Source organism: Paractinoplanes maris, from assembly GCF_023544465.1.
Lineage (GTDB): Bacteria > Actinomycetota > Actinomycetes > Mycobacteriales > Micromonosporaceae > Actinoplanes > Actinoplanes maris.
Genome location: NZ_JALPVL010000009.1, coordinates 55914 through 109844 on the forward strand (window position 1 = coordinate 55914; position 53931 = coordinate 109844).

At 67.9% G+C, this 53931-nt stretch carries 62 protein-coding genes and 3 pseudogenes (1 of these 65 cut by a window edge); 39 read left to right on the top strand and 26 right to left on the bottom strand.

Features of this window, described 5'->3' with window-relative positions:
• Nucleotides 1-112 precede the first annotated feature (112 nt).
• Complete coding sequence (locus NAG42_RS25640) at nt 113-556, top strand: hypothetical protein (RefSeq protein ID WP_250033620.1); 444 nt, start codon at nt 113-115, stop codon at nt 554-556.
• An 83-nt stretch (nt 557-639) separates the two neighbouring features.
• Here the strand turns inward: NAG42_RS25640 and NAG42_RS25645 are convergent.
• Nucleotides 640-1518, bottom strand: a pseudogene (locus NAG42_RS25645) (tyrosine-type recombinase/integrase); the annotation flags it as partial.
• A 163-nt stretch (nt 1519-1681) separates the two neighbouring features.
• Between NAG42_RS25645 and NAG42_RS25650 the strand changes: the two are divergent.
• The gene (locus NAG42_RS25650; RefSeq protein WP_250033624.1) at nt 1682-2485 is read left to right on the top strand and encodes a hypothetical protein; all 804 of its coding nucleotides are present in this window, start codon (nt 1682-1684) and stop codon (nt 2483-2485) included.
• 197 nt (nt 2486-2682) lie between these two features.
• Here the strand turns inward: NAG42_RS25650 and NAG42_RS25655 are convergent, their stop codons facing one another.
• The 5 genes and pseudogenes from NAG42_RS25655 to NAG42_RS25670 form a co-directional block, all read right to left on the bottom strand.
• On the bottom strand, nt 2683-3465 hold the full coding sequence (locus NAG42_RS25655) for a hypothetical protein (RefSeq protein WP_250033627.1): 783 nt from the start codon (nt 3463-3465) through the stop codon (nt 2683-2685).
• 663 nt (nt 3466-4128) lie between these two features.
• A pseudogene (locus NAG42_RS45385) lies at nt 4129-4788 on the bottom strand (caspase family protein); the annotation flags it as partial.
• Complete coding sequence (locus tag NAG42_RS25660) at nt 4763-5152, bottom strand: effector-associated constant component EACC1 (protein ID WP_250033629.1); 390 nt, start codon at nt 5150-5152, stop codon at nt 4763-4765. The pseudogene NAG42_RS45385 and the gene NAG42_RS25660, both read right to left, overlap by 26 nt.
• Before the next feature lie 382 nt (nt 5153-5534).
• Entirely contained in the window at nt 5535-6149 is a 615-nt protein-coding gene (locus tag NAG42_RS25665) for an integrase core domain-containing protein (RefSeq protein ID WP_250033632.1), read from the bottom strand.
• A gap of 11 nt (nt 6150-6160) precedes the next feature.
• A complete protein-coding gene (locus NAG42_RS25670) occupies nt 6161-6427 on the bottom strand; it encodes a DDE-type integrase/transposase/recombinase (RefSeq protein WP_250033637.1) in 267 nt (88 codons plus the stop codon).
• 417 nt (nt 6428-6844) lie between these two features.
• Here NAG42_RS25670 and NAG42_RS25675 point away from each other — a divergent pair, with 417 nt between their 5' ends.
• The 3 genes and pseudogenes from NAG42_RS25675 (at nt 6845) to NAG42_RS25685 (ending at nt 9160) form a co-directional block, all read left to right on the top strand.
• Entirely contained in the window at nt 6845-8296 is a 1452-nt protein-coding gene (locus NAG42_RS25675) for a competence protein CoiA family protein (RefSeq protein ID WP_250033639.1), read from the top strand.
• A gap of 46 nt (nt 8297-8342) precedes the next feature.
• Nucleotides 8343-8657: pseudogene (locus tag NAG42_RS25680) on the top strand (IS701 family transposase); the annotation flags it as partial.
• A gap of 212 nt (nt 8658-8869) precedes the next feature.
• A complete protein-coding gene (locus tag NAG42_RS25685) occupies nt 8870-9160 on the top strand; it encodes a hypothetical protein (protein ID WP_250033641.1) in 291 nt (96 codons plus the stop codon).
• 30 nt (nt 9161-9190) lie between these two features.
• On the opposite strand, the gene NAG42_RS25690 is transcribed toward NAG42_RS25685, so the two are convergent.
• The 5 genes from NAG42_RS25690 to NAG42_RS25710 form a co-directional block, all read right to left on the bottom strand.
• Entirely contained in the window at nt 9191-9595 is a 405-nt protein-coding gene (locus tag NAG42_RS25690; RefSeq protein WP_250033644.1) for a hypothetical protein, read from the bottom strand.
• 195 nt (nt 9596-9790) lie between these two features.
• Complete coding sequence (locus NAG42_RS25695; RefSeq protein WP_250033645.1) at nt 9791-10552, bottom strand: MerR family transcriptional regulator; 762 nt, start codon at nt 10550-10552, stop codon at nt 9791-9793.
• A gap of 14 nt (nt 10553-10566) precedes the next feature.
• Nucleotides 10567-11328 carry an ABC transporter permease gene (locus NAG42_RS25700; RefSeq protein ID WP_250033648.1) on the bottom strand — a complete coding sequence of 254 codons (762 nt, stop codon included), beginning with the start codon at nt 11326-11328 and terminating at the stop codon, nt 10567-10569.
• Nucleotides 11325-12110: an ABC transporter ATP-binding protein gene (locus NAG42_RS25705; RefSeq protein ID WP_250033650.1), complete on the bottom strand. Its 786-nt coding sequence runs from the start codon at nt 12108-12110 to the stop codon at nt 11325-11327. Before NAG42_RS25705 ends, NAG42_RS25700 begins: the two co-directional genes overlap by 4 nt.
• 57 nt (nt 12111-12167) lie before the next feature.
• The gene (locus NAG42_RS25710; RefSeq protein ID WP_250033652.1) at nt 12168-12401 is read right to left on the bottom strand and encodes a hypothetical protein; all 234 of its coding nucleotides are present in this window, start codon (nt 12399-12401) and stop codon (nt 12168-12170) included.
• Nucleotides 12402-12535: 134 nt separating this feature from the next.
• Here NAG42_RS25710 and NAG42_RS45390 point away from each other — a divergent pair, with 134 nt between their 5' ends.
• Nucleotides 12536-12802 carry a universal stress protein gene (locus NAG42_RS45390; RefSeq protein ID WP_369077114.1) on the top strand — a complete coding sequence of 89 codons (267 nt, stop codon included), beginning with the start codon at nt 12536-12538 and terminating at the stop codon, nt 12800-12802.
• A 240-nt stretch (nt 12803-13042) separates the two neighbouring features.
• Nucleotides 13043-14335 (top strand): diaminopimelate decarboxylase family protein, encoded by a 1293-nt coding sequence (locus NAG42_RS25715; protein WP_250033655.1) that lies wholly within the window; start codon nt 13043-13045, stop codon nt 14333-14335.
• Nucleotides 14336-14675: 340 nt separating this feature from the next.
• Here the strand turns inward: NAG42_RS25715 and NAG42_RS25720 are convergent, their stop codons facing one another.
• Nucleotides 14676-14972 (bottom strand): Lrp/AsnC ligand binding domain-containing protein, encoded by a 297-nt coding sequence (locus NAG42_RS25720; RefSeq protein ID WP_250033658.1) that lies wholly within the window; start codon nt 14970-14972, stop codon nt 14676-14678.
• A 165-nt stretch (nt 14973-15137) separates the two neighbouring features.
• Between NAG42_RS25720 and NAG42_RS25725 the strand changes: the two genes are divergently transcribed.
• The 9 genes from NAG42_RS25725 to NAG42_RS25770 all read left to right on the top strand — a co-directional run bounded on the left by NAG42_RS25725 (nt 15138) and on the right by NAG42_RS25770 (nt 25107).
• The gene (locus NAG42_RS25725) at nt 15138-15302 is read left to right on the top strand and encodes a hypothetical protein (protein WP_250033662.1); all 165 of its coding nucleotides are present in this window, start codon (nt 15138-15140) and stop codon (nt 15300-15302) included.
• The gene (kdpF, locus tag NAG42_RS45055) at nt 15299-15388 is read left to right on the top strand and encodes a K(+)-transporting ATPase subunit F (protein WP_250033664.1); all 90 of its coding nucleotides are present in this window, start codon (nt 15299-15301) and stop codon (nt 15386-15388) included. The genes NAG42_RS25725 and kdpF overlap by 4 nt, the downstream gene beginning before the upstream one ends.
• Complete coding sequence (gene kdpA, locus NAG42_RS25735; protein ID WP_250033666.1) at nt 15388-17034, top strand: potassium-transporting ATPase subunit KdpA; 1647 nt, start codon at nt 15388-15390, stop codon at nt 17032-17034. Before kdpF ends, kdpA begins: the two co-directional genes overlap by 1 nt.
• Nucleotides 17031-19169 carry a potassium-transporting ATPase subunit KdpB gene (kdpB, locus tag NAG42_RS25740; protein WP_250033668.1) on the top strand — a complete coding sequence of 713 codons (2139 nt, stop codon included), beginning with the start codon at nt 17031-17033 and terminating at the stop codon, nt 19167-19169. Before kdpA ends, kdpB begins: the two co-directional genes overlap by 4 nt.
• Before the next feature lies 1 nt (nt 19170).
• A complete protein-coding gene (locus NAG42_RS25745) occupies nt 19171-20037 on the top strand; it encodes a potassium-transporting ATPase subunit C (RefSeq protein ID WP_250033680.1) in 867 nt (288 codons plus the stop codon).
• Nucleotides 20038-20064: 27 nt separating this feature from the next.
• Nucleotides 20065-22545 carry a sensor histidine kinase gene (locus NAG42_RS25750; protein WP_250033682.1) on the top strand — a complete coding sequence of 827 codons (2481 nt, stop codon included), beginning with the start codon at nt 20065-20067 and terminating at the stop codon, nt 22543-22545.
• Nucleotides 22542-23219 carry a response regulator gene (locus NAG42_RS25755; RefSeq protein ID WP_250033684.1) on the top strand — a complete coding sequence of 226 codons (678 nt, stop codon included), beginning with the start codon at nt 22542-22544 and terminating at the stop codon, nt 23217-23219. Before NAG42_RS25750 ends, NAG42_RS25755 begins: the two co-directional genes overlap by 4 nt.
• A gap of 827 nt (nt 23220-24046) precedes the next feature.
• Nucleotides 24047-24670, top strand: a complete 624-nt coding sequence (locus tag NAG42_RS25765) for a DUF5701 family protein (RefSeq protein WP_250033686.1) — start codon at nt 24047-24049, stop codon at nt 24668-24670.
• A gap of 134 nt (nt 24671-24804) precedes the next feature.
• Nucleotides 24805-25107 carry a DUF4326 domain-containing protein gene (locus NAG42_RS25770; RefSeq protein WP_250033689.1) on the top strand — a complete coding sequence of 101 codons (303 nt, stop codon included), beginning with the start codon at nt 24805-24807 and terminating at the stop codon, nt 25105-25107.
• A 79-nt stretch (nt 25108-25186) separates the two neighbouring features.
• Here the strand turns inward: NAG42_RS25770 and NAG42_RS25775 are convergent, their stop codons facing one another.
• Nucleotides 25187-25393 carry a hypothetical protein gene (locus tag NAG42_RS25775; RefSeq protein WP_250033693.1) on the bottom strand — a complete coding sequence of 69 codons (207 nt, stop codon included), beginning with the start codon at nt 25391-25393 and terminating at the stop codon, nt 25187-25189.
• Between the two features lie 6 nt (nt 25394-25399).
• On the opposite strand from NAG42_RS25775, the gene NAG42_RS25780 reads away from it, so the two are divergent.
• The 5 genes from NAG42_RS25780 to NAG42_RS25800 all read left to right on the top strand — a co-directional run bounded on the left by NAG42_RS25780 (nt 25400) and on the right by NAG42_RS25800 (nt 29454).
• A complete protein-coding gene (locus NAG42_RS25780) occupies nt 25400-26029 on the top strand; it encodes a hypothetical protein (protein WP_250033697.1) in 630 nt (209 codons plus the stop codon).
• A gap of 413 nt (nt 26030-26442) precedes the next feature.
• Nucleotides 26443-26925, top strand: coding sequence for an AfsR/SARP family transcriptional regulator (locus NAG42_RS25785; protein ID WP_250033700.1), 483 nt, complete (start codon nt 26443-26445; stop codon nt 26923-26925).
• Between the two features lie 385 nt (nt 26926-27310).
• Nucleotides 27311-28546 (top strand): methyltransferase, FxLD system, encoded by a 1236-nt coding sequence (gene fxlM / locus NAG42_RS25790; RefSeq protein WP_250033702.1) that lies wholly within the window; start codon nt 27311-27313, stop codon nt 28544-28546.
• Nucleotides 28543-29172: an AAA family ATPase gene (locus NAG42_RS25795; RefSeq protein ID WP_250033704.1), complete on the top strand. Its 630-nt coding sequence runs from the start codon at nt 28543-28545 to the stop codon at nt 29170-29172. The genes fxlM and NAG42_RS25795 overlap by 4 nt, the downstream gene beginning before the upstream one ends.
• A 27-nt stretch (nt 29173-29199) precedes the next feature.
• Nucleotides 29200-29454, top strand: a complete 255-nt coding sequence (locus NAG42_RS25800; protein ID WP_250033706.1) for a Rossmann-fold NAD(P)-binding domain-containing protein — start codon at nt 29200-29202, stop codon at nt 29452-29454.
• A 39-nt stretch (nt 29455-29493) separates the two neighbouring features.
• Here NAG42_RS25800 and NAG42_RS25805 read toward each other — a convergent pair whose 3' ends face one another.
• Nucleotides 29494-30342: a helix-turn-helix domain-containing protein gene (locus NAG42_RS25805; RefSeq protein WP_250033707.1), complete on the bottom strand. Its 849-nt coding sequence runs from the start codon at nt 30340-30342 to the stop codon at nt 29494-29496.
• 125 nt (nt 30343-30467) lie between these two features.
• Between NAG42_RS25805 and NAG42_RS25810 the strand changes: the two genes are divergently transcribed.
• Nucleotides 30468-31304, top strand: coding sequence for an SDR family oxidoreductase (locus NAG42_RS25810; protein WP_250033710.1), 837 nt, complete (start codon nt 30468-30470; stop codon nt 31302-31304).
• Nucleotides 31305-31369: 65 nt separating this feature from the next.
• The gene (locus tag NAG42_RS25815; protein ID WP_250033711.1) at nt 31370-32344 is read left to right on the top strand and encodes a zinc-binding alcohol dehydrogenase family protein; all 975 of its coding nucleotides are present in this window, start codon (nt 31370-31372) and stop codon (nt 32342-32344) included.
• An 18-nt stretch (nt 32345-32362) separates the two neighbouring features.
• On the opposite strand, the gene NAG42_RS25820 is transcribed toward NAG42_RS25815, so the two are convergent.
• On the bottom strand, nt 32363-32776 hold the full coding sequence (locus tag NAG42_RS25820) for a MarR family winged helix-turn-helix transcriptional regulator (RefSeq protein WP_250033713.1): 414 nt from the start codon (nt 32774-32776) through the stop codon (nt 32363-32365).
• An 82-nt stretch (nt 32777-32858) separates the two neighbouring features.
• Between NAG42_RS25820 and NAG42_RS25825 the strand changes: the two genes are divergently transcribed.
• The 7 genes from NAG42_RS25825 to NAG42_RS25855 all read left to right on the top strand — a co-directional run bounded on the left by NAG42_RS25825 (nt 32859) and on the right by NAG42_RS25855 (nt 39494).
• Nucleotides 32859-33689 carry an alpha/beta fold hydrolase gene (locus NAG42_RS25825; protein ID WP_250033716.1) on the top strand — a complete coding sequence of 277 codons (831 nt, stop codon included), beginning with the start codon at nt 32859-32861 and terminating at the stop codon, nt 33687-33689.
• 121 nt (nt 33690-33810) lie between these two features.
• On the top strand, nt 33811-34587 hold the full coding sequence (locus tag NAG42_RS25830) for an alpha/beta hydrolase (protein WP_250033717.1): 777 nt from the start codon (nt 33811-33813) through the stop codon (nt 34585-34587).
• Nucleotides 34584-36209 (top strand): MFS transporter, encoded by a 1626-nt coding sequence (locus NAG42_RS25835; RefSeq protein ID WP_250033719.1) that lies wholly within the window; start codon nt 34584-34586, stop codon nt 36207-36209. The genes NAG42_RS25830 and NAG42_RS25835 overlap by 4 nt, the downstream gene beginning before the upstream one ends.
• Complete coding sequence (locus tag NAG42_RS25840) at nt 36206-36583, top strand: VOC family protein (RefSeq protein ID WP_250033720.1); 378 nt, start codon at nt 36206-36208, stop codon at nt 36581-36583. Before NAG42_RS25835 ends, NAG42_RS25840 begins: the two co-directional genes overlap by 4 nt.
• Nucleotides 36584-36691: 108 nt before the next feature.
• Nucleotides 36692-38041, top strand: coding sequence for a PP2C family protein-serine/threonine phosphatase (locus tag NAG42_RS25845; RefSeq protein ID WP_250033722.1), 1350 nt, complete (start codon nt 36692-36694; stop codon nt 38039-38041).
• 650 nt (nt 38042-38691) lie between these two features.
• Entirely contained in the window at nt 38692-39123 is a 432-nt protein-coding gene (locus NAG42_RS25850) for an ATP-binding protein (RefSeq protein WP_250033723.1), read from the top strand.
• Nucleotides 39124-39161: 38 nt separating this feature from the next.
• Nucleotides 39162-39494: an STAS domain-containing protein gene (locus NAG42_RS25855; RefSeq protein WP_250034531.1), complete on the top strand. Its 333-nt coding sequence runs from the start codon at nt 39162-39164 to the stop codon at nt 39492-39494.
• 146 nt (nt 39495-39640) lie between these two features.
• Here the strand turns inward: NAG42_RS25855 and NAG42_RS25860 are convergent, their stop codons facing one another.
• Nucleotides 39641-40177, bottom strand: a complete 537-nt coding sequence (locus NAG42_RS25860; protein WP_250033726.1) for an RICIN domain-containing protein — start codon at nt 40175-40177, stop codon at nt 39641-39643.
• Nucleotides 40178-40514: 337 nt separating this feature from the next.
• On the opposite strand from NAG42_RS25860, the gene NAG42_RS25865 reads away from it, so the two are divergent.
• Nucleotides 40515-41015 carry a cupin domain-containing protein gene (locus NAG42_RS25865; RefSeq protein ID WP_250033728.1) on the top strand — a complete coding sequence of 167 codons (501 nt, stop codon included), beginning with the start codon at nt 40515-40517 and terminating at the stop codon, nt 41013-41015.
• On the opposite strand, the gene NAG42_RS25870 is transcribed toward NAG42_RS25865, so the two are convergent.
• Together NAG42_RS25870 and NAG42_RS25875 are read right to left on the bottom strand one after the other, a co-directional pair.
• The gene (locus NAG42_RS25870) at nt 40978-43764 is read right to left on the bottom strand and encodes an AfsR/SARP family transcriptional regulator (RefSeq protein WP_250033731.1); all 2787 of its coding nucleotides are present in this window, start codon (nt 43762-43764) and stop codon (nt 40978-40980) included. The genes NAG42_RS25865 and NAG42_RS25870 overlap by 38 nt on opposite strands.
• A gap of 27 nt (nt 43765-43791) precedes the next feature.
• Nucleotides 43792-44589, bottom strand: coding sequence for an SDR family NAD(P)-dependent oxidoreductase (locus tag NAG42_RS25875; protein WP_250033734.1), 798 nt, complete (start codon nt 44587-44589; stop codon nt 43792-43794).
• 149 nt (nt 44590-44738) lie between these two features.
• On the opposite strand from NAG42_RS25875, the gene NAG42_RS25880 reads away from it, so the two are divergent.
• From NAG42_RS25880 to NAG42_RS25905, 6 genes are all read left to right on the top strand, one after another.
• Complete coding sequence (locus NAG42_RS25880; RefSeq protein WP_250033736.1) at nt 44739-45530, top strand: alpha/beta hydrolase; 792 nt, start codon at nt 44739-44741, stop codon at nt 45528-45530.
• The gene (locus tag NAG42_RS25885) at nt 45527-46507 is read left to right on the top strand and encodes an alpha/beta fold hydrolase (protein ID WP_250033738.1); all 981 of its coding nucleotides are present in this window, start codon (nt 45527-45529) and stop codon (nt 46505-46507) included. Before NAG42_RS25880 ends, NAG42_RS25885 begins: the two co-directional genes overlap by 4 nt.
• 74 nt (nt 46508-46581) lie before the next feature.
• On the top strand, nt 46582-47370 hold the full coding sequence (locus tag NAG42_RS25890; protein ID WP_250033740.1) for an oxidoreductase: 789 nt from the start codon (nt 46582-46584) through the stop codon (nt 47368-47370).
• A 50-nt stretch (nt 47371-47420) separates the two neighbouring features.
• On the top strand, nt 47421-48323 hold the full coding sequence (locus NAG42_RS25895; RefSeq protein WP_284045895.1) for an NAD-dependent epimerase/dehydratase family protein: 903 nt from the start codon (nt 47421-47423) through the stop codon (nt 48321-48323).
• Between the two features lie 64 nt (nt 48324-48387).
• Complete coding sequence (locus tag NAG42_RS25900; RefSeq protein ID WP_250033742.1) at nt 48388-49233, top strand: MBL fold metallo-hydrolase; 846 nt, start codon at nt 48388-48390, stop codon at nt 49231-49233.
• Nucleotides 49234-49276: 43 nt separating this feature from the next.
• Nucleotides 49277-49663, top strand: coding sequence for a carboxymuconolactone decarboxylase family protein (locus NAG42_RS25905; protein ID WP_250033744.1), 387 nt, complete (start codon nt 49277-49279; stop codon nt 49661-49663).
• 4 nt (nt 49664-49667) lie between these two features.
• Here NAG42_RS25905 and NAG42_RS25910 read toward each other — a convergent pair whose 3' ends face one another.
• The 5 genes from NAG42_RS25910 to NAG42_RS25930 form a co-directional block, all read right to left on the bottom strand.
• Complete coding sequence (locus NAG42_RS25910; protein WP_250033746.1) at nt 49668-50765, bottom strand: hypothetical protein; 1098 nt, start codon at nt 50763-50765, stop codon at nt 49668-49670.
• Nucleotides 50766-50915: 150 nt separating this feature from the next.
• Entirely contained in the window at nt 50916-51422 is a 507-nt protein-coding gene (locus tag NAG42_RS25915; protein ID WP_250033756.1) for a class I SAM-dependent methyltransferase, read from the bottom strand.
• 41 nt (nt 51423-51463) lie between these two features.
• Nucleotides 51464-51850, bottom strand: coding sequence for a MarR family winged helix-turn-helix transcriptional regulator (locus NAG42_RS25920; protein ID WP_250033759.1), 387 nt, complete (start codon nt 51848-51850; stop codon nt 51464-51466).
• A gap of 148 nt (nt 51851-51998) precedes the next feature.
• Nucleotides 51999-52142, bottom strand: a complete 144-nt coding sequence (locus NAG42_RS25925) for a hypothetical protein (protein ID WP_250033762.1) — start codon at nt 52140-52142, stop codon at nt 51999-52001.
• A 75-nt stretch (nt 52143-52217) separates the two neighbouring features.
• Nucleotides 52218-52406 carry a hypothetical protein gene (locus NAG42_RS25930; protein WP_250033764.1) on the bottom strand — a complete coding sequence of 63 codons (189 nt, stop codon included), beginning with the start codon at nt 52404-52406 and terminating at the stop codon, nt 52218-52220.
• Nucleotides 52407-52560: 154 nt separating this feature from the next.
• Here NAG42_RS25930 and NAG42_RS25935 point away from each other — a divergent pair, with 154 nt between their 5' ends.
• Nucleotides 52561-52719, top strand: coding sequence for a hypothetical protein (locus NAG42_RS25935; protein ID WP_250033766.1), 159 nt, complete (start codon nt 52561-52563; stop codon nt 52717-52719).
• Between the two features lie 53 nt (nt 52720-52772).
• Nucleotides 52773-53243 carry a hypothetical protein gene (locus NAG42_RS25940; protein WP_250033769.1) on the top strand — a complete coding sequence of 157 codons (471 nt, stop codon included), beginning with the start codon at nt 52773-52775 and terminating at the stop codon, nt 53241-53243.
• A gap of 41 nt (nt 53244-53284) precedes the next feature.
• Here NAG42_RS25940 and NAG42_RS25945 read toward each other — a convergent pair whose 3' ends face one another.
• The 3 genes in view from NAG42_RS25945 to NAG42_RS25955 are tightly spaced (at most 28 nt apart) and all read right to left on the bottom strand, a layout consistent with a single transcriptional unit that may run on beyond the window.
• Nucleotides 53285-53677, bottom strand: a complete 393-nt coding sequence (locus NAG42_RS25945) for an aminotransferase class I/II-fold pyridoxal phosphate-dependent enzyme (RefSeq protein WP_250033771.1) — start codon at nt 53675-53677, stop codon at nt 53285-53287.
• A 6-nt stretch (nt 53678-53683) separates the two neighbouring features.
• Nucleotides 53684-53881 (bottom strand): hypothetical protein, encoded by a 198-nt coding sequence (locus tag NAG42_RS25950; RefSeq protein ID WP_250033774.1) that lies wholly within the window; start codon nt 53879-53881, stop codon nt 53684-53686.
• Nucleotides 53882-53909: 28 nt separating this feature from the next.
• A protein-coding gene (locus NAG42_RS25955; protein WP_250033777.1) for a carboxylate-amine ligase crosses the window boundary here: on the bottom strand, nt 53910-53931 show its 3' end. 1124 nt of this gene lie beyond the right edge of the window; the window shows 22 of its 1146 coding nt (coding positions 1125-1146); the start codon falls outside the window, past its right edge; it ends in the stop codon at nt 53910-53912.

The following is a 53931-nucleotide window of genomic DNA, read 5'->3' on the forward strand; positions in this document are numbered from 1 at the left end:
AGAGGTCCAGCGTGCGGCGCATAGCTACTACCAGGCCGCTCTAAAGGCGGCTTGGACCGACCGAGCGATTGAGTACGGCGAGGATTGGTCACCATCGCAGGAGGACCTAGCGATGGCCATGGAGGAGACTTGGACTCGCGGCTACCACCTCATCATGGGCGCTTACCAAATGGAGCAATGGTTGAACGCCTATCTGAAAGCGTCCGGCACGGATGTCGAGGACACAGAGGTATCAGAGGACAGGCAAATTATGCAGGTGCTGCGTAACGCCATCGAGCACCTGAGTGACGCACGTCTCGGCGAGGCGGTGGCGCGGAAAGATGCCGCGAATACGAAGTGGAAGAACCCGAGCATTGACAAACTGCCCGGGGGAGCGCTCTTCCTTGGCTTCGGTCCTGGCGATCATGAATACGTTTTCGGCCTCGTAGAGGTGAAGTGGCTATTTGACGCGGCAAAACGGTATGCACACGTAGACACTCCACCGGAAATGCTCGACTTCGAGCCAAGTGACATCGACTTCGAGAACATGCAGTATGGCTACGACGACGGTTCCTGAGGTCTCGCCCAGCTAGCCGTTAGTGAGGCCGCTGACCGGCACCTACGCGCTCGGTCAGCGGCCTCACTTCGGAACAGCCCTGATTACACGGCTGCAAGCCGTGGGTGATTCAGGGATCGTGGTGCTTTGAGGTGGGCGCTAAGGGCATCGCCAGCCTCATCAATCGAGCGTTGATCCGGGTGTAGGTACCGCTGTGTGGTGGTGAGCGATCCGTGCCCGGCGATCTTCCGCAGTACGTGCACCTTGACGCCGGCGTCGGCTAGCCAGGTCAGGCCGGTGTGCCGCAGGTCGTGCCGCCGCAAGTGCTCGTAGCCCAGCGCCGTGACCACCTCGTCCCAGTGCGTGGCGTCCCGCAGCACCGCGGTACTAATCCGGCCGCCGCGCGGGCCGGTGAACAACCGGGCGTCCGGTCCGGGCGCCGAATCGAGTCGCTCGATCAGCATCGGTCGGACCTCTTCGATGATCGGTACCTTGCGGGCGCGCTTTCCCTTGGTGCCTTTGTCGATCAGGCCGCCCGGTCCCGGGGTGGTCTGCCTCCGCACAGTCCACGTCCACGTTGCTCGGTCGATGTCCCCGGCCCGGACGCCGGACACCTCGCCGATCCGGGCCGCGGTGCACGCGGCGAAGGTGACGATGTGACCCCACCCGGTGAACTGACCGTGTGACCGGGCGATCAGGGCGTCCGCAAGGGTGGTCAGGGATTCCCAGCTCGGCAGGGCAAGCGTGCGCGGATCGTCCAACTCGTCTTCGGCCCGTTGGTACTCACGCTGCCAACCGGTGACTCGCGCGACGTTGCGGTCCACCACACCATCGCGGACAGCCTGCTCAAGGACCCTGACCAGGATGGCAAGGGTGTTCTTGACAGTGGAGCGGCTGCACTCGTCCTCGATCCACGAGTAGACGGCCCGGTCCACGAGACCCACCGCTACGGCCCACATCGCGCTTGACGTGCGGAGACGCCAACATCAACGGCCTGGGGATCGTGCGGTTCAGCGGGAGTCGGCACGTCCTACAGTGTCAGAGCTTGAGCAAAGACCTCTACCTGCGTCATGCTGCGACTACGAGAAGCACTACTGACCGAGATCATTTTTGGGGCACGCCTTGGCGAGTAGTGAAAAGCAGACCATGCGCTCAACGTGGCTTTTCTTCTCGGTCATTTTGGCTGTTTTGTCCGGAGCTGCTCAGCTGGTTGCTAGTGGGGTTGGGACGGCGCTCTTTGCTGTACTCTGCGCGGCATCTCTATCTTTCCTACTTTATCGCTTGTCGCGCGACCGGCTTTCCGCAAGATTTCTACAGCTAAAAAGCGAGCGCGATGCCTTGATGGGTGCCTTACATCACGTTACTGTATCGGCTGATGCATCATTCTCCGAACAGCTGTCTCTCACTTTCGAGGTTGGGGAAAATTCATCGGATGACCTGGTTCACCAAATTGCAACAACTACCCCTCGGAATGCTTTGAATTATCGAGCCTTCTACCCGGTGGTACCCAACACTCGGGAAACCCCTGAATTCAAATCAATGTCGCTCAAAGGGCGCGTGCTGAATCCACTGGGTACTAACCTTGAAATCCTTCCGGTTCTTACGGACCGTTGGATTCGAGTCCTCGCCATCTTTCGACCTGAAATCAAGAGTCCCTGCCGCTGGTTGGTTGATTACAAGTCTCCTGGGCTATGGGATCCGTTGCGCGTTACGGGCCACGACACTTTGACTTGGCAAGTAAGGCGAAACCCGGCAATGGTTGAGGCCGACTCGATAAACATCACCTTGGAGTTCGTTCCGCCGGAAAATCGGATGCTATCGGTTGCGGAGCGGAAGGGGAGAGGTGAGGTGAAGACCAAGTTGTCTTCGGCAAAAGGCGTAACAATTGTCGTATGGCAAGCATTCGTAACCGGATCCGACCTGTTCGTCTTCGATGTGACTATGGAATAAGGGCTCTATGGCAGCGCTGAGGTTCCTCCCGCCAGTCGGCCGGTGTGGTGGTGGGGACCAAATGGGGACCACACGGTACGCACGCTGGTGGGCGGACCTGCACACTTGACCCTTCGCATGAACGCTAGGCATCGGGCTTGACGTGCGCAAACGTCGACTCCAACGGCCTGGGGGTTAAGGAGTCGGGGCTGCAAGGGCTATGCCAGAAAAAGATTGCGGTCCACAATACCTAACATCGCGAACAAAGACAGCAGCGGACGCAACACCCGGCGCTGCCCAAATCCGTCGGCGGGAAAATAGCCACTATCAAGCACATCGACGCCGGACGCGGATGCAAAATGAAGACTCACATCCATAAAAGACTCGGCCGGATACAACCATTGCTTGGCGTCGCGCCCAGCGAGTAACGAATACACGTCCTCGCTCTCCTCGCTTAGCGTTTGAGGCTTCAGCAAATCTTGAGACTCGAGCCACCGCCTGGCCAGTGAATCCGAGTCGCAAATAAGATCGGCCTTAGTGAGTACTATAGTCGCCGGCACGGGCACGAACGGATCCTTAGGGCCTCTGCGGTATTCCCTCAACACGTCAATAGGGGCGGTGAAGCCGGAGGGGGCCGGCCAACGATTCTTTCCTGGCGGCACCAAAGCCGGGACCGCTGATACAGGATCGACAACGAAAATATAGCCACTTGCTCCAGCTACGACACTGGCAGCACGCGCGCTATCGAGTCCGTAGAATGTCTCGCCGGCCACGTCGAAGAAGACGACCGAAAACGAACGGCCGGCGTAGCGACTGTCAATCCTGGTTGCGTATGTTATTCCAGAGCTATACGCCATCGTTTTCGCCAACTGCCTCCGCTCCTTGCAGAACGGATCTACGGTGCCCTGGAAGTAGGACCGTTCGATTCCGCGATGCAAGGGTGCGAGACTTATGCCGAAAAATTTCTGTACATCGGCGTTGCGCCTCAGTTCGTTGATCATAGCTGCGAGCAGAAGGGTCTTTCCCGCAGCGACGCCTCCAATAAGACCGATCACTACGGGGGGACCGAACTCACCCATGAGATCTGGAATAGCGTGCCTGATCCTGGATTGGCACCGATCTTCGTGCACTACCGTGCATTCACGCATGACGTCGAGCCGTCCATCCGGTACGCTCTCGACCAACTTCCTGTACTGACTATCGTCGATTGGGATACTAGCTCTGGCGAACTCATCTATTGAAAAGGAACCTTGCGTATGATCATGCCAGTTGGGGATTTTGCCACCACACACGGGGCAGCGCAGCGTCTTGGACGGATGTGCCGGGCGCCTTATTAGGTTAATTTTCTGTCGTTCTTGTGTTGGAACGCGGCAGCATTCGTACGTCGACTCGCCCTCGGTCGGGCCCACGATTCCCCTTACAGCGCGACGCAGTTTCGATGCGGGCGTAGAACTCCGTCTTTGGAAATCGGCTTGGCGATCTCGAAGTGCCAGGAATATTGTTCGCTCGAACGCGATGCGCTCGGGTGCGATCGGGGGTGGTGGCAACGGCGTTGGTTCGGGCTGCCCTTTCTTGGCGCTTCCGTAAGCCCGGTTAACTACTAGACCAAGCTGGTCAGCCGACGCTGTCGTAAGCCGCTGAGGCTCAGGCCAATTTCGCTTACGCATTCGGGAATGCAGCTGTGTATAAATATTATTGAGTGTTAGGTATTGTTCGCCGTTTGGTATGCCGTCACTAAGAAGCGAGATCAGTTCTCCAGTAAAAGCGGTGTGCGTTTCTCCTGCCACGGCTATCGCGTTGGCCGGGCTCGCCGTTAAGACGTAAGCGCCGGCTATCTCCAGTTCATTTCTGACATCCTTCGCATCTGGAGAAAGTCCCAGCAATGCGGCTCTTCCTGAAAAGCAGCAGTCGAGTATTACGACTCTGACTGCCGCTTTGCTCTCTAGAATTACTTCGCGAATTAGATCATACTGCACTGCGCTAAACGCTGGCCTTTGGGGACTCGTCTTAGGGAGGGATAGGTAAAGGTCGCCCCTGCGTCGCCCGCTGATACCGTGGCCGGCGTAGTAAAACAGAAGCATATCCTCGGCGACGTCTGCGGCAGACTCCAGGGCCACACCTACGGCATCTTGATCCGGGGGATTTATTAACCTAGTAGAATTCGCTGCCGGAATAGCGCCTAAATATGCGTCGGACAACGTTGACGCAAAGTCCGAGGTACTCTGCTCGACGGCTGGCAGGTTCGGCATGTTGTCGTATCGACTTACGCCGACATAAACGGCACGAGATCTGGCGGGATCAAATTTGATCATTCTGCTGTCCATTGCGGTCTAGTGACACCCGTGCAGCTTCGATTTCCGACGGATTTGTCGAGCCCTGACCGTCAATGCGGATAACTATGCCGTCGGGCAGGGTTATCGTAATTGATGGCGCATTATCGATCGAGGGTTTCGACCTATCACGAGTCACCCAGCTTACAAGAGATGAGACCAGCACAGTAAGTAGCCCGCCAGAACCAACCGCGACGACGATTCCATCTGATAACGCTCCCATCGATCCGCTGGTGGGAGGGGGAGTCGCGATGCGTACTCGGCCCCGTAAGGCGTCCTCTGCGCGAAGCCACTCACCCAGCGCTTCCTGTTGGCTAGATCCATCAGAGCTTGCAATGGTCACCACCAGCTCGGTCAAAGCCCCTCCTCGATATTCAGAGTCACAAGCGTAGAGGCATGGAACACCCAGGACGTACAAGCGAGGGGTCACTAGCGGTGTGCCACGACTGTCGCTCCTGTCACCGCTGTCACTGGACGGGTCTGACCTGGGAGAAGGTGAGTGACCCGGAGTCAGTGAGTGTCACTCCGCGGCAGTGGGACCTTGGGGACCACTGGGGGACCACACGGTACGCGCGTTAGTGCGCAGACCTGCACACTTGAGCCGCGGCCGAACGCTGCGCATCGCGTTTGACGTGCGGAAACATCCACTCCAACGGCCTGGGGGTCAAGGGGTCGCAGGTTCAAATCCTGTCAGCCCGACACTGTCAGCCCGACACTGTCAGACCGACCAGTGTGATGTCTCAAGACATCGGAAACCCCTGAACCCGCGGTTGTGGGTTCAGGGGTTTTCTTTTTCGGTGTGGGTCCGGGTGGTCGGCCGGGGGGTGGTAGCGCTTGGCAGGGTCGAGGGTGAGTTCGCGGAGGAGTTCACCGGTGGCGGCGTTGATGATCCGGATGTTGAGGTCTTGGACCAGCACCAGGATGTGGGTTCGTCCGACGCCGATGGAGTAGAGCTGTCCGCTGTAGCGCAGGGTGATCTTTCCGGCTTTGTCGATGCGATCGTGGCGGAGCCGTTCGTGGGTTTGGTTGCTGGGTTGCTGGCTGGGGCGGGCCTGATACGCGGTGGCCGGGGTGCAGCGCTGCGGTAGGGAGTGGTGCGGGCGGTGGTGGTTGTATTCGTCGACGAACGCGTCGATCAGGGCCTGTAGTTGAGGCAGGCCGGTGGGTTGGGTCGGCTGGGCGCGGAGCCATTTCTTCAGGGTTTGCTGGAAGCGTTCGACTTCGCCGCAGGTGGTGGGATGGTTCGGGCGGGAGTTTTTCTGGGTGACTTTGAGGCGGTGCAGTTCTTGTTCGAGGCCGTTGCGTCCGCGGCTGCCGCGGAGGCTGCCACCGGATAGGCGGGTGGTGAACACCATGCCGTTGTCGGTCAGCGTTGAGGCCGGAACACCATGCGCGGCACGGTTTCCCGGAATTGCTGCCGTACGACGGCGCCGGTGATCCTCGGGTGGGCGGTGACCGTGAGGGCGTAGCGGGAGTGGTCGTCGATCCAGGACAAGATTTCCACGTCGGTGCCGGGCCGGCCGTCGGGGCGGGTGAGCCGGTAGTGGGTAAAGTCGGCTTGCCAGCATTCGTTGGGCTGTTCGGCGGCGAAGCGGATGTAGGAGCTCTTGGGTCGTTTGGCCGGCTCGGGCATGACCAGCCCTTGGGCGGTCAGGTATCGGGCGATCGTGGCCCTCGAGACGGTGGTGAGCCGGCGATGAGCTCCTATAGGTGCGCTTCTACGAATTTGCGGTCGCCGAGCACCGGACCAGCATGCCGCAGGCCACTGCTCAAAAGTAGAGCTAGTCGCCGAGATCCAAGCGCGGTTCGGGGGTGCCGCGAGACGGCTTGCCCGGCGACCGACCAGTTATTTTTTCCTACGGCGTACGTGACCAAAGCTGGCTACCGTCAGCCGCACCCGAGAGTGGACCCTCTAGCAGGACAGGGCGCCATCCGTGTCGGCGTGGTCCGATGTACCTGCTGTCAGCGGGGCTTGACTCATTCACCGTGCGCCAAATCGGGCATCGTATACGAGCTCCTGTGTAACGGATTGATTGCTTAACGTGATTGGATGTCTCCGAACACTGCGGTGTGGTACGTCCCCGCCCAGATCGAACTTGATCTCCGTGACGAGCCGTCCCTCGGGCATCCTGAGCATCCTGGCCTGCTCGGGCGGTTGTACTCTCCCGGTGCTTCCCGGCCCTTCCGTGAGGGTGTTCTGCAGTGCCCGCAGTGCAGGGACATGAACCCAGACTGCCCAGAGTGGATGTTCCTACGGCGCCGCAACGGCCTACTGCACGCCGTCCATCACAACCCCGGCATCCGTGACCACGACGAGGGCGAAAGTGACGCCCATAAGGCACTCAAGGAGCGCATCGCCACCGCCGCGCAGAGGAACGGTCTCGAGGCGGACACCGAAAGCGCCTCGCCCGACCGCAAACGCCGCACCGATGTGCTCATCCACGGCGGCAATCAGGACCTCGCCTTCGAAGCTCAAATCTCGTACGCCAGTCGGGAGAACGTGCAACGTCGCTCCAAGCGGGCCCGGCGCGACGGGCTCACCCCGCTCTGGACCACACCCAGCCTCAAGGCCCCGCTGGTCGATGTCGCACCGTGGGCCGGCATCAAGCGGATGCCCTGGCAGGAGTACCTCAGTGTCACTGAGCTGCCGGTGATCGGTGGGGTCCGTACGCTAACAAGACGGGAATGTGGGCGCACTGGTGCGTTGTGCCCGGACCGCAAGAAGGGCCGGACGTGCCCCGGTTGGCACTTCGAGTGGGAACCCAAGCAAATGCGCAACCTCGACGACCTGGTCGTCCGGGCCGCCTACGGCGAGTGGATCCCCTATGAGCACCGCACCAGCAAAGGCAGCATCCGCTGGTTCTGGGTGCGGGCCGCCGAAGCGAATCAAGTGGAACAGGAAACCGAGGCCCGACCGTCGAAGCGTCGCCGACCCGGCCCCGATGATCAGGACGTTCGTCCGCTCGACCGCACCTGCACTTACGGCGAAGACACCACTGTGCCAGAGCCACTTGCAGCCGGCCCCCTCGAGCCGATCGTCGTCTCGGCTGCACAACCCGTCGCCGCTGCGCCGCCACCGGCAAGGCAGCCGGAAGCCACCATGCCCCGCCCGTCTGAACCGTTCCCGTCCAGCACGCGTCGACCGGTCATCGTCCCAGGGACCCTGCCAGTGGCCGGCGACGAAGAGACCGCATCAGCCAACCTAGTGATCTTCCTGGACGAGGTCCGCCGCCAAGCGGCCGTTGAGCGCCAGGTCCGCGGAACCGGTGGCCAGGTGGGTGAGGCCGTTCGGGACCGCACCGGCGACCTGGACGGCCGATTCGCCTGGATGATCGTGGTAAACGGTCAGCAGGTACAGGTTCGGATGCCCGGAGTCGACCTGGAAATCCTGCGTGGCTACAGCGTGCGAACACCCTGCCTGATGGTCAACGGCGAGTATGCGTGGTGGGGCAGCGCCATCTACCTCGCTGTTCCCATTCCTCGACGAACGCCGCGGCAGTAGCGAAGAGAACTCGAGCCCTGTCCCCGGATGAGCTCGGCCCGGCTAAATGGAATCGGGTGCTCCGGGCGTTGCGCGAGGCCTTGCCTCAGTTGATCAATGGTTTGCGGAGCTGGGCCCGTTGCATACCCGCGTCGGCGGGCGGTTCATCCGCTGCGAGCCGCGGCGGCGGGCGCGGCAGTATCTGGCGGGGCTGGTCGCGGGCCTGGACCGGACGAACGGCTGGACGTTCGCCGAGCAGGCCGGCGACGTGTCGCGGGACGGGATGCAACCGTTGTTGCGGTGGGCGGACTGGGACATCGACGCGGTGCGTGACGACCTGCGCGACTATGTGTTCGAACACCTCGGCGACCCGGCGGCGCTGAGCACCGACTCCCAGCCAGGGCGGTGTCAACGTGCTCGTACCAGATGGCGTTGGGGTGCACGATTACCAGCGGGCCGAGGTTGCAGGGAAACAGGCAGCCGGTAGAGGTCACCAGGACGTCGTCGTCGCCGAGACCATGCTGCCCGAGCCGGTCGCCGAGGGCGGCGGTGACCTCGTTGGCCCCGTACGCGGTGCGTCGGGGACCCCGGCACATGAGAACCTGCCGGGTGTGGCGGGTGATCTGCGACCAGGTCGGGCTGCGGAACGGCCCCGGGTTCCCGGTCAGCGCGCGGCGTTCGCCCGCGATGGCCTGCGTGACCGCGGTGACGAGCGCGGACTGCCCGGCGATCGGTTCCGCGACCGAGATGGTCAAGGCCCGCCCACGGGTCTCGTGCCAGTGGGCGACGGCGCGGCGGATCCAGGTGTCCGGGTACCGGTCGGGCGGTACGTGGACGGCCACGAGTAGCACCTCGCCGCCGTTGGGCATGGTCGCGCAGCCGTAGCAGACGCCGCGTCCCAACGGCGACTACCGGTCAGGAAGGCGACGTCCGACTTCGGGCTGTCACTGGTGTGGCAGACCCGCCATCCCGGGGTGCCTCGGAAGCCGCATCCATCCATCGCTGCCCCCGCCCGAGGACCGCGGCGAAACCGATGAGCACGATGTACGGCCACGGCGCGACGTCACTGACGACGGCTCCCTGGTTGGCCAGGAACCCGACGAATACCACCGCGGCGAAGGCGGCCACAGCGGCACAGGCCCGCCAGTCGGCCAGGAACCGGGCCAGCACGGCTGTGGTCACGGCCAAAATCATCAGACGCTTCGCCGGTTCCTGCGGCTCGGTGAGTGCCGCCGCGGCCAGCGCCGCCACGACGACAGCAGCGCACCCTCCCGCTGTCTCGAACCCGAACATCAAGTTCTTCTCCGGCCGTGTACGCACCGTGGCTCCTTCGCATCGCGTCGCCGGACTGGAGCCGGCTCCGCCTCCATGACAGCGCGCCCGCTGTCCGGCATCCAAAGCTGTTAATGAATCCGGTACGCCCGGCCTGCCGATGTTCACGGCCCGTTGACGCGTAGCCGCACCAGATTCGAACAACCAATGACCGGAGTGCAGCGCGGCTGTGTGGGCGGCTGCTCAGACCCGCCGCGTCCGGAGCCATCCGTCCCAGCCGCGTTCGCGCATCAACTCGCGCATCCGCTCGGCTCGCTCGTCGGCCACGTCGGCAAGGTCGTCCAGCAGGGCGAAGGGTGTGTCGTCGCCGGTCTCGTAGGGGTAGAGATCACCCGCGGCTTCCGCGGATTCAGCCAGCTCGACCATGAGGTCGACGGCCTCCACCACGAGCGGGTCGTCCAACCCTTCGGTCTCCATGAGCGCGGACAGCACCTGATAGAGCCGGACGACCCGCGGGTCCTCCAGCTGGGCGATCTTGTCGGGTATCCACTCGATCACTTTGCCGGGCCAGCGGGCCGCGAGAACGATCCAGCCGTCCCGTTCGCCGGCCAGCATCCGCTCGGACGTTCCGATCGCCCGGAGCCGGTCGAGATACGCGACCACCTCCGGCGGAAGGACCAGGCCGTCCCCGGCGGCGAGCTGCGAGATCTGCTTACGGCTCGCCGTCAGCCGGTCGATCTCGTTGCTGAGGTGGCCGTCGATCCGTTTCACCGTCTCGGCGAGGGTCGCAGGGTCGGCCTCAAGCATGGGGCCGATCTGTGCCCGCGGCACGCCGGCGTCGGCGAGGGTGCGAATTTTGATGAGCGTCACCACGGCGGACGCGTCGTACTTCCGGTAGCCCGAAGCGTCCCGCTCCGGTTCGGGCAGCAAGCCGATCTGGTGATAGTGCCGCACCGCGCGCACCGTGACGCCGGCGTATGCGGCGAGTTGCCCGATGGTGAGCATGGCCTGATCCTGGCTCAGTTGAAGCGGCGGCGGTAGGCGATGCCCGCGAAAACGGAGGCAACGATGAGAAGGCCGACGCACCAGGCGAGGGCGGTCCCGATGCCGGCGCCGACCGGCTGCTCGGTGAACAGCGCCCGCAGAGTGTTCACGATGGAGGTCACCGGCTGGTTCTCGGCGAAGGCGCGTACCGGGCCGGGCATGGAGTCGGTGGGCACGAAGGCCGAGCTGATGAACGGCAGGAAGATCAACGGGTAGGCGAACGCGCTCGCGCCGTCCACCGATCTCGCGGTGAGGCCGGGGATCACCGCGAGCCAGGTCAGCGCCAGGGTGAACAGGACCAGGATCCCGGCGACCGCGAGCCAGTCCACCACGCCTGCCCCGGACCGGAAACCCATCACCAGAGCGACCAGCAGGACCACCACGAGAGAGATCAGGTTGGCGACCAGCGAGGTCAGGACGTGCGCCCACAGCACGGAGGGGCGGGCGATCGGCATGGACTGGAACCGTTCGAAGATGCCGCCCTGCAGATCCTGGAACAGTCGGTACGCCGTGTAGGAGATGCCCGAGGCGATGGTGATGATCAGGATGCCGGGCAGCAGGTAGTTCACGTAGGAGCCGGTCCCGGTCTGGATGGCGCCGCCGAGGACGTAGACGAACAGCAGCAGCATGGCGATGGGCGTCACCACGGTGGTGATGATCGTGTCGGGGCTGCGGGCGATGTGCCGCAACGAACGGCCCAGCAGGACGGCGGTGTCGCCGAGGAAGTGCTTGTTCATCGCTGTTCTCCGTTCGTGGCCGTGCCGACCAGGGAGAGGAAGACGTCCTCGAGGGTGGGCTGCTTCTCGACGTACTCGACCTTGGCCGGGGGTAGCAGCCGCTTGAGCTCGTCGAGAGTGCCGTTGACGATGATCCGGCCCTGGTGCAGGATCGCAATCCGGTCGGCGAGGTGTTCGGCCTCGTCGAGGTACTGGGTCGTGAGCAGTACGGTGGTGCCGCCTTGGGCCAGTTCCTGGATGGCCTGCCACACGTCAAGGCGTCCCTCCGGGTCCAGGCCGGTGGTGGGCTCGTCGAGGAAGATGACCGGCGGGTTCCCGATCAGGCTCATCGCGATATCCAGCCGGCGGCGCATGCCCCCTGAGTACGTGGCTACCCGGCGGCCGCCGGCCTCGGTCAGCGAGAACCGCAGTAGCAGGTCGTCTGCGATCGTGGCTACGTCCTTGAGGTGCCGCAGCCGGGCGATAAGAATGAGGTTCTCCCGCCCGGTGAGGATTTCGTCCACCGCCGCGAACTGTCCGGTGAGGCTGATCGACTCCCGGACGTCGGCCGCCCGCGCCGCGACGTCGAACCCGTTGACCAAGGCGGTGCCGGCGTCGGCCCGAAGCAAGGTGGACAAGACTTTCACCAGCGTGGTCTTGCCCGCACCGTTCGAACCGAGCAATGCGAAGATGCTGCCCCGGGCCACCTCGATGTCGACCCCGCGGAGCACCTTCAGCTCCTTGAACGATTTCTCCAAGTCTCGTACGCGTATCGCGGTCTGCTCCGTCGATGATGTGCTCATGCCGGTCAGCATGGAGGGTTGACGCTGCGTCAACGTCAAGATGTTCTTCCTGGCGGATCATGTGGACGAGCGGGCTGCCTTCGGCCCAGGCGAAATAGCAGTGCGGGCGTACGCCGGTGGCGTCGCGCAGGGCGAGCAGGATTGCGCCGCGGGTCCGACCGGCTGCACCCGATGGCGCAGCAGCCAGCCGGCCACACCCTTCGACGGCGTGCTCTCGTGGGCGGGGGAGGCCATGACCGCGGGTACGGCGTACTCGGGTGGCGCCTCGACCGGAGGCGGTTGCTCGTTCACCGGACCAGGGTCACCCGGCCGAGGCTCACCGGCCCGGCAGTGGGCGTTGACAACGCGTCAAAATCTGCGCCTCGGACGCTGTATCCGTGTGAACGACCCTGGTGACTGGTCCCGTCCGAGCGCAGGTTGGCAGGATGAGTGATGAGCGGGGCAAGGTAGTCGTCGGAATCTCGTCGTCCCTGGCTGGACTTGAGGCGTTGCGCTTCGCGATAGCAGAAGCACGTCGGCGTCAAGCGACGCTGATGGCCGTCCGGGCCTGGTCGTGCAACAACAGCGGGCGGGCGCGTTCCTTGTGGGAATGGGAGCGAACGGCTCGAGCCGGCGGTAGCAAGGTCACCCGCCGGATGCTGCGCGAGGCGATCACGTCCTTGGAGAAAAGCCCGTCACGCATCGATCGTTGAGCGAACCGGCCGGCGGACCCACCGCCGACCGTGTGAGAACAGGACGGCGATAGCGATGAGCGGCCTTGGCCGCCTGCTACCCCGCGCTGCTGGGTTGGGGCCATGCCGTTGCCGATGTATCCACGGTGTCAATATCGGCGCGTCCGGCGTGAACAACGCGTCACCGGCCCTTTCCGTGGAGGCGATCCGGGTGCACCGTCGGGACATGGAACACGATTTCATGACCGGCGGACGGGCGCTATGACGCTCACCGAGCTGCTGCCGTCGCTGCGCACGTCGTTGCGTCCCGCACTCGACGCGGAGGTCTGGCCGGCCACCGCTCGCTGGGCGTCCCAGGGCGACCTGCTCGTGGGTGGCATCCGGATGACGACGCCGGCCGCCACCTACGGCACTCCCGGGCACGTGCTCGACGAGGCCGATGTGCGGGCCCGGTGCGCGGAGTACGTGACCGCGTTCGGCGCCGGCGCGGTCGCCTACAGCGCCAAGGCGGGGCTGAACACCGGCGTCGGACGGTGGATCGCCGGCTCCGGCCTCGGCTGTTACGTCGCCTCGGCAGCCGAGTTGAGGACCGCGCTGCTGGCCGGGTTCAAGCCCGCCGATCTGGTGCTGTACGGCTCGAAGAAGTCCGTCGCCGACCTCGAAGCGGCCCATTCCTGTGGTGCGGCGATCGTGGCCGGGTCCCTGGCCGAGGTCGAGGCGATCGCCCGGCGGGCGCCGACCGGCCAACGTGTCCTCGTCCGGGTGGTGCCTTCGAGGGCCGGTCGTGGCGGCCGTTACCGGTACGGGCTGGCACTGGGCTCCAGCACCGCCCTGGCCGCGATCAAGCGGGTGCTCACCTCGGAGAATCTGGTCCTGGCCGGACTGGACTGCTCGATCGGGCATCAGCTGAGCCGTTTCGTCGCGTTCGAAACCTGCCTGCGCGAGGCGATGGGCTTCTGCGCCGTGATCTGGGCCCGTTACCGCGTGACCGTGCCGGCGCTGAACCTCGGTGGCGGTCATGCGGTCTCCTACGCCGACGGCGACGACGGCTTCGCCGTTGCCGCTTTCGCCGACCGGGTTCGCGCGATGATGCGACTGTCCGCGGAGCGCTACGGAATCACCGAACCTAGGCTCACCGTCTCGCCCGGCCGGGCCGTCGTCGCCCGTGCCGGCCTGACTCTGCACCGGGTGAGCGAGGTCCTCCAGGGCCCGCAGCAGACGACAGTGATACTCGACGGCAGCGTGCCCGACTGCGTGGCGACGGAGCAGTGTGCCGGCCGGCACACCGCCTGTCTGATCGGCCGGGAGTCGACGGCCCGGTTGCACCGGGCGAGAATCGTCGGCGGGGCGGATCAGGACGAGCAGGCATCGGTGCGGCTGCCGGCCGATGTCGCCGCCGGTGACCTGATCGCCGTGGCCGGAACCGGCGCGTATCACCACCGCCGTGACGCCTTCGTCGGCCGGCCACCGGTGATGGGCGTCGCCGGCGGTCAGACCAGGACCCTGGTGCGACGGGAGACTTTCGAGGACCTGCTACGCCGCGCGAGCGAGTGACTTTTCCTGATAGGAAGGGGCCGCCCGGTTCGGGTGGCCCTTCGCACTTCGTGCCGCGCCTGGCTAGGTCATTCGGGTGGCGGGCGCAGCGAGGTGGATGAAAGAACGTATGCGCCGAGTGCCGCGCTCCCGAACACAGTCAGCACCCCCAGCACGCCCAGCAACAAGTGCAACCACGTGTTGTCCATGATGCCAAGGATGCCCGGACAGCACCCGCCGGCGCCGACCGAGCGCGTGAAAAGCGCGTCAACAAATACGTGACCTCCCACTCGAGTGGGCACATGCGCTCACCGAAGCAGTCAAGAAGATTTTGTCGTGGGCGGCGATCTTCTTCGCGCCGTCAGCGGCGGGTGGCCAGGCTCATCTTGCGCAGCACCATGTGGGCGTCCGCGGCCTGGGCGCCGCCGAGCATTCGCAGGTCGTCGACGGCGCGGTGCAGTGCACGCATGCTGGGCGCGGACAGCAGCACGACGGCGTCTATGTCGGCGGCGATCCACCAGGCCGCGACGACGTACGGCTGGGCGCGCAGGTGATCGAGCAGGTAGCTGCCTGCGACGGTCGTCTTGAGACGGACGCAGACGATCGCTTCGTGCCGGGCGTCCTCAGTCTCCGGCTGCGCGCCAGGGAAATTGGTCATGACTGCAGATATACGCCTGGGTTGCCTCGCCCGGCGCTCTGTTAACAGTTTTTATGCATAGCCCGGGCCGATGTTGACGCCGCGATCACGCCGATTCACCGGTGGCGGCTGTCACCCTCCCCGTAAAAAGGGTGTTAACGATCGGCCGGTGGGTGTAGTCATCGCGTGAACGCCGATGACAAAGCGTATCGACGCGCCGATGCTTCATTCCGAAGCAACACCACACATTCCTCTAGGAGTCCTGCCGTGGCTGATCTCGTGTTCGTCGTGATCACGGTGGCGCTGTTCGCAGCGCTGACCGTGCTGATCAAGGCGGTCGAACGCTGGTGAGCGCCGTCAACGTCATCGGCCTCATTGTGGCCGTCCTGCTGGCCGCTTTTCTGGTGGCGGCCCTGTTGTTCCCGGAGAAGTTCTGATGGCCGGCTGGATCTTCGTCATCACCCTGGTGCTGGCGCTCGTCGCGGTCTACCGGCCCTTCGGTGATTACATGTACCGGGTCGTCACCGGCAAGCGAAACAATGTCGTCGAGCGCGGCGTCTACCGGCTCGTCGGCGTCGACCCGGGCACCGAGCAGACCTGGGGTGTCTACGCCCGCAGTGTGCTCGCGTTCTCCGCCGTCTCCGTTCTTTTCCTGTACGCGTTCGTGCGCCTGCAGGACAAGCTGTGGCTCTCACTCGGCTTCGACCCGGTCAACAGCCACGTCAGCTGGAACACCGCGGTCAGTTTCGTCACCAACACCAACTGGCAGGCCTACTCCGGTGAGTCGACCATGGGTCACCTGGTGCAGATGGCCGGCCTGGCGGTGCAGAACTTCGTCTCGGCGGCGGTCGGCATCGCGGTCGCGGTCGCGCTGATCCGCGGGTTCGCCTCGCGGGGCAGCGGGGCGCTGGGCAACTTCTGGGTCGACCTGACCCGCATCACGGTGCGGGTGCTGCTGCCGATCACCGCGCTGGTCACGCTGATCTTCATGATCGGCGGGGTGGTGCAGAACCTGTCCGGTGGCACCGACGTCACCACGCTGACCGGTGCGGCGCAGCACATCACCGGCGGCCCGGTCGCGTCGCAGGAGGCGATCAAGCTGCTCGGCACCAACGGTGGCGGCTTCTACAACGCCAACTCGGCCCACCCGTTCGAGAACCCGACGACCTGGACCAACTGGATCCAGATCTTCCTGCTCCTGCTGATCCCGTTCAGCCTGCCGCGGGTGTTCGGCCGGATGGTCGGGCAGAACCGGCAGGGATACGCGATCGTCGCGGTCATGGCCGTGCTGGCCATCGCCTCGATCGCGCTGACCGTCGGCTTCGAGCTGCACGGCGCGGGCACGGTGCCGCAGGCGGTCGGCACGGCCATGGAGGGCAAGGAGACCCGGTTCGGCATCCCCGACTCGGCCACCTACGCCGCGGCCACGACGCTGACCTCGACCGGCGCGGTGAACTCGTTCCACGACTCCTACACCGCCCTGGGCGGCATGATGCCGATGGTCAACATGATGCTCGGCGAGGTCGCGCCCGGCGGCACCGGCTCCGGACTTTACGGCCTGTTGATCCTGGCGATCATCACGGTTTTCGTGGCCGGTCTCATGGTCGGTCGCACCCCGGAGTATCTGGGTAAGAAGATCGGCGCCCGGGAGATGAAGCTCGCCTCGTCGTACTTCCTGGTCACGCCGGCGCTGGTGTTGATCGGTACGGCCGCCGCCTTCGCCACCGGCAACAACAGCACGGCACTGAACGTGGGCCCGCACGGTCTCTCCGAGGTGCTGTACGCCTTCACCAGCGCCTCGAACAACAACGGCTCGGCCTTCGCGGGCATCACGGTGAACACGCCGTGGTGGGACACCGCGCTCGGACTGGCCATGCTGCTCGGCCGGTTCCTGCCGATCGTGCTGGTGCTGGCCCTGGCCGGCTCCCTGGCCCGGCAGAAAGCCACCCCCGAGTCCGAAGGCACTCTGCCCACCCACCAACCCCTGTTCGTCGGGCTCGTGGTCGGCGTCACCGTCGTGCTGGTCGCGCTGACCTTCCTGCCCGCCCTTGCTCTCGGACCCCTCGCGGAGGGCCTGTCATGACCACCCCCACTCTCGAAAAGACTCAGCCTGACGCGGCTGTCCCGGCCGACGGCCGCAAGATCGGCGGCGGTCTGCTCGACCCGAAACAGCTGTGGCAGTCGCTGCCCGCGGCGGCCAAGAAGCTCGACCCGCGCCTGATGTGGCGCAACCCCGTCATGTTCATCGTCGAGATCGGCGCGGTCTTCACCACCGTGCTCTCGATCGCCGACCCGAGTGTCTTCGCCTGGCTCATCACCGTCTGGCTCTGGCTCACGGTCGTGTTCGCCAACCTGGCCGAGGCGGTCGCCGAGGGCCGGGGCAAGGCCCAGGCAGCGGCGCTGCGGGCGTCCAAACAGGACATGGTCGCGATCCTGAAGGACGGCCGGGAGATCCCGGCCACCGACCTCAAGCTCGGCGACGTCGTCGTGGTCGTGGCCGGGCAGACCATCCCCGGTGACGGCGATGTCATCGAGGGCATCGCCAGCGTCGACGAGTCGGCCATCACCGGCGAGTCGGCCCCGGTCATCCGCGAGTCCGGCGGCGACCGCTCGGCCGTCACCGGCGGCACCAAGGTGCTCTCCGACCGGATCGTCGTGCGGATCACCCAGAAGCCGGGCGAGAGCTTCGTCGACCGCATGATCGCCCTGGTCGAGGGCGCGAACCGGCAGAAGACGCCGAACGAGATCGCACTGAACATCCTGCTGGCCGCGCTGACGATCATCTTCCTGCTCTCGGTGGTGACGCTGCAGCCGCTGGCCATCTTCTCGAAGGCGTGGCAGGCGGCCGCGCCGGACACGCTGGCGGTCAACGCGCACGGTGTCACCGGGATCGTGCTGGTCGCCTTGATCGTGTGCCTGATCCCGACGACGATCGGGGCGCTGCTCTCGGCGATCGGCATCGCCGGCATGGACCGGCTGGTACAGCGCAACGTGCTGGCGATGTCGGGCCGGGCGGTCGAGGCGGCGGGTGACGTGAACACGCTGCTGCTCGACAAGACCGGCACGATCACCCTGGGCAACCGGCAGGCCGCCGAGTTCGTCCCGGTCGACGGCGTCACCGCCGCCACCCTGGCCGACGCGGCCCAGTTGTCCAGCCTGGCCGACGAGACGCCTGAGGGCCGGTCGGTCGTGGTGCTGGCCAAGAACTCGTTTGGTCTGCGGGAGCGTGAACCCGGCCTGATGTCGAACGCCACGTTCGTGCCGTTCACCGCGCAGACCCGGATGAGCGGCGTTGACCTCGCGGGCGACGGCGACCAGGCGGCCCGCGAAGTGCGCAAGGGCGCCGCCTCGGCGGTCATGAAGTGGGTCCGCCAGAACGGCGGGCACCCGACCGAAGAGGTCGGCGGGATCGTCGACGCGATCAGCGGCAGCGGTGGCACCCCGCTGGTGGTGGCCGAGTTCGTCGCCGGTCAGCCGGCACGGGCCCTGGGCGTCATTCACCTCAAGGACGTCGTGAAGGCGGGCATGCGGGCCCGGTTCGACGAGATGCGCAAGATGGGCATCCGCACCGTGATGATCACCGGTGACAACCCGCGTACCGCCAAGGCCATCGCGGACGAGGCCGGTGTGGACGACTTCCTGGCCGAGGCCACCCCTGAGGACAAGCTCGCCTACATCAGGAAGGAGCAGGAAGGCGGCCGGCTGGTCGCGATGACCGGTGACGGCACCAACGACGCACCTGCTCTGGCCCAGGCCGACGTCGGCGTGGCCATGAACACCGGCACGTCGGCCGCCAAGGAGGCCGGCAACATGGTCGACCTTGACTCCGACCCGACCAAGCTGATCGAGATCGTCGAGATCGGCAAGCAGTTGCTGATCACCCGGGGCGCGCTGACCACGTTCTCGATCTCCAACGACATCGCCAAGTACTTCGCGATCATTCCGGCCATGTTCGCGGCGGTGTACCCGGGCCTCGACACCTTGAACATCATGCGGCTGCACTCGCCGGGCTCGGCCATCCTGTCCGCGGTCGTCTTCAACGCACTGGTCATCATCGCGCTGATCCCGCTCGCTCTGCGCGGCGTGCGCTATCGGCCGTCGAGCGCCTCGGCGCTGCTGCGACGCAACCTGTGGATCTACGGCCTCGGCGGCGTGATCGTGCCGTTCGCCGGCATCAAGCTCATCGACCTTCTCGTTCAGTTCATCCCTGGGATCTGACATGCGACTTCCCAACTGGCTCAGCCAGCATCTCGCGGCGCTGCGCGCGCTGCTCGTCCTGACCGTCCTTCTCGGACTGGCCTATCCGCTGGCGTTCGTCGCGATCGGCCAGGTTCCTGGTCTGTCCGGCAAGGCGGAGGGTTCGCTCGTCACGATGGCCGACACCACCGTCGGCAGCAGCCTGATCGGCCAGGCCTACACCGACGCCGACGGCAACCCGGTCCCGAAGTATTTCCAGAGCCGTCCGTCCAAGGCGGGCGACGGCTACGACCCCACCTCGACCGGCGCGTCGAACCTCGGTCCTGAGAGTGTGGTCGACACTCTCTCGGACAACCCCGACGATGCGTCGCAGAGTCTGCTCACCCAGGTGTGCGAGCGGAGCGTGGCGATCGGCAAGCTGGAGAACGTCGACGGCACCCGGCCCTACTGCACCCCCGACGGCGTGGGCGCCGTGCTGGCCGTCTTCTACCGCGACGGCCTGACCGGTCCGGTGACGCGGGCGGTCTCGGTCAACCAGACCGCAGACCCCTTCATTCAGACGTACGCCGGGGTGACCGTCGAGCCGGCCGTGCCGGGCACCGACTACGTGGCCGAGGGTGGTGTCATCACGCCGATCCGTGGCGACGCACCCGACAAGCCGGCTGTGCCCGCCGACGCGGTCACGGCGAGCGGCAGCGGGCTCGACCCGAACATCAGCCCCGCGTACGCGGAGCTGCAGGTCCCGCGAATCGCCCGGGAACGCGGCCTGACCGAGGACGCGGTCCGCGCCCTGGTGAAGCAGAACACCGACGGCCGGGCGCTCGGCTTCCTGGGCGAGCCGGCCGTCAACGTCCTCGAGCTCAACATCGCGCTCGACGCCGGCAAGTAACCGTACGAAGGGAGGAGCGGCGCCGACATGGCACGCGGAGAACTACGGATCTTCCTCGGCGCCGCTCCTGGCGTCGGCAAGACCTACACCATGCTCGAAGAGGCCCACCGCCGGGCCGAGCGAGGCACCGACGTCGTGGTCGCCCTGGTCGAGACCCACGGTCGCAAACACACCCAGGCCATGATCGCCGACCTCGACGTGGTGCCACGCCGCACCGTCGAGTACCGGGGCGCCGAGTTCACCGAAATGGACCTCGACGCCGTACTGGCCCGCCGGCCCGAGCTGGCCGTCGTGGACGAGCTCGCCCACACCAACGTGCCAGGATCGAAACACGCCAAGCGCTGGCAGGACGTCGACGTCCTGCTGGACGCCGGGATCGACGTGCTGACCACCGTCAACATCCAGCATCTGGAATCGCTCAACGATGTGGTCGCCCAGATCACCGGCGCCCAGCAGCGCGAGACCGTGCCCGACGCGGTGGTGCGCGCAGCCGAGCAGGTCGAGCTGGTCGACATGACTCCGGAGGCGCTGCGCCGGCGGATGGCGCACGGCAACATCTACCAACCTGAGAAGATCGACGCGGCGCTGGGCAACTACTTCCGTACGGGAAACTTGACGGCACTGCGGGAGCTGGCGCTGTTGTGGCTGGCCGACAAGGTCGAGCAGCAGCTGGACAAATACCGTGCCGACAATCGGATCAGCGCGACCTGGGAGACCCGGGAACGCATCGTCGTGGCCCTGACGGGCGGTCCCGAAGGTGACACTCTTATCCGCCGCGCCGCCCGGATCGCGGCCCGAGACAAGGGCGCCGACCTGATGGCCGTGCACGTCACCCGCAACGACGGCCTGGCCGGCGCCGACCCGGCCGTCCTGGCCCGCCAGAGGGTCCTGGTCGAGAGCCTCGGGGGCACCTACCACCAGGTCGTCGGCGCCGATGTGCCGCGTGCGCTGCTCGATTTCGCCGGTGCGGTCAACGCCACTCAGATCGTGCTCGGCGCGTCCAGCCGCGGCAAGCTCGCCCAGCTGTTCTCGGCTGGGGTGGGCGTCACCACCACCGCGATGTCCGGCTCCATCGACGTGCACCTGGTGACCCACGAACGCGCCGCGCAGGGCCGCCGCGCCCGGCGGCTGCCAGCCGCCCTGTCCCGCCGTCGCCGCATTGCCGGGCTGCTGACCGCTCTGCTCGGACTGCCCGCCCTCACCGCTCTGCTCGAGGTAGGCCCGTCACTCTCGCTGATCAACGACATTCTGCTCTTTCTGGCCGCAGTCATCGGCGTCGCGCTGATCGGCGGTTTGTGGCCGGCGCTGTTCGCCGCGGTTGCCGGTTCGCTGTTGCTCAACTGGTTCTTCACCCCTCCTTTCGGGCGGTTCACCATCGCCGAGGGCGACAACCTGCTCGCTCTGGCCATCTTCGTGGTGGTGGCCCTCGCGGTGAGCTGGGTGGTCGACACCGCGGCCCGCAAGACCCGGCAGGCCGCGGCCGCCTCGGCCGACGCCCAGACCCTGGCCACCGTGGCCGGCAGCGTGTTGCGCGGGGAGCGTCCGCTGATGGCCCTGCTCGAACGGCTGCGGGAGACGTTCACTCTCGACTCCGTAACCCTGCTCGACCACGGCACCGTCGCTGCCCACGTGGGGGAGGCCTGCACCGTGGCCCGGGACGCCGACGTCGAAGTCAAGGTCGACGACGACATGACCATGCTGCTGCGGGGTCGCCCCCTGGAAGCCTCCGACCGGCGCATCGTCGAAGCTTTCGCCGCCCAGGCCACCGTCGCGCTGCGCCAGGAACGGCTCGCCGCCGAGGCCGCGGCGGCCAAGCCGCTCGCCGAGGCCGACCGCATGCGCACTGCGCTGCTGGCCGCGGTGAGCCACGACCTGCGCACCCCGCTGGCGTCGGCCAAGGCGGCAGTGGCCAGCCTGCGCAGTGAGGAGGTGGACTTCGGCGAGGAGGATCGCCGGGAACTCCTGGCCACCGCGGACGAGTCGCTCGACCGCCTGGTCCGGTTGGTCACCAACCTGCTCGACATGAGCCGGCTGCAAGCGGGCGCGCTCGGCGTCAACGCCGTGGACCTCGGTGCCGAGGACGCCGTACCCCGCGCCCTCGACGAGCTCGGACCGGACGGGCGCAAGGTCGCGGTGCACATACCGGACGATCTCCCGCCGGTGCGCGCCGACCCCGGCCTGCTCGAGCAGATTTTGATCAACCTGGTCGCGAACGCCCTGCGCTACAGCCCGCCCGCCCAGCCACCGGCCATCACAGCCAGCACATTGGCCAACACCTTGGAGTTGCGCATCATCGACCACGGGCCAGGGATCCCCGAGGACCGCTGGGACGACGTGTTCCTGCCCTTCCAGCGCCTCGGCGACCGGGACAACCACACCGGCGTCGGCCTCGGACTCGCCCTGTCCCGCGGCCTCACCGAGGCGATGGGCGGCACCCTCGTTCCCGACCACACCCCCGGAGGGGGACTCACCATGATCCTCACCCTGCCCACCGGCCGGACCGCATGACCCGGATCCTCGTCGTCGACGACGAGCCGCAGATCGTCCGGGCGCTGCGCATCAACCTGCGAGCACGCCAGTACGACGTCGAAACCGCCCCGGACGGCGCCGGCGCCCTGCACGCCGCGTCCCGCCAGCACCCCGACCTGATCGTGCTCGACCTCGGCTTGCCCGACATGGACGGAACCGACGTCATTCGCGGCCTGCGCGGGTGGACCAGCATCCCGATCATCGTGCTGTCCGGCCGGGCGGGCAGCCAGGACAAGGTCGACGCGCTCGACGCCGGCGCCGACGACTACATCACCAAACCGTTCGGCGTCGACGAGCTCCTGGCCCGCATCCGAGCCGTCACCCGGCGCGGCCACCAGACCGGCGACCAGGACTCCACCGTCACCATCGGCCGGCACACCGTCGATCTGCTCGACCGTACGGTGACCAACGAGGACGGCGATGTCCGGCTCAGCCCGACCGAGTGGCGGCTGCTCGACTACATGCTGCGCCATCCCGGAAAACTACTGAGCCAGCACGCCATGCTGAACGACGTCTGGGGCCCGCAGTACCTGAACGAGAGCAACTACCTGAGGCAGTACATGGCCCGGCTGCGCCGCAAACTCGAGAACGACCCGGCCCACCCGCAGCACCTTCTCACTGAGCCCGGCATGGGCTACCGGTTCCGCCCCTGACGTTCGCGGTACTCGGTAGTCAGGGTCGAAAGGGGTCTCGACGGCGTCACCCGGCAGGAGTCGCTCGTCGCTGAGCACGAGCCGGTGTGTCGTCCTGGGCGGACCTTGACCCTGCGGAGGCGTCCGGCCATGTGGAAATCGGGATTGAAACCGACCGCGGCACCCGGGTTCAGGCAATACTCGCGGTCGGCCACCAGGTCTATGCGATCAACCCATGTCGTCGGCCCCAGAATCGGCTGAACTCGCCGAACCATGGCCCAGCGGTCGCGTAGGGCAAATCCATCAGTGACCGTACTCCGCCCAGGATCCGTCGTAATTTGTCACGCCCGGCCGGCCGAGGAGCTGAGCGAGGATGAACCAAGTCAGTACGGGTGCTTCGCCGGTCGGCCCGTAACGATCGTGTCCGGACCGCGGTGCCCAGGGCTGCTGCGTAATGGGCGGCCACGTACATAAATTACCTCGTATGGTATACGGTGTTCCCTGCTGATATTTCCGTGAGGCATACGGAGTTAGGAGCAGTGTGGCGGCCTACTACACGTCGGCGGCTGACGGACTTCGCAGGTGGTACGGCGATCTCGACGCCCTGGACGGCTTCGACCTGGCCGTGCCGCCCGGGGTCATCCACGGCTTGCTCGGGCCCCACGGCGCCAGCAAGACCATCGCCTCGACGGCGGGTGGGCGAGCGTGGCTGGTTTCGCTACCGGTTGGACCGCCACGCCCAGCGCTGGTGCGTACCGCGGCCTGCGCCGCTCAGCCACAGCCTCGGGCTGAATCGCCGGTGATCGTGCACCACGACACGCCCCCATCGCTCACCAGGAGGAGAGCGCATGAACTTGATCCACCTGCTGGACCGCCTGCTCGAAGCCGGTCTCGCCGACGTCACGGGCCGTAGTCCAGCGGAACTCGCCACCTACGTCGCCGCCCTGCCGGACGAACCACACAGCACGCTGGCCGTGCACCCCGGGCTGGCCACCGCGCGTCAACTGGCACCGCTGCTGCGCCACCACGACAAGCCCGGCTTCGTCGTCGACGACATGACCGACCTCGAGCAGTTCGTGCCCATCGACGGTCTTGCACTACCCGACTGCCCGCTCTATCTCATCCGCGAACCCGACCGCGGTGACGACATGCGCAACTGGAGCCCCGACGAGGCGCTACCGGCCATCCGCGACCGTGGACGAACACCGCTCACCATCAACGAGGGCATCAGCTGGCTGCTCCAGGAACCGAAGATGCTCGAACCCAACCACTGCTACATGACCATCGGCTCGCGCAAACCTAAGGGCGCCACCCTCGACGCCCGGACACCCGCCATCTGGATCAGCGGCGGCACCGGACACGACGGCAGGGCCCGACGCAGAGCCCCCAAGATCGGATGGTGCTGGGCCGGCAACCGCCACACCTGGCTCGGCTTTGCCTCTGCGCGACACCGCACCCCTCGCGATCAATGATGTGACAACGGCAGCGGGACCGCTGAAGGGACCGCAATGCCATCGCGAGATAAGCCCGACGCCGCGGAGGGACGCGCAAGACCAAGTTGTCCCCGGACCTGGGCGAGGGGATGTGGCGGCGTCGCAGCAGCGGCATGGTCAACGAGAACGGCGTGTCCGGGGATCTCCACCATCCGGTAGTGCCGCCTGACGCGATCTATGTAGGACGTCAGGGTTCCGGCCTGCGCCGTTCGCCGTGGGCCGATCCCTACGGCGTCCGCACGCACGGCCGCGAAGAAGCGCTGCGGCTACACCGTCAGAGGCTGCAGGATCGACCCGAGTTGATCAAACGGGCGCAACGTGCACTACCGGGGCGCGCGCTGGCGTGCTGGTGCCCGTTAGACGTCGACTGTCACGCTGATGTCCTGCGCCGGCTGGTGGGCCGACGCGGGGCGTAGACGCCACCGATGCTGAAGGCTTGTGGCCGTGCGGCTTTGTCAGCCCGACTGTGTCAGCCCGACAAAGTTCTTTCGCAGGTCAGAAGGCTGGTCCGGATCTCGGGCCGGTCTTCTCCGCGTCCTTGGGGACCACAAGAGTCAAGTAGTGCCAGTGGTAGCTCACCTTGACCGCCGCGCAAGCGCGGTCGCCGACCCGCGGGGCCTGCTCGCGCCACCGGCCGGCATCGGCCTTCTTTCCGGCCACCGTCGGATATCGCTCGGCATGGTGGTCGGCAGCTGCGATCATCCAGCGATGGAGATCTGGTCCCATGACGGCAAGTTGTACGAGGCCTCCTCGGGATACAGCCTCCTCGACGATGCCTGGCAGTACGAGCTGATGGGTCTTACGGGACCTCCCGGCACCGGCCCCTACCTCTCTGTCTCCATTCCAGACGCGACACCCATCGGACCCTTCACGCCGAGGCCGGCAGAGCACATCGTCATTCATTCCGGCGGCGGCACACTGCCATGGCCGATCCTGGCGAATCTGATACGCGTGCTCGACTCCAGTGGTGACCTGGTCGACGAGGCACGTGACTTGTCGACCGAGGCCACGACACTTCCGCTGACACTCAATGCCTGGACCTACGGAACCCGTCGGTTCGAGGTCAATCACTTCCATCACGATGATTCGTGGTGCTACGAGCTGTACGAGGTCGACACGCGCGCGGCCGAGAACAACTACATCGAGGTCCGCATCCCTGACGCGTCCCGGAACAGCGGTCCGTTCATCCCGATGCCCTGCGACCACGTGACGCTGACCATGCATGGCCGATGGACCCTTCCGTGGCCGGTGTTCCGGCGCTTCCTCGACGCCATGCGTGCTGCCGGCGACATCGTCGAATGCGTCAGCGACGAGCCCACGCCCGTCGATCAGCCATGACGATCGCTGCGGATGATCGCTCGACGCCGTGGGTCCGGTAACAGCTGCCGCACCGCTTCGGTCGAGCTCACTGTCAGGGTCCGAGCCGCGCAAGCCTCCCACTGCCCCGACCACAGCTGCACCGTCGGCACTCCAGCACACCTGCCCGGCAGTTCGCCATGCCGCCGAAGGGCTCAGAGAGTGTTGTGATACCTCGGTGTGATCTGTGGTGACTGTGTCAGCCAAGATCATGATCAGGGATTTCCGGATGCCATGATTTGACGGGGATATCGGTCACCCGACGACGTTGTGGTGACACGACGCCGTCAGTCTCGTGACTGACGACCTACATGTTGACTCAACCGATGAGCCCGCCGGCTGAACGGCCGAGCGGACGGAACGCACCTGCCCTGCACCTTTTCGAGGGTCCCTTCGTGACCGTCGACGGGAGTCGGATCGAGGTGCCGGAAGGAAGCAAGCGCCTGCTGGTCATCGTCGCCCTGCACCGCGGGCGCATCGAGCGACGATGCGCGGCCGGCGCGCTGTGGCCCATCGGGGATGATCTCCGGGCGTCGGGAAATCTGCGGTCGGCGCTGTGGCGGTTGAAGGCGGCCGGCATCGATCTGCTCGCGGCGGACAAGTGGTCGCTGAAGCTGCGCGACGACGTAGCGGTCGACGTCCACCTGCTCAACGACTGGGCGACCCGGCTGATTCGCGACATCCCGACGGTGGAGGACCTGGCCATTCTCCCGTCGGCCCCGGACGCGCTGGACCTCCTGCCCGGCTGGTACGACGACTGGGTGCGAAGATTCGATCGGCACATAGCCAAGCCATCGTCAAGGCCAGCTTCTGACCCACGGAGCAGCCGTGGAACGGCCCTGGAAGTCAGCGCAGCAAGGTCGTTGCCAAGGGCGTAGAGGTGGCAGAGCACTGATCGACCGTTGCGGTGGCGGTGTGCCAGGAAGGCGACGAACTGCTCGCGCGCTGCCGGCGGATCGGCCAGGACGCCAGGCCCCGCACGCGTCGGCGCTGCCTCAGCAGGCGACGGTCCTGCTCGCCCCGATGCGCGACCTTGCTGACGCCGACCCGTCGATCATCGTCAGGAGCGACGACGCCTGTGGCGATATGGGCCAGTCCTTCTGACGAACGACAGAATCGCCGACCTCGGCGACCCGCGAGCGCGTCACGACTGCTGAACCTTGGGCGACCGGTAGAGATAAACCCAGCGACCGGCCGAACCCAGTCGGACTCCTCGGCCGACGGCCAGGTGCCCGGCGAAGTCCAACTCGCGAAGGAGCAACCGTGAACGAACTCATGGAGGATTTGTCGCCCGAAACGGCTCGGCAGCAGCTGGTCGAGCACCTGACCGCGAAGGGCTGGATCACCCACCCGGAGGTGGCCGCCGCGTTCTCCACGGTGCCGCGGCACGAGTTCGCCCCGGCCGGCACCAGCGTCCGAGCGGCGTACGCCGATGACACGGTGATCACCGTCCGCACTCCTGACGGTGCGACCACCAGTTCGATCTCCGCCCCATGGCTGCAGGCTCATATGCTCGAGACTGCTCGTCTCCGGCCTGGCGGGCGCGTGTTGGAGATCGGTTCGGGCGGTTACAACGCCGCGCTGATCGCTGAACTCGTCGGTCCGGCCGGGACGGTGGTCAGTGTCGACATCGATGCGCAGGTCATCGCGAACGCGCAGGCTGCGCTGGCCCGGACCGGATACGGCCAGGTGGTTGAGGCCATCTGTGCGGACGGGGAGAACGGTTACCCGGGCGGCGGACCGTACGACGCCATCCTGGTCACCGTGGAGTGCAGCGACATCCCACCGGCCTGGATCGAGCAGCTAGCTCCAGAAGGGCTGCTGGTCGCACCGGTACGGATGCGCGCCAACACCCGCTGCCTGACCCTGCGCCGCCGCGGCGATCACCTTGTCGCGATCGCCGCCCGGCAATGCGGGTTCGTGCCGATGCAAGGAGCCGGGCACGACCCCGTACGGCGCACACCCCTGCTCGGCAACGACATCGTCCTGACCATCGACGACCCGAGCACCACCGCCGACGCCGAAGCGCTTGCTGCCGCCCTGCACACGCCGCGCGTGGAGGTGTGGTCGCCGGTCACCGCCCGCATCGACGAAGGCGGGGCTTTCGAGTCCATCCATCTGTGGCTGGCCAGCCAGCCGCGCCCGTACGGGGCGCTGACCGTCGATCGGAGCCGGGTCGGGGATCTGCTCGACCCGGACAACCGGTTCGTCTGTCCCACCCTGCTCGCCGGGGACAGCTTCGCCCACCTCACCCTGCGCCGGCACGAGCAGAGCAGCTACCAGTTCGGCGCCCACGGTTTCGGCCCCGGCGGCGCCGCGCCGGCGGCCGAGCTCGCCGACCTCATCGTCGCCTGGGACCAGCATCACCGGCACGGAAGCGGCCCGGGCATCACCGTGCACCCGGTCGGCGCCCCGCTGCCGGCGACGGACGACTTGCAGTTGCTCCTACCGCGTCGGCACTCCCAGGTCGCGATCACCTGGCCCGGCGGGGGCCGATGACAACGAACGGGAACGCACCGACGCTGGTGATCATCCGGGGGAACTCCGGCAGCGGGAAGTCGACCGTGGCGAGAGAGATCCGCCGCCGCTACGGGCGGGGCGTCGCCCTGATCGAGCAGGACTATCTGCGCCGTGAGGTGCTTCGCGAACACGGTAGCGACAGCTCCCCGACGGTGGCGCCTGGGTTCATCACAACGGTGAGCGGTGCGGCGCTCGAGGCGGGATACCACGTCGTGCTGGAGGGGATCCTGCACACCGGGCAGTACGGCACGCCGCTGCGTGAGCTCATCGCCGGGCATCCGGGCCCGTCGTACGTGTTCTGGATGGACGTGGGTTTCGACGAAACGCTGCGCCGGCACGCCGGCCGCCCGGACCTGGCCCACGTGACCCCGGAGATGATGCGCGCCTGGTACGCCGAACTCGACCTCCTCGGTGTCCCGGGCGAACAGGTCGTCGACGAGACGTCGAATGTTGAGGACACGGCGGCGATGATCCTGCATGACAGCGGTCTCGGCGAGGCCGCCGCCCTGAGCCCGTGCCCGCTCGTCTGCCGGCGCTGCGTCGAGAGACGCGAAGAGGCAGCTCCTGGCGGCGAAGCCGGAATGACGGGTGGTCGGCCGTCGTGACAAGTCCCAGGGAAAGCAGTACGAGCGGTGGCCGGCAACGCTGTGGACCCGGGGTGGGTGCCCACCAAAATGGGCGGTCCCGGTGCCCCCGACGACCTGCGTCTTGGGCACCTCACCCAGGAGTGGCTCGCCACGAGCGACGACCCTCGGGCCGGCACGACCGGCGGTTACTGGTTCCATCAGCGGCGGCAAGAACCCCATGCGGCCGCCGCCGACGAGCAGTTCCAGAGGAGCCTGCTCGGTGCACTCGCCCAGCTCACCGGGATCCCGCTGGGCAGCTAGGACTGCCGGCGTGCACTCGATGAAGTAGTTGCGCCGCCCTCAGCCCTGTTCGTGCTCCCTGACGTGCTGGTCGGTCGATGCGGCCAGCGTCGACAGCAGGGTGAGACGGTCGGCTGCGGGGGTGCCCGGCTCGGCGTGGTAGATCACCAACTGCAGGCCTTCGCTGCCGATCAGCGCGAGCTTCTCGCGGCGCAGCCGTAGTTCGCCCACGGTCGGATGGTTGATGACGCCGGTTTCGCTGCCTCCGCGGTGGATGTCGTGCCGCGCCCACAGTTTGCGGAACTGCTCGCTCTTGAGCGACAACTCGCCGATCAGCGACTGCAGGCGCGGGTCGTCGGTGTCGCTACCCATCTCGGCCCGGAGCTGGGCCACCACGTTGCCGATGTTGTCGTCCAGGTCCGGGTGGTAGGCCCGGGCGGCCGGATCGGTGAAAAGCACCACCAGCCGGTTGGTGCCCGGCCGCATCAACGGCGAGAGCTCGACGGCCAGCTGATTGGCCGCCAGCACGTCGCGGTACCGGTTCACCACGAAGGCGGGCACGTTCAGCGTGGTCAGCAGCATCTCCACCCCCGCCGGCACCCGCTCGGCCGGGCGGGGCCGGGAGCGCTGGACCCTCGGGCGGGCCAGGTCGCTCAGGTAGGCGGTGCCTTCCGCATCCAGTTGCAGGACCCGCGCCAGCGCCTGCACGACCTGGGCCGACGGCGTACGGTCGCGGCCCTGTTCCAGACGCAGGTAGTACTCGGCGCTGATCCCCGCGAGCATCGCGACCTCCTCGCGGCGCAGCCCCGGCACCCGCCGTAGTCCCTGGCCGGGCAGTCCGACCTCGGCCGGGGTCACCAGCTCGCGGCGAGCCCGCAGGAAGTCGCCCAGCGCAGTGTCCTTACCCATGATCGCCACGGTAGACGCAGTCACCTGCCGGTGCCTGTCCCTGCTGCTACCAGGAACAACGGGGATCTGCCGACCACCGCGGTCCCCGGGAAGATTGGTCACCGGACACCTCGAAAGGAACTGACATGGCAGTCAAGACGTGGTTCATCACCGGCGTCAACAGCGGTTTCGGCCGGCAGCTGACCGAACAGCTGCTCGAGCGGGGCGACCGAGTCGCCGGAACGATCCGCCGGACCGGTTCGGTCGACGACCTGCGGCAGAAGTACGGCGAGCAATTCTGGGTGGCGAACCTCGACGTCACCGACCTGCCGAACGTGCGGGCCACGGTCGATCGGGCCTTCGCCGAGCTCGGCCGCATCGACGTGGTGGTCAACAACGCGGGCTACGGCCTGTTCGGCGCAGCCGAGGAGCTTACCGACGAGCAGGTCCTTGCACAGATCAACACCAATCTGATCGGCTCGATCCAGGTGGTCCGCGCGGCCCTGCCGCACCTGCGGGCCCAGGGCAGCGGCCGGGTCATCCAGATCTCCACGTACGGCGGTCAGGCGACCAACTCGGGGGCGTCGCTCTACCACGCCGGCAAGTGGGGGATCGAGGGCTTCATCGAGGGCACCGCCAAGGATGTCGCCCCGTTCGGCATCGAGATGACCATCGTCGAGCCGGGCGGCGCCCGCACCGAGTTCCGGTTCGACAGCCTCCAGCTCGCCGAACCCCTGGGCGCCTACGACGGCACTCCGGCGGCCATGGTCCGCGGGGCCAAGGACCGGAGCCGGCCACCGCTGGGCGACCCGGCGAAGATGGCCGCCCGCATCATCGAGAGCGCCGACCAGCACCCGGCCCCGATGCGTCTCGTGCTCGGCTCCGACGCGTACAAGTTCGTGACGGCCGCCCTGCGCGAGCGGCTGGCCGAGATCGAGCCGCAGCAGGCCGCCGCCGCCTCGACCGACTGGGCCGGCGCCTGACCGGGAGATGCCCGGCCGGATCCGGCCGGGTTGCGTGATCAGCAACCCCTGAGAGAGGAGATCCCATGCGTGCTGTCGCCGTCTCCGCCGCCCATCACCTGGTCGACGTGCAGGTGCCCGACCCCCAGCCCGGTCCGCACGACCTGCTCGTGCGGGTCCACGCCGTCTCGGTGAACCCGGTCGACGTGCAGAGCGCCGGCCGGGGGCCCACCGGCGGCGACCCGAAGATCCTCGGCTACGACGCGGCCGGCGTGGTGGAGGCGGTCGGGCCGCGGGTCACCCGGTTCCGGCCGGGCGACGAGGTCTACTACGCCGGGGACATCCGCAAGCCGGGCAGCAATGCCGAACTCCAGGCGGTGCACGAGAACATCGTCGGTCGCAAACCCTCCACCGTGGACATGGCGCAGGCCGCGGCGTTGCCGCTCACCACGATCACCGCCTGGGAGGCCCTCTTCGACCACCTCGGTCTGACCGCGGAGAGCACCGGCACGATCGTCGTTCTGGGCGCCGCCGGCGGCGTCGGCTCGATGGTCACTCAACTCGCGAAGACGCGGACCAAGCTGTCCGTCATCGGTACGGCGTCGCGTCCGGAATCGTCGCGCTGGGCCGTCGACATGGGCGCCGACGAGGTGGTCGACCACCACCAGGGACTGGCCCGCGAGGTGCTGCGGCTGCGGCCGGACGGTGTCGAGTACGTGTTCTCACCGCACTCGGCCGCGAACGTCGGCGAGTTCGCCCGCCTGCTCAAGCCGTTCGGGCATGTGGTCGCGATCGACGAGGTGGACAGCGTCCAGCCGTTGAAGGCGAAGAGCATCGCCTGGCACTGGGAGCTGATGTTCACCCGGCCGATGTACGCGCCCGAGGACGACTACCAGGGCCGCCTGCTCGACGAGGTGGGCCGGCTGGTCGAAGCGGGCCAGGTGCGCAGCACCCTGGTCACGCGGCTGGGGCCGTTGAATGCGGCCACGATGACCGAGGCGCACCACCTGGTCGGCACCGGGTCCGGCTCGTCCATCGGCAAGGTCGTCGTGACCATCTGAGGGGGTGACTGCGCTGTTTCAGGGCAGTTCCGCTGCTTTGAGCAGCAAGGCGTGCAGGGTCTCGCGCTCGTCGGCGGTGAGCTTTCCGAGTGAGTCGGCGAGGACGCCGTCGACGGCCTCGCCGCCGGCTTGCCGGAGCTCGTCGCCGGTGGGGGTGAGCTGGTGTTGAACCTTGCGGCCCGGTCCCTCGACGCGCTCGATGAGACTGCGGTCCACCATTCGCTTGGCGAGCTCACCCATCGACTGGTCGGTCTGGAAGGTCAGCTCGGCCAGTCGATGCAGCGAGGCGCCGGGATTGGCGTGCAGGTGGCGCAGGGTGTCCCACTGCACCAGCGACAGCCCCAGTGAGGCAAGGCGCCGATTGGCCTCGCGGTGGTGCTGCCATTGGAGGCGCTTGACGGCCAAACCGACCTGCTGCAGGGAGGAACTCACCGGGGGAGCCTATAGCAAGGTTGCGTATATAAGGAACCTGTTCTAAGGTTCCTTATAGTCGCCCGTTGCAAGGAGCCCTCGCATGTCCGTTCACTCGCTCACCGTCCCCGGAGCCGGCCTTGTCGAGCTCACCGTCACCGAGCGCGGCCAGGGCCACCCCGTTCTGCTGCTGCACGGCGGTGGGGGACCGCTCACCGTCACCGCGTGGGCCGACCGGTTCGCCGAGGCCAAGCCTGCGCGTGTGCTGACCCCGGTTCACCCGGGCTTCAACGCCACCCCGCGTCCCGCCGGGCTCGACTCGATCGCCGGGCTGGCCGCGACGTACGTCGCTCTGCTCGACGCCCTTGATCTGCACGACGTCACGGTGATCGGGAATTCGATCGGTGGCTGGATCGCCGCCGAGATGGCTCTGCTGCGCTCACCTCGGGTCAGCAGCTACGTGCTGGTCGACGCGGTCGGCATCGAGGTCGCCGGCCACCCGGTCGCCGACTTCTTCTCCCTCACTCCGGCCGGGCTCGCCGCCCGCAGCTACCACGACCCGAAGACGTACGGGGTCGACCCGGCCAAGCTGCCCGCGCAGATCCGCGAGGCGATGGCCGGCAACCGCACCGCCCTCGAGGTGTATGCCGGGCGGGCGATGACCGACCCGACGCTGGCCGACCGGCTGAGCGGGGTGACCACTGCGACCCTGGTCGTCTGGGGCGAGGCCGACCGGATCGGCGACACCGCTTTCGGCCGGGCCTACGCCGCCGCCATTCCCGGTGCACAGTTCACGCTGCTCCCCGGAACTGGTCACCTGCCGCAGATCGAGACTCCCGACGCGCTGATCGAGACCGTCTGGTCCTTCGCCGACGCGCACGCCACCAGGAAGCCCGGACGCTCGTCGACGACCGGAGACCTCAGCGTCGCCTGATCGTGAGACGGCGGGCCCGACATCGCCGTCGGCATTCCCGCCGAGGCGCCCCGCGACGACCCGCGGCTGCGTCAGTCGTTGTACCGATGCCACTCACCGGCCCTGGAGGCAGGGTGAGGACATGGACCACGACATCCCGTACGCCTCGGCGAGCGAACAAGTCCTCGACGTCTACGGAGACCCGGCCGCCACCCGCCCCGCCATCGTGCTGGTGCACGGTGGCGGCTGGTTTCGCGGCGACAAGTCGAAGGAACAGAAGCTGGCGACGATCCTGGTCGACGCGGGTTACCTCGTCTTCGTGCCCAACTACCGCCTCGCTCCGGACCACCCGTTCCCGGCCGGCCGCGAGGACATCCTGGCCGCCACCGACTGGGCGATTGCCTCCGGGTACGCCTTCGACCGCGACCGACTGGCCTTTCTCGGCGGATCGGCCGGCGGCAACCTGGTCATCGAAGCCGGTCTGGCCACCGGCCGGCCGGCGGCGAGCTGGTCGGGCATCTTCAACCTCGAGGCGTTCATCGAGGCGACCGACGCCACCGTGGCGGCCACACCCACCACGCAGGACCTGGACGCCATGCGCAGCGCCGACATCAACCAGACCGGCCGGGACGACGCCTTCCTGCGCTGGTGCATCCTGCAGGAGGTCGGCGGCGACCGGTCCCTGCTGCCCCAGGCCTCGACCGTCCGGCACGCCGTCGCGTCGGCCGGTCCGGTCTACCTGGCCAACTCGCTGGCCGAGTTCGTGCCGGTCAGCGATCCGGTGGCGATGCAACAGGCGCTCACCGACGTCGGGGTGGCCAGCACACTTCAGCTGATCCCCGGCACCAAGCACGCGGAGGGCTACCTGGAGCACGCCGTCGAGGGGACGCTGACCTTCCTCCGGCAGGCTTTGGCATGACCACCGCGGCGGGTGCCTGGGCGCCGCTGCGGCACCCGGTGTTCCGGGCGGTCTGGATCGCCGCCTTCGTCGCGAACGTCGGCACCTGGATGCAGACCGTGGCCGGCCAGTGGCTGCTCGTCGAGCAGCACAGCTCCAGCCTGCTGATCTCCCTGGTACAGAGCGTCTCCAGCATTCCCGTGCTGTTGCTGGTGATCCCGGCCGGTGTGGTCGCCGACTTCCTGGACCGCCGGCGGCTGTTGCTGGCCACCCAGTGCGTGCAGGCGGTGATCGCCGGGATCCTGGCGTTGCTCACCGCGGCCGGACGCACCTCGCCCGAGGTGCTGCTGGTGTTCACGTTCCTGCTCGGCTGCGGGGCGGCCGCCCAGTTGCCGGCGTACCAGGCGATGGTGTCCGACCTGTTGCCCCGCTCCGAGCTCGGCCCGGGCGCGTCGCTCAGCTCGCTCGGCGTCAACCTCGCGCGGGCGGTCGGCCCGGCCATCGCCGGGTTGCTGCTCGCCCACCTCGGCGTGCCGTGGCTGTTCGCCCTGAACGCGATCAGCTTCCTGCTCTTCGCTGTCGCGCTCCTGTTCACCCCGGGTGGCCGGCCGGCGAACAGCTCCGCGATGAAGGCCGCATCGCTGTCGAGTTTCGAGGCGGGTGGCCGCTACGTGCTGAACTCGCCCGCGGTACGCCGCATCCTGCTCCGGCTGGTGCTGTTCGCCTTGCCCGCCAACGTGCTCTGGGCGTTGCTGGCGCCGCTGGCCGAGCGCCGTCTGGGGCTGGGCGCGGCCGGTTATGGCGTGCTGCTGGGTGCGGCCGGGGCCGGGGCGGTCGCCGGTGCGGTCCTGATGCCACTCGTGCAGAACCGGCTGTCGGGATCCGCGAGGCTCACCGTCGCGGGCGCGGTCTACGGCGCCGGGCTGATCGGGCTGGCCCTGGTCCGCGACGTCGGCGTGGCGGTCGCCCTGCTGGTGCCGGTCGGCGTCGCCTGGATCGCCGTGATCGCCGGCCTCAACGCCGGCGTGCAGGCGTTCCTGCCGGACTGGGTGCGAGCCCGCGCCCTGGCCGTCTACCAGATGGTGCTGTTCGCGACGTTCGCCGGCAGCGCCGCCCTCTGGGGCGCGGTCGCGACCTGGATCGGGCTGGGCCCCGCTTTCACCGTCGCGGGGGTCCTGCTGGTCGCCACGACCGTGGCCGGTGTGTGGTTGCCGTTGCGCCGCACCGACGTCGGCGACCGGACGGCGGTCCCGGCCGGTGTGCTGCCGGAGGCGACCTTCGTCGGCGCGATCTCGCCCGACGACCCGGTGGAGGTCCTGGTCCGCTATCACGTGCGACCTGAGCACCGGGACGACTTCGTGCGGGCGATCGCCGAGCTGCGGACCAGCCGGCTGCGCACCGGCGCGACGCAGTGGGTGCTGCTCAGCGACGCCGTCGACGCGGATCAGCTGGTCGAGCGTTACCGGGTGGCCTCCTGGACCGAGTTCCTCGACCAGCGCACGAACCGGCAGACGCCGTTCGACGAAGAGGTACGCCGGCGGGTCGAGGCGCTCGCCGACACGGTTACCTGGCAGCGCTTTCTGACCGTCGCCGTCCCACATCACGTGCACAACGTCGTCCAGCACCTCGGGGAGCCCGCATGAAAAGCCCGTTCAGCACTGTCGCCGACGTCTTCTGCTTCGTGCCCGACCTGGTCGCGGCGACCACCTGGTACACCGAGCGGCTGGGCGTCCCGCCGGCTCTGCAGGCCGCCCAGATGGCCCGCTTCGATCTCGGCCCGAGCAGCCTGACCCTGCACCGGTTCGACGAGTTCAACACCGGCGGACCGGCCGGCTGCGTCGCCTACTGGGACGTCAAGGACGTCGACGCGGTGGTCGCCGAGTGGGGCCGGCATGGCGCGACCGCCCACCGCGGACCGAAAACCATCATGACCGGTGAGCGGCTCTGCCAGCTGCTCGACCCCTTCGGCAATCTGATCGGTGTCCGGCAGGCGGCTCCCGATACCGTTCGGAAGTGAAACCTCAGGCGGGCTCTGGCCTGACCACCGCGGCGGGCCGCCTCGACCTCACGGCCTGAGTGAACTCGGATCCGCTGCCGCTGATCGATGCCGCATATGCTGCCTCGCGTGACCGACAGCGCGATGAGCGGTACCGAGCTCGACAATGTACTGCTGGCGGTGGAGAGGGCCGCCCCGGTCGACGCGGTCGAGGCAGTGACCCGCGCCATCGGCAGCAGCCTGGACGCGGACTGGGTGTCGTTTCTCGTGGCCGACATGAGCGGTCGCGCCTTGGTACGGCTGGTTCACCTCCCGATCGGCGAGCCGGCCGGCGGCCGCAGGCAGGACCGGGACGTCGCTCAGCTGATGCCGTTCGACGGGGGCCCGCAGGAGCAGGCGCTACGCGCGCAGCAGGCATTGGTCGAGCAGGTCGGTGACCGGTTCGTGGTTCGGGCGCCCGTCACCCAGCGCGGCGAGGCCATCGGACTGCTGGAGATCGCGCTGTCCGCTGCGCCGGGTGAGGCGATTGTCCGGCGCTTGTCGCTGGCCGCGCACACCCTGGCGTTCGTCGTGATTGCCAATCGCCGGCACACCGACCTGTTCGAGTGGGGTCAGCGGACGACGCCGTTCACCCTGGCCGCGGAGATTCAGCGGCGGCTGCTGCCCGAGGCGTTCACCTGTGAGGCCGACTCGTTCACCCTGTCGGCGTGGCTGGAACCCGCGGCCAGTATCGGCGGCGACACCTTCGACTACAGCCTCGCTCGCGACGTGCTCCATCTGAGCATCACCGACGCTGTCGGTCACGGGGTGGACAGTGCGTTGACCGCGACACTGTGCGTCAGTGGGCTGCGTAATGCCCGTCGTCGCGGCGCGACCTTGCCGGAGCAGGCGCAGGCGGCGAATCAGGCGATCATCGGCAACCGGCCGGCCGGGTCGCTGTTCGCCACCGGGCTGCTGGGCCGTCTGCACCTGGCGACGGGGCTGCTCGATGTGGTCAACGCCGGGCACCCCATGCCCTACTTGATTCGCGGCGAACAGGTGCTGTCCGTGGCTCTGGACGTCAACCGGCCTTTCGGTGTGCTGGCGGACAAGCCGTATCGGCCGGACCGCCTTCGGTTGATGGCCGGTGATCGGCTGGTCCTGATCACCGACGGCATGCTGGAGCGTGGCGCCGCCGCTCTCGACCTGCCTTCCCGCCTGCGGGAACTGGCTCGGCTGCACCCGCGCGAGGTCGTCCGTGTGCTCGGTGACCTCGTGCTCGAGGTGGCCGGACCCGCACTGCCCGACGATGCGTGCCTGCTGGTCCTGGACTGGTACGGGGGGCACGGCGACACCCGTACCACCACCGCCGGCGCCGACACTCGCCGAGCCAGCAGATCGGCCGCGGATCGGAGCCGAACCTGGCCGGTCGAAGCAGGTACGGGGCGGGCTTCGCAGTCAGGTCACCTCGGACCAGAAAATCTAGGTTCAACGTACTAGACATTCTCGCGACCGCCGGTTAGATTCTTTCTTGTCGAGAACGAAGTAGGAGAAAAGACGCGTACGGAACACCGCCTTGCTGAGGCGAAGGAGCCGGACCGACAACGCCCCGGCTCACGCGCACAGATGGTGAGTGCGCCTGCAGTTGAGTAGTTCCCGGACGGGTTGGTGTGTGGTCCGGGTGTGACAGGTGGCGGGGCCGAGGTGGGATTCGGGGCTTCGTCGCAGGTGGCAAGAGTTCGTCGTACGTGTTCGGGGCCATGAAGTTGCGTGGGGTTCCAGCACCGACGAGCGGCACGTGGGAAGAGAAGTCAGAGGAAAGGGAGGGTCTTACACCGTTGGATCGCCCGTTCCTGGCCGTTTTGACAGGTTGGGCGCGGACACCGCAGTTTCCATCGAACGAGAGGTGGTCTCCGGTCACGCTTATGCGGTCCTCACACCCGAACCCCGTTTTCAGGGCTGGTGTGGAAATGACAATCCGGCGTTCATGTCGGTAGATGGTGTATCAGTCCCATAACCCTGGGCCCCGGCGCTTCGACAGCGCCGGGGCCCTCGTTCTCGAACTCGAGATCCCCGCTCAACCTGAAAAATCATCACGTTCGATGAGGACGACAAGTTTCCCACGATCGTGATGAGGGCAGTTTGCGGCAATGAGTGCTTTGCGGTTGCTTGCGTTTCCCCCGCACAGCCGCCTGCTGTTCGCTTGGGAGCTGCACAGCGACCAGGATCTCCGGCGGATCCGGGCCGAAGTCGTCCGGGTCCTCGCCGACCAGCCGCACCCGGTGCCGGAAGACCTGGTGCAACGGATCGAGTTGGTAGCCACCGAGCTGGCCGGCAACGCCCTGCGCCACGGATTGCCACCGATCACGGTCCGGCTTCTCCGTGACGACGACTGCTACCTCCTCGACGTCAGCGACCACGACCCCCATAACCCGCCTGGACCGGTCGTCGCTTCCGGGCAGTTCAGTGCCGGTGGGCGTGGCCTGCACATCGTCCTCTCCCTGGCTCAGGAGCTGTGCTGGTACAAGACCGACAACGCGAAACACATCTGGGCGTCGTTCCCGTCGCCGCGCCCGGGCTGAACGCCGACGACGAGCAATGTCATACCCCCGTGCTAGACATGCCGGTTGTGACTACCTCACTCTTTACGATCCTCTCGCTGGAGGGACCGACCGGCGTCCTGCGTCTGGAGTTGGCGGGCGACTTCGACATGAGCATCGGCGACGCGCTTTCCGGCGCCCTGGCCGAAGCAAGCCGGCGCCCCGGCATCACGGACGTGATCGTGGACCTGGACCGTGCGCGGTTCATCGACTCCCACGTGGTGGCCGGCTTGGTCTCGGGCTATGAGGCAGCGACCTCGGCCGGTCGGAGCTTCACCGTGGTCAACGGCCACGGCATGGTGCAGCAGGTCCTCGACATCACCGGCCTGTCCGAGGTGTTGTGCGCGAGGTGATTCCTCGCCGTTCGTGCGATGTGCCGCGGCGCCGCCGCTGGCAGGCTCAGGTTCATGGCGCTCGTACTGGACACCGCGACGATCGCACCGCGGGCTCGCGCCGAGGCGGTCCGGGCCGCGATAGGTTACGCCCGGATCCCGGCCGGCTAGGCGAGGTGCATGCCCCAGTTGTACGTGCTCAGGTCGCCACGGCATTCGGACGGGATCTTGTTGGGGACCACCCGCAATTCGGTCGCGGTATGCATGTACATGCAGCTGGCGCCGGGGCGCTGGACGGCCAGGACGTAGAAGCCGTAGACCGAGACCGATCGGCCCCAGAGCTGTTTGCGGGCCCCGTCCACGCAGTGCTCGGCGAAGACCTTGCTGCCGCTGTTCTCGGGGGCCGACAAGCACCACTTGCTGGCCAGGTTCCTGATCTTGAAGGTGCCGTTGCCCTTGTCCTCCAACCACCAACGTTGATTGTTCTGGCGGTGGCAGTCCCCCCAGGCGTAGACGGTCGTGGTCGGTTCGCCGTCGCGGTAATGCTGGTCGAGACAGTTGCCGTTGTAGGTACTCCAGATGATCCGATCGGACGAGTCAGCCGAGGCCGGCGACGCCGGCACCACGACGGCGCCGACGATCAGCGACAACATCGCACTCAACGCGATCGCGAACATCGCTGGTGCCTTGACCTTCATCATCATCGGATCCCCCGTCGTCGACGCAGCCGTGTGCGCCTGATGTTCGGCCAGCCGGGCTGCCTTGTCGTCAGCACCGGGCGCACAGTCGTACGCACCCAGCGCACAATGGCGCCGGCCAACATGCTGGAGACTGCCCGGACGCTGATCACTCAGGGGATTGCGGCAGCCGGGTCACGCCGCGAGGTCGGCGCAGCGGGGCCGTTGAGGCTGTGTTTCACCTGCGGCACCACTGAACGCGCACTGTTGGTCAACAAGATCTTCTTACCGTGAGGCGGAAGAGGCGAGCGGCGGAGCTTGGTCGCGAAGCCGGCGTCTTTCGCCAACGAGAAGGAGACAGCACATGAACGAACCCACGGCGGGCGCGGAGACCTTCTGGTTCCTCGGTGGCAAGGCCCGCGTTCTGATTCCGGGGTCGGCGACCAAGGGGGCGCTCACGGTCATGCAGTTCGATGACACGATCGGGCACGCACCGCCGTTGCATGTGCACGGCGGGGAGGACGAGGTGTGGGTGCTGCTCGACGGCGAGATCTCGTTCTTCGTCGGGGAGCAGCGGCACGACCTCACGGCCGGGCAGGTCGCTTTCGGGCCGCGGGGTGTCCCGCATTCCTATCTCGTACGGTCCGCCGGCTCGCGCCTGGCCGTCATGTTCGCCCCGGCTGGGATCGAGGGGTTCTTCGCGGCTGCGGGCACCGCGGTGCTCGACGCCGACGAGGCACCGGCCGCGTTCGACCTCGGGACGGTCCTCACCGCGGCGGCGGCCGTCGACCTCACGGTGGCCGGTCCGCCGCCCACTCCGGAGGCTTTCAACGCGCCGGGCCGGTCAGGTTCGCTTCCATCTTGACGCGCAGCTCGTCGGCCATGGGCGGGTTGGTGTGGTCGACGAGGTCGAGTGCCCGTTGCCAGGCGGCGACAGCGGCCGAGCGGTCGCCCAGTGCGGCCCGGGCATCGCCGAGATGGGCGACGATCGCCGCGTGGCTGGTCTGGTCCATGCTAACCGGCAAGAGGTCGAGCGACTTCTCGAAGTGGACCAGGGCGACATCGTGCTCGCCCAGCAGGTGATGGGCGTACCCGATGGTGTCGTGAATGCCGGCCGTGATCTCGGGGTCGTCGGTGTCGCGGAGCCGCTGCAGCAACCGGTGGCCGCCGTCGATGGAGTCGCGGTATTCACCCAGCCGGAGCTGGGCCCAGCTCCGGGCGGAGAGGGCACTGAGCTCACCGTCCCGGTCACCGATCTCCCGATAGAGCTTCAGCGCCCGTTCGACCTGGACGGCGATGGCCGGGTAGCGACCGATGCGCTCGTACGCGTTGCCCAGCTGGAAATGCACGAGGGCCTGCCCGGCCAGGTCGCCGAGGTCGACGTAAAGCTTCAGCGCCCGCTCGTAATGCCGCAGGATGCTGCCGGTGTCGTCGGTGCGATGGTAGACCCGGGCCAGGCCCATCTCCAGCCGGGCCGTCATCGGCCGGTCGCCGAGCCGATCGGCCGCCGCCGAGGCGACCTGCAACAGATGAAGGTCTGTCTCCACCCGGGTCGGCAACGTGCTCAGCGACCACACCAACTGCACCACTCGCCGGTCGTAGCCGTGCAGCGCGGCATCGTCCACCATCGACAGCAAAGCTTGTTCCTCGCAGGCCAGCCAGGCATGGGCGTCCGCCTCGTTGTCCGGCACGACCACGGTCACTTCGGCCACGGCCGGCTCGAGGGTGATCGGCGGCCGATGGGGACGCAACATGCGGTTCGCGGCGTAGGCCGAGTGCACGTAGTAATCGAGCAGGCGTTCCCGGGCGCGCGGGCGGTCGTCGTCGAGCCCGGCGGCGTAGGCGCGCAGCAGGTCGTGGCTGCGGTAGCGGCTGGGGGCGCCCTCGCCGAGCAGGCTGGCATCCAGCAGTTCGGCCATGGATGCGGCGGCCGAGGCCGGGGTTACGCCGGCCAGGCTGGCCAGCGTCGGATTGCCGGCGTCGGGTCCGGGGTGGACCGGGAGCAGCCGGAACATGGCTGCCGCGCGGTCGCTGAGCGCCTGGTAGGACCAGGAGAAGACCGCGCGAGCATCGATCGAGGAGGCCGGCCCGGCGAAGGCGTCCAGCGTGCCGTGCGAACGCCGCAGCTCGGCGGCGAGTGTGGCCAGGGGGATGCGGGGACCGCGCAGCGCCGCCCGCGCCGCGACGATGGCCAGGGCGAGCGGCAGGCCGGCGCAGAGGTCGACGATCGCGTCCACCGCCTCGCTCTCCCGGGTGATCCGGTCGGCGCCGAGCCGCCGGCTGAGGAAGTCCCGGGCTTCGGCCGCGTCGAGCGGACCAAGAGCCAGCGGAACGGCCCCTTCCACGGCGACCAGTCCCGACAGGTGCCGCCGGCTGGTCACGATGACCAGGCAGCCGGGTGATCCGGGCAGCAACGGCCGGATCTGTTCCTCGTCGCGGGCGTTGTCCAACAGCAGCAGCATGCGCCGGCCCCAGATCAGGCTGCGGAACGCCGCGGTCTGATTCGCCAGGCCGGTGGGGATCTGCGCCGGGTCCATGCCGAGTGAGGTGAGCAGGTAGGCCAGCGCGTCGCCCGGATCCATGCCCTGCCCGGACGGGTCGAAGCCGCGCAGGTCCACGTGGAGCTGGCCATCGGGGTAACGATCGGCGACCTGATGGGCCCAGTGCACGGCCAGCGTGGTCTTGCCGATGCCGGCCATGCCGCCCACGGCGCTGATGGTCATGACCGGAGCCGATCCGGCGGTCAGCGTCGAGGCGTCGGACAGCTCGGTGCGCCGGCCGACGAACACCGCCAGATCCGGCGGCAGCTGCGCGGGCCGCGCCGTGGGCGCGGGTGGGGCCGGCCGGCCCGAGGGGACGGCTTGCCGAAGGACCTGGCTCTGCGCCGCCCGCAGCTCCGACCCGGGGTCGACACCGAGCTCCTCGGCGAGCCGCTGGGTGACCTCGCGGTACACCTCCAGCGCCTCCGACTGACGGCCCATGCCGGCCAGGAGCAGCACCACCCGGGCCTGGAGCGCCTCGTCCAGCGGATACCGGTCCGCGGCCTGCCGGACCGTGGCCATCGCCCGCTCCGCGGTGCCGCTGATCAGCGCGAGGTCCGCCGCCTCACCGGCCGCGGCCTGATACTCCCGGTCGATGGCGATCGCGGCCGGGCGTTCGCGGACCTCGGCCCCGGAGCCCGGCGAGCCCTGCCACAGGATCAGAGCATCGACGAACGGATCCACCGAGCGGGTGGCCCGGCCCTGCTCGACGAGCTCGCGGAAACGCAGCAGGTCGAGACTGCGCGCGTCCACGGCCATCCGGTAGCCGCCACCGGCGCGGACCAGCCAGCGGCCGGTCTCGCGGGCGGTCAGCGACGGCTCGAGCAGACGCCGCAGCATGCCGATGGTGCGGTGAATGCCGTTGACGGCGGTGCCGGGCGGATTGTCGCCCCAGGTCACGTCGATCAGCTCGGCCATGCTGACCGGTCGTCCGGCGGCCATCAGCAGCACGGTCAGCACGGCCCGGTGCTGCGGCGTGCTCAGGTCGACCTCGTGCCGGTCGCGCCAGACGCGGACCGGTCCCAGGATGGAGAACCACATCTGATCCGATGCCACCAGGTCCTCCTCGATCATGTGCGGCCACCGTATCGCTCCTGGCTGTCACGGTGAAGGCGGTGGCGTGGCCGGCCCGTGCCCGCCGTCGACACGCACGACGGTCTCGGTGATGAAGGCCGCCTCCGGCGCCGCCAGCCGGACGATCGCGGCGGCGGTGCCGTCCAGCCACTCGCGCCGGTCCGCCGGGCGGAATCCGGTTATCTGCGGGTTGTTCCGGGCCCAGGCGGCGGGCGCTCCGGCCAGAGGCGCGTGCTGGGTGGACGCCGGGACGAAGCCGAGAACGCGGATGCCGTCGACCGCGTACTCCAGGGCCGCGGACCGGGTGAGACCCACCACAGCGTGTCTGGTCGCGGAGTACCCGGCCGAGAACCGGACGCCGTCGACCCCGGCGGCGGTGGCCAGGTTCAGGATCACGCCACCGGCCGGGTCCTGGGCGAGCATCTGCCGGATCTGGTACTTCATGGCCCAGAAGACAGTCAGCACGTTGAGCCGGAACATCTGCTCCACGGCCTCGGTGCGGACGTCGGCCAGCCGGCCCTCGTCCAAGGCGGCGCCGGCGTTGTTGACCGCGACATCGAGGCGGCCGTGCCGGGCCGCCGCCTCGGCGACGAACGCGGCGGTGGCGTCCTCGCAATCCGGGTCGGTGCTGAGGAAAACGGCATCTCCGCCCTGGTCGCGAATCCTGCGCATCACCAGCTCGCCGACCCGGGGCGTGCGTCCGGAGCCCAGTACCGCATAGCCGGCCCGAGCCAGCGCCAAGCTGATCGCCCGGCCGAGCGCGGTGGTCGCCTCGGTCACCACCGCGACCCGCGGACCACTCGTCGCCCCGCGTGTGTCTCCCACGCGGACGAACCTAGGGCGTTCGTGTTGGCGATCTGTGCGGGCCGGGCGGCACCGCGGCAACAAACGCCGGGCACCACCAGATGCGCACAGCTTGTCAACAAGATCTTCCTACCGTGAGGCGACAGCTGAGCGGGAAGGACAAAGAAACCATGGCCACACCGGTTCTCTTCATTCACGGTCTGTGGTTGCACGCCACGTCGTGGCAGCCCTGGATCGAGTTGTTCACCGAGGCCGGGTACGCGCCGGCCGCGCCGGGCTGGCCCGGGGAGCAGGACACCGTCGAGGCGACCCGGGCCCAGCCCGACCTGGTCGCCGGGCACGGCATCGACGACGTCGTCGAGCACTACGCCGGCCTCATCGCGCGGCTGGACAGCAAGCCGATCCTCGTGGGCCACTCGTTCGGCGGCATGATCGCGCAGAAGCTGCTCGGTCAGGACCTGGCCGTGGCCGCGGTCGCGGTCGACGCGGCACAGATCAAGGGAGTCCTGCCGCTGCCGTTGTCCACGTTGCGGTCCGGCTTCCCGGTGCTGCGCAACCCGGCCAACAAGCACAAGGCGGTGTCGCTGACCGCCGAGCAGTTCCGGTACGCCTTCGCCAACGCCGTCGAGGAGTCCGAGTCCCGGGCGCTGTTCGACCGGTGGTCGATCCCGGCGCCGGGTCAGCCATTGTTCGAGGCCGCGGCGGCCAACTTCAACCCCCACTCGCCGGCCAAGGTCGACACCGGCAACGAGTCGCGCGGCCCGCTGCTGCTGATGGCCGGCGGCAAGGACCACACGGTGCCGGAAACCGTCGTCCGGGCCACCTTGCAGCAATACCGCCACTCGCACGCGGTCACCGACATCGTGGACTTCCCGGCCAAGGGGCACTCACTGACCATCGACAGCGGCTGGCGCGAGGTCGCCGACACGTCGCTGACCTGGCTGAAGGAGCAGGGCCTGTGAAACTTCTGGGATCCGTGGCCGCGCTGGTCGTCGCCGGCACCCTTTTCGCCCCGGCGGCCGCGGCCGCCCCGCACCGTCCGCCCTCAGCCGCGGCGGCGGTCCGCACCGGTGCCGAACCCCGCGTCCCGGCCGGTTTCACCGAGCGCAAGGTCCGCGTCGGCGACGTCGGCATCAACTACGTGCGCGGCGGCCACGGCCCGGTCCTGATGCTGGTGCACGGCTACCCGCAGACCTGGTACGAGTGGCGCGACCAACTGCCGGAGCTGGCCAAGCACTACACCGTCATCGCGCCGGACCTGCGCGGCGCGGGCAGGAGCGACGCCCCGGCCGGCGGGTACGACAAGAAGACGATGGCCGCCGATCTGCACGGGTTGCTCGTGAAACTGGGGCTCAACAAGGGAATCCGGCTCGTCGGTCACGACATCGGCACGATGGTGGCCTACGCCTACGCGGCCGCGTACCGCAAAGAGGTCACCAAGCTGGTCCTGAGCGAGGCGCCCATCCCGGACAGCAGCATCTATACGTTCCCGGCGCTGAACCCCCGGGGCGCCAGTGTCTGGAACTTCGGCTTCTTCAGCCTGACCAACGGCCTGCCGGAAAAGCTCGTCGACGGGCGCGAGCGGCTGTGGGTGGACGGTTTCATCGATCAGCTGGAGATCCAGAAGGGTGGCGTCGACGACCGCAGCGTCCGGGAGTTCGCGTCCTACCTGCGCGACGACGCGCACCTCGCGGCGAGCTTCGCCTGGTTCCGGGCGTTCCCGAGGGACGTCAAGGACAACGCGGTCAACAAAAGGACCAAGCTGACGATGCCGGTGCTAGCCGTCGGCGCCAGCGGCAGCCTCGGCAAGTCGCTGGAAACCCAGGTGGGCCAGTACGCCACCAACGTCACCGGGAAGGTGATCGCCGACTCGGGTCACTGGATCTACGAGGAACACCCCCAGCAGATGACCCGGGTCCTGCTGACCTTCCTGCGCTGACCTCCACCGGCAACCACGGGTATCGCGCCCGCACGGTCGGGCGCGGTACCCCGTACACGGAAAGGACTTTGACTGTGAATCTCGAACTGTCCGGCCGGACAGCGGTGGTCACCGGCGCCAGCAAAGGCATCGGACTCGCGACCACCCGGGCCCTGGTGGCCGAAGGCGTCACCGTCGTGGCGGGAGCCCGCACGACCACACCGGAGCTCGCCGAGCTGGCCGCGACCGGCGCGGTGCGGCCGGTCAACGCCGACCTGAGCACCCCCGACGGCCCGGCCCGGCTCATCGAGGCGGCTCTCGACCTTCTCGACGGCCGCCTCGACATCCTGGTCGACAACGTCGGCGGGGTGCACCCGCGGGTCGGCGGCTTCCTGTCGGTCACCGACGAGCAGTGGCTGGACTCGCTGAACCTCAACCTGCTCAGCGCGGTCCGCACCACCCGGGCCGCGCTGCCGGCGCTGATCGAGCACGCGGGGTCGATCGTCGTCGTGGGCTCGGTCAACGCGGCGCTGCCCGATCCGCTGGTCATCGACTACAGCGCGGCCAAGGCCGCCTTGGCCAGCTTCGCGAAGTCGCTGTCCAAAGAGGTCGGCCCGCAAGGCGTACGTGTCAACACGATCAGCCCGGGCCCGGTCAGCACCGACCTGTGGATCGGCGCCGGTGGCGTAGCCGAGACGGTCGCCGGCGCGAGCGACATCGACCCGGCCGACGTCGCGAAGGGTGCCGTCAGCGGCACGGCCACCGGACGGTTCACCCGCCCCGACGAGGTGGCCGATCTGGTGCTGCTGCTGGCCGGTGCCCGAGCCGCCAACGTCACCGGCGCCGACTTCGTCATCGACGGCGGTCTGCTCACGATGCTGTGACCCGGCGATCCGGCTTGACAGCCGTTTCGGTCCTTCGTGGACGATGAGGGATGCGGATTCTCGTCGTTGGCGGAAGTGGTCTCATCGGGGCTCATGTCGCAGGCGTGCTGCGCGAACGCGGTCACGCGGTGACCAGCGTGGCTCGCGCGGCGGCGCCCGGCGTCGACCACCGGCTCGATCTGGGGACAGCTTCGGCCGAGCAGATGCGGCTGGTGCTGGACGGGCACGACGGCGTGGTCTTCGCCGCCCGCACGGACGAGCAGAGGCCGCTACGCCGGCCCATCTACCCGGCGTTCCGCCGAGACATGGTGGAGCCGGTGGTACGCCTGTTCGCCGCGGCCCGGGACGCCGGCCTCACCCGAGGCGTCATCATGGGCTCGTACTACACGTATTTCGATCGGCTGCATCCGCAGTGGCGCCTCCCGGAGCGGCACGTCTACATCCGCTGCCGGGTGCAGCAGGCCCGGGAGGCGAGGGTGGCCGCCGGGATGCCGGTCGCCGTCCTGGAACTGCCCTTCGTGTTCGGCCGGGCCGGCGACCGCCGGCCGAACTGGGCGCCCGCCCTGGACCGCTGGGTCCGGTCCCGTTCGCCGCTGGTCGCTCCGCCCGGCGGGACCGCGGTCACCTCGGCCCGCCACGTGGCCGAGGTCGCGGCGGACGCGCTCGAGCGGAGCAGCGGCCAGGACATCCCGGTGGCCGATGAGAACCTGGCATGGTCCGAGATGATCAGCCGGATCGCCGCGGCCGCCGGTCGGGGCCGCCGGGTCGTCCGCCTGCCGGCCGGCGCGGTGCGGGCCTCGCTCAAGCTGGGCGGGGCGTTGCAGGCGCTGGGCGGCAAGGAGTCGGGGACCGATCTGACGTACCTCGCCGACCTGCTGCTGGCCGACCTGTTCATCGAGCCCGTCTCAGGGCGGCCGCTGGATCGGGCCATCAGGGAGACGTTCCAACCTTGACGATCGCAGTATTCTCGCCTGAGAACGTCTTGACTGAGAAGTTCTCGGGTCGTACGGTCTCGGTATGGCACCTCTCCCCGCACCCGTTCCGTGGACCCAGCCGCTGCCCGAGGCCTCTCCGCCGGCGGAGCTGGCCATCCATCACCTGCCGACCGGCACCTACGTGACTCGTGCGGCCTTGGCCGTCAAGGGCGGATCGTTCGGCGACAAGCGGCACTTCGCCTCGTCGGCGGTGCTGGTGCGGCACCCGCAGGGCGATCTGCTGATCGACGCCGGTTTCGGGGCCGGGGTCGCCGCGCACATCGCGATGCTGCCCCGCTTCGTGCGTGCGCCTTACGAAACGGGTCAGACGGTCAGCACTCAGCTCGACGCCGCCGGCTACGACCGCCGCCGGTTGCTCGGTGTGCTGCCGACCCACTCGCACTGGGATCACGTCAGCGGGCTCGACGGGCTGCGCGACACTCCGATCTGGATGAACGCCAACGAACGCGCATATGCGGCCAGCGACCCGGACGGCAAAGTCTTCCGCAGCGTCTCGGAGGGTCACGAGATTCACCAGTACGGATTCGAGGCCCGGCCCTATCTGGGCTTCGCGTCGAGCTACGACGTGCACGGCGACGGCTCCGTGGTCATCGCCCTGGCCGGCGGACACACCACCGGCTCGGTCATCGTCTTCGTCGTCCTGCCCAGCGGCCGGAGGTATGCCTTCATCGGCGACCTCACCTGGCAGATCGACGGCATCCGCCGCCGCGTCGAACGCCCCTGGCTGCTGAGCAAACTCGCCGACAGTGATCCCGAACAGCTCCGGCAAGGCCTGGGGCGGATGATCGCGGTCGACGGGTTGATGCAGATCGTGCCCGCCCACGACCTCGGCTCCTACGAGGGGATTCCTCTGCTGCAGCCGGTCTGAGCCCCGCCTTCCATCCCTCCCACTCGCGGCAGGAAGTGACAGCATGGAGATGAGCGCCCGAGCCGTTGCCGGACGTGAGGTCTACGCCCGTAACTTCGCAGTGGCCCCCACCGAGGCCGAACGCATCATGAACGAACGCGCCGGGGCGGTGTTCACCCGGGAGGCGTTCGAGGCCGCCGGAGGACCCGGCTGGCAGGGCCAGAACCTGACCGACCGCGACCGCAGCATCGCCGTCATCGCCGCACTCGTCGCCCAGAACGTGACCGACGTACGCCTGTCCACCTATCTCGGTCTGGCCCGCCGCACCGGTCTCGACGAGCAGGCCCTCACCGAACTGATGGTTCTGCTCACGGCCTATCTCGGGCAGCCGTACACGTCGCTGGCGATGGAAGCGGTCCGCCGCTCGGCCGGCCCGGTGCCGACCGCATGACGACTTATGGCTTGGTGAGCAGTGCGGGCAAGTCCGTTGGTGCCTGCCAAATCGTGTCGCCGGTGGTTCCGTCGCCGGCGAAGACGCCGGGGGCGACGAGGCGCCGGCAACCGTCGAGTTCCACGTAGATGTCGCCCCGCGGGGTTTCCAGCCGGGCGAACCGGTTGGCCGGGGTGGTGCATGGTGTCGCTTCTCCGGAGATCTGGACCGCTCGCCTGACGGCTGCCCACCGGCCGGCCGGCAGCATGCCGCCGGAGACGAAGTCGCCCTGCGGCTTCTCGCTGTCCCGCCCGCTCGCCTTCACCTGGTAGACGCACAGTCGTACCGATGCGGCGTCGCCGGCCGGCGGGACGAGATCGCCCTGCCAGGTGGGCGGGTAGACGCCGGTGAACCAGACCATGTCGGTCTGAACCTGATCGCATCCGCTCGCGGCGGCTTCGGCTGACTCAACCTCGCCGACTACCCGGGTGGTGACCCGGGTCCAGTGCAGCTTGTCCAGGGCTGCGGTGGCCGCGGCGAGGGGCTTGCCGCAGGTGTCGAGGGGAATCCGGGGGCGCACCCATCGGCCTTGTCCGTCGAGCAGCACCAACCGCGGTGGGAAATAACCATCCGCGGTGCAGATCAGATCCGGATCCGGTGGCACATCGCCGGTCGGCGGCTCCGGTGACGGGGGTGACGGCGGTGGCGCGTCGGGCAGGCGCAGCGCGGCGAGCAGGGCTGCCACGTTATCGGCGCGGTCCTCGACGGCGATCGAGTCGGTGCCACCGTCCGGGCGTCGCTGCGTGTCTTCCCGGCACCTGACGGCGGCCACCGGGTGAAAGCTACCGGCGAACTGCGGGAGTGGCGCGGCGTTGTTTCCTTCGTCCTGGGGCCGCATGGACGGTTCGCCGGCACATGCGCGCCAGCGCGGGTGGATCTGTGGTGCGCCGGACGGCCGCGGATCCGGCACGGCTTCGGCCGAGGCGAGCGACTGCGCATCCGCCGGTCCGATGTCGCTCACCTGACCCGCGCAGCCGGCCGCGGCCAGGGTGAGCACCCCACCGACCGCGAGCGCCGCGCCGACCCGGGCCATCCCGGCCGCGGGGAACCTCATCCTGATCATTTGGGTGAGCCTAAGACGCGCAGGCGTATCCACGGGCCGGTAGGAGAGTCCGTCAACGGTCCCGAACGGGTACCGGCGGAAGCCGCCTCGGGCCTGGTGGCCGCCTTTCGGGTGAATCGCATCGGACCACTCGCTCGTGCCTTCAGTCCGTCATGGTTTGACGGCGCGGGTCGCGAAGTAGCCGGGCAGCCAGCCCGCGGTGGCGTCCGAGTGGTGTGGTGCCTCCTCGAACCCGGTGATGACGAAGCCCGCGGCGAGCTGGCCGCCGAGCTGCTCGCCCATGCTGTGGCCGTATTCCAGCGGAGCGTCCGCGCCGAAGAGCCGCTCGCGTTCCCCGGCCGACAGGTGCGTGACGTCGCTGTACGGCAGCTTGTGCCGGACCACCAACTCGCCGCGTTGGTCCAGCGCCTCGTGGTCGAACAGGTAGACGTCCGGGTTGAGGAAGCCGCACAGCAGCGTCCCGCCCGGTCGCAGCACCCGGAAGGATTCCCACCAGACCGGGGCCAGATCGGGGATGAACAGGTTCGAGACCGGGTTGAAGACCAGATCGAACGAGGATTCGGCGAACGCGGACAGGTCGCGCATGTCGCCGAGCACGGTCCGCAGCGGCACGCTGTCCCAGGCCACGCGGTTGTGCGCCACGGGATCAATACTCATCCGCCCACGCTATCCGTGGGGCCGCGCCGTGACGCAGGACGTCAGAGGCAGGAGCCCGGGTCTTCGCTGTCGCCGATGATGGCGAAGAGCATCTGGCGGAAGGACGCGACCTGGTCCTCGCTGAACCCGTCGAGCACCGAGGCCTCGACCGCGGCGCTGGTCTCGGCCACCTTGGCCCGCAGGGCCTCACCGCTCTCGGTGATCACCGGGATGCGCAGGCGACGGTCATGGGGAGCGTTGTGGCGAACCACCAAGTCCCGGCGCTCGAGCCGGTCGAGCTGGCTCATCAGGGTGGACTTGTCCAAGCTCAGGGTTTTGCCGAGTTCGCCCTGGGTCAGGCCGGGGGTCTTGTCGAGGGCACTGAGCACGATGTATTCGCGCAGGGTGAGTCCGTGTTTCTCGGCCTGCTCGCCGGTCGCGCTGTGCATGTGCTGGGCCGCTCGATGCAACAGCCAGGTCAGCTCGGAATCGAGCGACGGCCGGGGACCTGGGGCGTCTGTGTCCTGTGCCGTGATAGCGATCTCCCCTCTCGAACTCGTCGAAAGTATCACCTAAGAAATTCTCGATCAAGACGACTTACGTCAGGCTGGCCGGTAGGTGCCGGGCCAGCGTCCGCAGGCCGGCGTGGGTGTGGTCGGCCCCGGCGACGAGTTCGCGGGAGTCCGCGGGGTCGGTGATGAGCCGTTCGGCAATGACCCGGATGCGGGGGTCAGCCGGCATGGTGACGTGGATGTCGTACGGGGGTAAGGGTTGGAAACTGAGTATTCGATCTGGTGCCGCCCCCTTGCCTGTCCTTCAGTCCTGGGGTTTGAGCGGTTCGTCGGGCAGGGAGCGCGCCGGCTGATCTCCGGGGGCGCCGCCGTGGGTGGGGCGCGCGGTCGCCTCCGGCGTGATGCCGGGCTCGCCCTGGGCTCGTTCCGGATGAGCGTCGCTGCCGGCCAGGGAGCCCTGTTTCGCTCCCGCCTTGTTCTCCTGGTCGGACATGTCATCAGTCCTTTCTGTTCGTCGCAGGGTGACTTCGGTGGCCTGACTTACCGTTCCGGAGCTGAGTAAACGCCCGGGGGAACGGCAGGCGTTGGTTCGGGCCGTCCTGGGGTATGCGCGCCGCCGGTGGCACATCTCTGAGGGGATCACGACGATGAGCGACGCGGAACATCCGATCGACATGCTGGACGACGCGCCGGAGGGTGACGCCGTCGAGCAGGAGCAGACGGCCGGCGACGCCGGTCCGGTCACCGCCGCGACGGACGAGGGGGCGGAGGCCGACGTGGTCGAGCAGGCCGGACGGACAGATTGACCGACACCCGTCCGGGTAGGTATCAACGGCTGCTTGCCGGGTACGCGGCCGCCATGACGGAGTCACAGGAAGCGGTCCTCGTCGGTGGCCCGCGCGACGGGAACCAGTTCGATTCGGCCGGCGCGGCCCTGGTGGAACTCGAGATAGACGCCTACGTCCACCGTTACATCCGCACCACGGCCACGCGCGAGACCGACGGGCAGACCCGGCTGGTCTACAACTACGACGGCATGGTCCGCCCGGCTGTGGCCAGTGGCGCGCCTGCCCCCGGCATCCGCGAGGAGCAGGGCGTGCAGGACAGTGGGGAACAGGGCGAGGGCCTCGAATACACCGGCACCGGCGACAGCGTGAAGCGCATCGGCCAGGCCCCCACCGCCACCGACGTCAACGACCCCGAGCGGTCCTCCCGCAACACCGCGGCCGGGTCGGGCTCGGAGCCCGGCCCCGGTCCGGTCGAGCCGGCCGCCGACGCCGGCGCCGATCCGACGGCGAGCATCGAGCCGCACAACCAGGGCGCGGTCTGATTGCCTACTGGCTGACCTCTCGATGACGAGCGGATGCCGGCTCACTCGGCGACGACGCGGACCGATTTCATGGTGGGGTCGGCGGCGATCCGCCCGGTCGCCTGGTCCGTCGGCACCTGTTCGGTGCGGCCGAAGAACGCGTCGCCGGGCAGCATGACGTTCTCCAGCTCCAGCGTCCGCGGTTCCGGCAGGTCGGCCTGCGGCTGCGACTCGATGCTGCCGCGTTCGTCGACCAGCCGGCGCAGGCTTTCGACGAGCCGCTGCTCGGTGTCGTCGTCGTCGGCGTAGCTGACCTGGCCGCCCAGATGGCACTGGTCGGCTGAGCCCATGTCGACGTGGCTCACCGCGCGCAGCCATTCGGCGGCCTGATAGCCGCTGATCCCCAGTCCCCGGACGTCGATGGTCAGGCGGAGGGGATCGAGTTGTGCACCCACTGATGATCAGAGCCGCTCCAATACCCCTTGGGACTGGCGGCGGTCGTCGAGGCCGTTCAGCGACAGCACATCCGAGGCGAACACGCCGGCGCCCACAATGTCGATCACCCGGGGATCGGCGCCACGGCCCTGTTTGTGCCCCGCTGGCTCGAACACCGTGTCACCGCGGCGCCGGAACTCCCGCAACGCCTCCAGCACCGGCACGCGTGAATGGTCAGCCATGGGGAGTACCTCACTGTTCGATGGTCTGCCGG

What these genes read in the sequence shown, in the direction of transcription:
- NAG42_RS25640 (WP_250033620.1), top strand. Translation starts at nt 113, where the DNA reads ATGGCCATGGAGGAGACTTGGACTCGCGGCTACCACCTCATCATGGGC.
- NAG42_RS25650 (WP_250033624.1), top strand. Translation starts at nt 1,682, where the DNA reads ATGCGCTCAACGTGGCTTTTCTTCTCGGTCATTTTGGCTGTTTTGTCC.
- NAG42_RS25655 (WP_250033627.1), bottom strand. Translation starts at nt 3,465, where the DNA reads ATGATCAACGAACTGAGGCGCAACGCCGATGTACAGAAATTTTTCGGC.
- NAG42_RS25665 (WP_250033632.1), bottom strand. Translation starts at nt 6,149, where the DNA reads ATGGTGTTCACCACCCGCCTATCCGGTGGCAGCCTCCGCGGCAGCCGC.
- NAG42_RS25670 (WP_250033637.1), bottom strand. Translation starts at nt 6,427, where the DNA reads ATGCCCGAGCCGGCCAAACGACCCAAGAGCTCCTACATCCGCTTCGCC.
- NAG42_RS25675 (WP_250033639.1), top strand. Translation starts at nt 6,845, where the DNA reads ATGTCTCCGAACACTGCGGTGTGGTACGTCCCCGCCCAGATCGAACTT.
- NAG42_RS25685 (WP_250033641.1), top strand. Translation starts at nt 8,870, where the DNA reads ATGAGAACCTGCCGGGTGTGGCGGGTGATCTGCGACCAGGTCGGGCTG.
- NAG42_RS25695 (WP_250033645.1), bottom strand. Translation starts at nt 10,552, where the DNA reads ATGCTCACCATCGGGCAACTCGCCGCATACGCCGGCGTCACGGTGCGC.
- NAG42_RS25700 (WP_250033648.1), bottom strand. Translation starts at nt 11,328, where the DNA reads ATGAACAAGCACTTCCTCGGCGACACCGCCGTCCTGCTGGGCCGTTCG.
- NAG42_RS25705 (WP_250033650.1), bottom strand. Translation starts at nt 12,110, where the DNA reads ATGAGCACATCATCGACGGAGCAGACCGCGATACGCGTACGAGACTTG.
- NAG42_RS45390 (WP_369077114.1), top strand. Translation starts at nt 12,536, where the DNA reads ATGAGTGATGAGCGGGGCAAGGTAGTCGTCGGAATCTCGTCGTCCCTG.
- NAG42_RS25715 (WP_250033655.1), top strand. Translation starts at nt 13,043, where the DNA reads ATGACGCTCACCGAGCTGCTGCCGTCGCTGCGCACGTCGTTGCGTCCC.
- NAG42_RS25720 (WP_250033658.1), bottom strand. Translation starts at nt 14,972, where the DNA reads ATGACCAATTTCCCTGGCGCGCAGCCGGAGACTGAGGACGCCCGGCAC.
- kdpA (WP_250033666.1), top strand. Translation starts at nt 15,388, where the DNA reads ATGGCCGGCTGGATCTTCGTCATCACCCTGGTGCTGGCGCTCGTCGCG.
- kdpB (WP_250033668.1), top strand. Translation starts at nt 17,031, where the DNA reads ATGACCACCCCCACTCTCGAAAAGACTCAGCCTGACGCGGCTGTCCCG.
- NAG42_RS25745 (WP_250033680.1), top strand. Translation starts at nt 19,171, where the DNA reads ATGCGACTTCCCAACTGGCTCAGCCAGCATCTCGCGGCGCTGCGCGCG.
- NAG42_RS25750 (WP_250033682.1), top strand. Translation starts at nt 20,065, where the DNA reads ATGGCACGCGGAGAACTACGGATCTTCCTCGGCGCCGCTCCTGGCGTC.
- NAG42_RS25755 (WP_250033684.1), top strand. Translation starts at nt 22,542, where the DNA reads ATGACCCGGATCCTCGTCGTCGACGACGAGCCGCAGATCGTCCGGGCG.
- NAG42_RS25765 (WP_250033686.1), top strand. Translation starts at nt 24,047, where the DNA reads ATGAACTTGATCCACCTGCTGGACCGCCTGCTCGAAGCCGGTCTCGCC.
- NAG42_RS25770 (WP_250033689.1), top strand. Translation starts at nt 24,805, where the DNA reads ATGGTCAACGAGAACGGCGTGTCCGGGGATCTCCACCATCCGGTAGTG.
- NAG42_RS25775 (WP_250033693.1), bottom strand. Translation starts at nt 25,393, where the DNA reads ATGATCGCAGCTGCCGACCACCATGCCGAGCGATATCCGACGGTGGCC.
- NAG42_RS25780 (WP_250033697.1), top strand. Translation starts at nt 25,400, where the DNA reads ATGGAGATCTGGTCCCATGACGGCAAGTTGTACGAGGCCTCCTCGGGA.
- NAG42_RS25795 (WP_250033704.1), top strand. Translation starts at nt 28,543, where the DNA reads ATGACAACGAACGGGAACGCACCGACGCTGGTGATCATCCGGGGGAAC.
- NAG42_RS25805 (WP_250033707.1), bottom strand. Translation starts at nt 30,342, where the DNA reads ATGGGTAAGGACACTGCGCTGGGCGACTTCCTGCGGGCTCGCCGCGAG.
- NAG42_RS25810 (WP_250033710.1), top strand. Translation starts at nt 30,468, where the DNA reads ATGGCAGTCAAGACGTGGTTCATCACCGGCGTCAACAGCGGTTTCGGC.
- NAG42_RS25815 (WP_250033711.1), top strand. Translation starts at nt 31,370, where the DNA reads ATGCGTGCTGTCGCCGTCTCCGCCGCCCATCACCTGGTCGACGTGCAG.
- NAG42_RS25825 (WP_250033716.1), top strand. Translation starts at nt 32,859, where the DNA reads ATGTCCGTTCACTCGCTCACCGTCCCCGGAGCCGGCCTTGTCGAGCTC.
- NAG42_RS25830 (WP_250033717.1), top strand. Translation starts at nt 33,811, where the DNA reads ATGGACCACGACATCCCGTACGCCTCGGCGAGCGAACAAGTCCTCGAC.
- NAG42_RS25835 (WP_250033719.1), top strand. Translation starts at nt 34,584, where the DNA reads ATGACCACCGCGGCGGGTGCCTGGGCGCCGCTGCGGCACCCGGTGTTC.
- NAG42_RS25840 (WP_250033720.1), top strand. Translation starts at nt 36,206, where the DNA reads ATGAAAAGCCCGTTCAGCACTGTCGCCGACGTCTTCTGCTTCGTGCCC.
- NAG42_RS25850 (WP_250033723.1), top strand. Translation starts at nt 38,692, where the DNA reads ATGAGTGCTTTGCGGTTGCTTGCGTTTCCCCCGCACAGCCGCCTGCTG.
- NAG42_RS25855 (WP_250034531.1), top strand. Translation starts at nt 39,162, where the DNA reads ATGCCGGTTGTGACTACCTCACTCTTTACGATCCTCTCGCTGGAGGGA.
- NAG42_RS25860 (WP_250033726.1), bottom strand. Translation starts at nt 40,177, where the DNA reads ATGATGATGAAGGTCAAGGCACCAGCGATGTTCGCGATCGCGTTGAGT.
- NAG42_RS25865 (WP_250033728.1), top strand. Translation starts at nt 40,515, where the DNA reads ATGAACGAACCCACGGCGGGCGCGGAGACCTTCTGGTTCCTCGGTGGC.
- NAG42_RS25870 (WP_250033731.1), bottom strand. Translation starts at nt 43,764, where the DNA reads ATGATCGAGGAGGACCTGGTGGCATCGGATCAGATGTGGTTCTCCATC.
- NAG42_RS25880 (WP_250033736.1), top strand. Translation starts at nt 44,739, where the DNA reads ATGGCCACACCGGTTCTCTTCATTCACGGTCTGTGGTTGCACGCCACG.
- NAG42_RS25895 (WP_284045895.1), top strand. Translation starts at nt 47,421, where the DNA reads ATGCGGATTCTCGTCGTTGGCGGAAGTGGTCTCATCGGGGCTCATGTC.
- NAG42_RS25900 (WP_250033742.1), top strand. Translation starts at nt 48,388, where the DNA reads ATGGCACCTCTCCCCGCACCCGTTCCGTGGACCCAGCCGCTGCCCGAG.
- NAG42_RS25905 (WP_250033744.1), top strand. Translation starts at nt 49,277, where the DNA reads ATGGAGATGAGCGCCCGAGCCGTTGCCGGACGTGAGGTCTACGCCCGT.
- NAG42_RS25910 (WP_250033746.1), bottom strand. Translation starts at nt 50,765, where the DNA reads ATGATCAGGATGAGGTTCCCCGCGGCCGGGATGGCCCGGGTCGGCGCG.
- NAG42_RS25915 (WP_250033756.1), bottom strand. Translation starts at nt 51,422, where the DNA reads ATGAGTATTGATCCCGTGGCGCACAACCGCGTGGCCTGGGACAGCGTG.
- NAG42_RS25920 (WP_250033759.1), bottom strand. Translation starts at nt 51,850, where the DNA reads ATGCACAGCGCGACCGGCGAGCAGGCCGAGAAACACGGACTCACCCTG.
- NAG42_RS25925 (WP_250033762.1), bottom strand. Translation starts at nt 52,142, where the DNA reads ATGCCGGCTGACCCCCGCATCCGGGTCATTGCCGAACGGCTCATCACC.
- NAG42_RS25930 (WP_250033764.1), bottom strand. Translation starts at nt 52,406, where the DNA reads ATGTCCGACCAGGAGAACAAGGCGGGAGCGAAACAGGGCTCCCTGGCC.
- NAG42_RS25935 (WP_250033766.1), top strand. Translation starts at nt 52,561, where the DNA reads ATGAGCGACGCGGAACATCCGATCGACATGCTGGACGACGCGCCGGAG.
- NAG42_RS25940 (WP_250033769.1), top strand. Translation starts at nt 52,773, where the DNA reads ATGACGGAGTCACAGGAAGCGGTCCTCGTCGGTGGCCCGCGCGACGGG.